The sequence below is a fragment of the Enterococcus sp. AZ129 genome, from assembly GCF_051714505.1.
Taxonomy (GTDB): Bacteria; Bacillota; Bacilli; order Lactobacillales; family Enterococcaceae; genus Enterococcus; species Enterococcus faecalis.
In genome coordinates this window covers 790,526-848,196 of record NZ_JBIORY010000001.1, presented here as the reverse complement: position 1 = coordinate 848,196, position 57,671 = coordinate 790,526, and the positions used below count along the sequence as shown (strand labels likewise).

Here is a 57,671-nt window from a genome sequence, read left to right as displayed (position 1 = left end):
ACCACATTTCGGCTACTGCTTTCGGCGATTGCCGAAGAGGATTCTTTTTCCTGCATCACCGTTTGGCTAGTAGTTTCAGATTCCAAGTTAGCTACCGTCTGACTGGTTTCTGTTGTTACTGATTCCGTCTCTGTTTGAACGGTTGTTTCTAGTATACTTTCTTGTGCCAACATTGGTACCCCTACCAGTGTTTGGCTAATTAATAAAATAATCCCTAACTTTTTGAACAAAATCGACTTCTTCATAAGTCACATCCTTTATCTATTAATACAGTTAAAAAATCTGTATTACTTATAGCATAAATGAAAGCGATTAAAAAGTAAAGTTCTCTTGAACATTCCCATGTTCAACTTTTAGGCTAGGTTCTTTTTATATGCTAAAATAGAATAGAAACGGAGGTTTTTTAATGGAATGGATTGAAATTAAGCACGCAACACAAAATAATTTGAAGAATATCTCTGTCAATATCCCTAAAAAGCAACTAACTGTTGTTACTGGACTTTCGGGTTCAGGAAAGTCCTCCTTAATATTTGACACATTAGCCGCTGAATCACGTCGTGAACTAAATGATACATTTAGTTCGTTTGTTCAAAATTACTTACCCAAATATGGTCGTCCAGAAGTTGAAAAAATCGAGAATCTTCCTGTTGCAATTGTCATTGACCAGAAAAAAGTAGCAGGTAATTCTCGTTCGACAGTGGGAACGTACACAGATATTTATACGTTTTTACGTTTGCTGTTTTCACGAGCAGGTTCTCCATTTGTTGGTTATTCAGATACTTTTTCGTTTAATCATCCGGATGGAAAATGTCCAACATGCGATGGCTTAGGAAAGATTACCGAAATCAATCTTCATCAGCTAGTTGATTATGACAAATCATTAAACGAAGGGCCTATCGATTTCCCCACATTTACAGTTGGCAACTGGCGGTGGAAGCGTTATGCCCATAGTGGTCTATTTGATTTGGATAAAAAAATCAAGGACTATTCTCCTGAAGAGTTAGCATTATTTTTATATGCTCCACAACAAAAACTAGCTAATCCACCCAAAGAGTGGCCTCATACAGCTTTGTATGAAGGAATCGTCCCGCGCATGCAACGTAGCATATTGCATACAGACGAAGGCAAACGTCATCAAAAATACCTTAATCACTTTGTTACCGTAAAAAGATGTCCTGATTGTTTAGGAAGTAGAGTCAATGAACGTGTTCGTAGCTGCAAAATTAATCAGAAAAGTATTGCTGATGCTGTTGACATGCCACTCACTGAATTACATTCTTTTATTCGTTCAATGGACCTATCCTTAATAAAAACTATTCAAGAAGAGCTACTTGTACGTCTAGAAGCATTAATTAATATCGGTCTCTCCTACCTCACATTAGGACGAGCAACTGAAACACTTTCTGGTGGTGAAGCACAGCGGATTAAAATTGCTAAGTATGTGAACAGCGCCTTAAATGATATTATGTATATTTTAGATGAACCAAGTGCTGGCTTACATCCAAAGGACATCGAACGGATCAGTCGTGCGTTGCTCAATTTAAAAAATAAAGGAAACACCGTGGTTCTCGTGGAACACAATCCACAATTAATTAGAGAAGCTGATTTTATCATCGATATAGGACCTTTCGCAGGCGAAAATGGTGGCCATGTCCAGTTTTCAGGAACGTATGACGCATTTTTAGCCTCCAAAACCTTGACTAGTCAAGCGCTTCAAGAGCCGCTCCCTTTAAACGACCAACCAAGAAAAGCAAGGAAGTCTTTATCAATCGAACATGCGACACTGCATAATTTAAACAATCTATCTGTCGAAGTTCCGTTAGGAGTTTTGACTGTTATTTGTGGGGTCGCCGGTTCAGGTAAATCATCATTAGCGGAAGAAATTTATCAAAAAGCCCAAGCTGATAATCAAGAAATTATTCATCTTTCACAAAAAAGCATTACCGCAAATTTACGATCCACACCAATGACCTATCTCAATATTTTTGATAAGGTCCGCAAACTGTTTGCGGAAGAAAATCATGTTAGTCCAGCTTTATTTAGCTATAATTCCAAAGGCGCCTGTCCTACTTGTAAGGGGAAAGGCATAATTGTCTCCGATATGTCTTTTATGGAGGATGTTACTAGTATTTGCGAAACCTGTCACGGAACGCGTTACAAAGAAGAGGTGCTTCATTATCTGTATAACGGAAAAAATATCGTTGAAGTACTAGCTTTAAGCGTTAAAGATGGCTATGATTTTTTCAAAGACCAGCCTTTTGCTCTTTCATTAAAAAATTTACTGGAAGTTGGCTTAAGCTACCTTAAACTCAATCAATCGCTCTCAACATTATCTGGTGGCGAATTGCAAAGGGTAAAATTAGCAGACACACTTCACCAAAAAAAAGCTATCTATTTAATGGATGAACCTACAGATGGCTTACACTTAATTGATATCCAACAAAGTCTTCAACTTTTCAATCGAATGGTAGAAGAAGGAAACAGCTTGATTTTATTAGAACATCACATTGACGTGATTAAAAGTGCTGACTGGTTGATTGAACTAGGTCCCGAAGGTGGAGAAAAAGGCGGACAGCTTCTTTTTACAGGAACACCAACAAATATGCTAAATTCCACTCATTCTATTACTAAAGGCTATCTGTAAAATAAAAAGTACAAACGGTGCAAGCAATGAGCACCGTTTGTACTTTTTCTATTTCAACCCAACTTCCATCTTCACAGGTTGGTGATCTGTATATTTAAATTGTTCGTCCTTTGTTTTCACGCTATGAACAGCCACATTATCAGAAACAATAAAACCATCAATTACATACACTTGGGATGTTTCATAAGAGCCAGTGTAAGGCTTATTAAGCACCCGCACGGTCGGTTGTTGATCATCATAAGCAAGTGAAAAATGTTTAGGTAAGTCTGCAGGATCAATTTCTCCTGGTGCCCAACCAGCTTCCCCTAGGTCAGGATATCGATGACTGCCTTTGAAAACTTGATTAAAGTCACCTCCAGCAATTACATAGTTTCCTTTAGCGTATTCTTGGGATAATACGTCAGCTAACTTTTTGCTTTGAGCAATCTTCCCTTCCCCATTGTCATAGGCTTCCAAATGTAAGTTAAAAACCACTAATTCTTTGTCTGTGCCTTTAATTGGAAAGCGCGTTTCTAGAAGCGCTCGTTTTAAGTTACTAATGCTAACGGGCCAACGAAAGGGATTGGGTAAAGCAATGCGTTTGGCCTCTGTTATTTTTTCATTTGATAATGTTAATAAACCACTTTCTACTCGTCCAATCGGCGGCCAAGGAATGGGCACATAATCTACCTTAAAATTATAAGCAAATGCGCTGTTCAGCTGTAGCTGTTTTTGTAATTCTTCCTCTTGATTGACTTCATAAGAACGTTGCGAGCGACGATCGACTTCTTGGAATAAGTAAATCATCGCTGGTAATTCTTTTAAGGTTTCTTCAATGCCTGTTAAATTCTGTTGGACCATTGCCTTATTAACTGGTTGGACAGTTTTGCCACCGTCCATAAAAAAATCTTCTGTTTGTCCTAGGCCAGCATAGCCTATGTTATACGTGACTAAAGAAATGGATTGCTTTTTTTCGATGGTTTGCTCTGAAAATTGTTTATTTATAGCAACTGGTTCAACCGCTCGTGGTCGAAACTCTCGGAAGGTTAAATATCCTATCAAAATTAAAGCTATGCTTAGAAGAAGGACCATCAAGCTACCGAGATATTTAAAAAACTTTTTCATTGATTCCGATGTTCCTTTCACATTATGTCAAACCAAAAGTAGCAATTATCTTCGTTGCTACTTCTTCTGGTGTCATGTTTGAATTATTTATTTTCGTTATTTTTACATTTGGAAATGTACTTTCTAGTTCACCTTCGTGGCTTACTAATCGATGTTCTTTGAAGGTATTGAGTAATTCTTTTCGAGAAAAGTCGACATCGCGTTTTGAAGGTTTTGCCTCTAGCCGCTCTGGATGAACATTTCGTTCTAGGCGGATTTCTGTTGAAGAGACGAGTTCGACGAAATAAACGGACTCATGTTTACTAAGAAAAATTTCTGATATTTCTTCTAAAAATTGAAAATCCTGTTCTTGATCAAAAGCAATCACCACTGTAAAAATAATGTTTTTTGTTGTATTTGTGGCTGGATTTTCGACAAAGGCATGAAAAAGTTCCTTTCTAACGGAATCAGACAATTGAAACGCACGTTCCGTATACCCAAGATAGTTTGCAAATAAGTCAATGGTTTGATGATTAAATAGTAATTTAGCATCTAACTGCTTTTCTAAAGCCTTGCCAACGGTCATTTTCCCGACAGCTTGGGCACCAATTAAAACGATTAAAGACATCAACTTCCCCTCCTCTAGCCTAATTTTTAGGTGGCTATCTTCTACTATATCACACTATATTACAACACCTTACAAAACTGTTCGGAAAATTTTCTGTTTTTTATTACAAAAAAAAGACAAAAGACTCTATAATGAGAGAGGACTCGATTGATTATAGATGAGATAGGTGACGGAGAATGGCAATAGAAAAATATTTTCAAACAATAGATGGCAGTCAAATTTTTTATCAAATTTTTGGCAAAGAAACAAATTACCCCCTTGTGTTACTTCATGGTAATGGCAATGATCATACTTTTTTTAATTATCAAATTTCTTATTTCTCCAAGGAGTATCAAGTTATTGCGGTGGATACCCGCGGACATGGACGTTCCACCAATACACAAAGTCAATTAACTTTTCCGCTTTTGGCAGAAGATTTAGCTGGTATTATTCAACAAGAACACTTAACAAAAATTAATTTATTGGGCTTTAGTGACGGAGCAAATATTGCCATGGTTTTTACCCATTTATATCCTGATTTCGTCAACAAACTCGTCTTAAATTCTGGAAATGTCACCATGTCTGGTCTAAAAAAATATGTAACGATTGCCACTTATTTTCAATATTGGTTTTGTCGTATTGGCGCCTTTTTTTCAAAAAAATTGCGCGCACGGCTCCCTATCGTGGCTCTGTTATTTGAAGATACTGGACTGACAAAACAAGATTTAGAACACATCCCCTGTCCTACTCTTGTTATTACTGGCAGTCGAGATTTAATTGCGCTTTCCCATTCACGGGCGATTGCTGATGCCATTCCTGCTGGCAAATTGGTCTTGGTAAATAAACAGGGTCATTTATTTGCCAAAAACTCACCAGATATTTTTAATAAAACAATCGAAAAATTCTTAAAGGAAATGAAGGTGTCTAAATGAAACAAATTATTCATTGGATCAAAACGCATACAGGATTACTAAAAACACTGTTTGTTATTGCGGTCTCAATTATTGTTGTTGCCCAACTTTTATCAATTGGTAAAACGATCTCATTTGAACAGTTAAAACAGATTTTTGATGAGATCCCGCTATGGAAATTGTTATTGATGATGGTTATCGGTTTAGTTTCCGTTACTCCGATGCTAAATTATGACTTAACATTAAATCGCATTTTAAACTTGAAAGTCTCAAAACGGGAACTCCTTGAATCTAGCTGGATTGTCAATACAATCAATAATATTGGTGGATTCGGTGGTTTGGTCAGCATGGGACTTCGTTCTGAATTTTATGGAAATAAAACAGAGGAAAAGAAAATTTTACCTGCGTTAACCCATATTTTACTTTTTGTGTTATCCGGTCTATCTATTTATAGTATTCTTTGCTTTTTCCTTGTTCAGTTTGATCCAAAGATGGCTTATTTACAGCAATATTGGATTTGGTTATTAGGTGGCGGTCTTTATTTCCCATTACTTTATCTTATTTTACATTTCCAAAAAAATAGTTCCTTTGGTAACCTCGATGCAAAAAATCGCTTATCTCTAGTTGTTTCTTCGTTTTTAGAATGGACAGGTGTTTTAATTACCTTTATCAGTATTGGTTACTTATTAGATGTACCGATTCCTTTAATTGATATTGTTCCTTTATATGTAGCAGCTTCGATTATTGGGATTGCTTCGATGATTCCAGGGGCTTTAGGTAGTTTTGATGTCATGATGATTTTAGGACTGAGCAACTTAGGTGTCGATCGTGAAATTATTGTTTTGTGGTTATTGCTCTATCGTTTATTCTATTATATTATCCCTTTCTTAATTGGCTGTTTGTTCTTTACAAAACACTTAAGCCAAAAATTGGATACTCATTATCGACAATTACTGAAACAAATTACTTTGGAAATTGCCCACAAATTGGAAGTGGTTTTACTTTATTTTTCAGGAATTATGATGGTGCTCCTAGCCACTATTCCAGAAGCCTTCACTCAAGTGCATTGGTTAAGAGATATTAACCCCTTCCGTTCACATATTATTATTCAAATTCCGAGTATTGTTTTAGGCTTTGCATTATTAATTATGGGACGTGGGATTGCTGATCGTGTTAAAAGAGCCTATTATCCAACGATTATTTTATTAATTGGTGCTATCTTGTATTCATTTGTTGTTGACTTTAGTATGTTTTCCATTTTCTATTTAGCTATTTTATTATTTATCGTTATTTTTTCAAAATCAGAATTGTACCGTGAACAACTGGTTTACTCTTGGGAGTGGATGACGATTGATGGGTTTATCTTTGGCTTGTTGACCTTATTATACCTAGTCATTGGTGTTTATAATTTACCGAACTTCCCACACCATCGTCATCATTTTGTGGAATTTTTCTTGTTCCCTTCCGAACGGATCTGGTTGTCAGGATTTATCGCTATCCTCTTAGTTATGAGTTTTAACTTTCTATTTGTTCGCTACCTCCAAGGGAAAAAACACCAAGTGGGTGAGTTTCCAGAAGATAGTATCTTGCATAATATCTTAACAACTTATGGCGGGAATATTGACAGTGAACTTGTCTTTCTTCATGATAAACAGGTTTTCTTATATCCCAAAGAAGAACCGACTGTCTTTTTACAATTCAACACCATTAATAATAAATGCGTTGTGATGGGCAATCCTTCGGGGAACAAAGAAGATTTTCCTGCGGCGATTGATGCATTCCTTAAAGAAACAGATCGTTTCGGCTATGTACCCGTCTTTTACGAAACCAATGAGGACAGCGTGATGTTACTACACGAATACGGCTACGAATTTATCAAAATGGGCGAAGAAGCCTTAGTTAATCTAGAAACATTTACGATGTCTGGGAAAAAATTCAAAGGTACCCGCGCAGTGTTTAATAAAATTACCAAAGCCGGCTATTCATTTGACGTACTCCAACCTCCTTTTAGTGCCGAACAAATGCACGAATTAAAAGCTATTTCGGATAGTTGGTTAGACAATCGAAAAGAAAAAGGCTTTTCACTAGGATTTTTCGATGAAGCGTATCTTCAAAGAAACCCAATTGCTGTTGTCCGAAATGCTGAAGGAGAAATGGTCTCTTTCGCTAATATCATTCCTAGTTACACAAATGAAGTTGGTACCATCGACTTGATGCGTCACCATAAAGAAAAAGCCCCTTCTGGAAGTATGGATTTCCTATTTATTCATTTATTTGAATATATGAAAACAGAAAATATTCATTATTTCAATTTAGGGATGGCTCCGTTAGCCAACGTTGGTCAATCAAGAAAAAGTTTTATTCAAGAACGGATTGCTGCGTTAATTTATGAATTTGGTTCAGAAATTTACTCCTTCCAAGGATTACGCGAATACAAGGAAAAATTTGCTAGCAAATGGCAACCCCGCTATACACTTTATTCTAAAAGTAGCTGGATTGTCTACGTGATGATCGCTTTACTCATTGTCGATCAAAAAAATATTGACTAACAAAAAGAAGCCCAATTAAGTATAAAAAGCTTGGCAACTTCACTGAAATTTAGTGAGGTTGCCAAGCTTTTTAATTTCTTTCATCTAGTTTTTCTTTAATCAAAAAGGCTGTTTCTTCGACAGATTTTGCGGTTACATCAATCACTGGGATACCATACTTCGCAAAAATTTCTTCGGCATAAGCTAATTCTTGTTCAATCCGTTCAACATTGGTATAACTGGTCTCATTACCTAAACCTAAGGAAGCCAACCGACTGCTACGAATCTGTCCTAATGCTTCTGGCGAACAAACTAAACCAATCATTTTTTGTGGATCCATTTCTTCCAAAATTGACGGCAATGGAACTTCTGGAATTAATGGTAAGTTAGAAACGCGGTAGCCTTGATTTGCTAAATACATACTGACTGGCGTTTTTGAGGTCCGCGAAACGCCTAACAACAATATATCAGAATCAAGAAACCCTTGAGGATTTTTGCCATCATCATATTTTACAGCAAATTCAATCGCTGAGATTTTATCAAAATAAGCACGATCTAGTTGGTGGCGTCGTCCAGGCTCTTCAATAGGATCTACTCCGGCTTTCGCTTGAATTAATTCAAAAAATGGCGCCATTAAATCTAAATATAACAACCCTGTTCGTTCACTAAATTCTTTCGCCGCTGTGATTAGTTGTTTACTGACTAATGTACTGACAACTAAGGCTTTATCTTTTAAGGCATCTTTTAAAATCTCTAATAATTCTTCTTCTGTTGTGACAAAAGAAAAATTGTATCGATTAAGAAAAGAAATATCTGGATATTGTGCGCTTGCTGCAGCTAACAATTTTTGTGATGTTTCTCCAAGTGAATCGGAAATAGTATAAACAATGATCTCTTTTTTCATAATTAAGCTCCCTTATCTATTTTGTGCGGCTTCTTTCGCTTGTTGCGTAATATAGGTTAAAATTTTCGTTTTCGTAATTTTTCCAATAACTTTTTTAGGATTTTCTTTTTCAACGACTGGCAAAGAATCCACTTCGTATTTTTGCAAAGTGTCAGCAGCTTCAAGAATAGTAAATTCTGGTGTGCAGGTTTTCACATGTGGCACTCTTGTCATACAAACAGCAACAGGTGTGCCATCAATATTTGTATTTAAAGAGGCCCGTAATAAATCTTTTCGTGACAAAACCCCTAATAATTCTTTTGCTTCATCCATGACATAAAGAGAACCGACATCATACATAAATAAGTTGGTAATCGCATCTCGAATTGAGGTGTCTTGGGCAACCATCAATGGTGGACTCATGATCTCCTGAACTTTTGTTTGAAAAACATCAAAAAAGAAAAAAGCCTCCATATTATCACTTTCGTAAGTATACCCAACTTTCGGACTTGCTTTTAAAATTCCTGAAAGTGTTAAAAAAGACAAATCAGAACGCAATGTCGCACGTGAAACGGTTAGTATGTCCGAAATGCGTTCACCACTAACTGGCTGATGCTCTTTTACAACAGCGATAATTTGCTCTTGTCGTTTACTTAATTTCATCATTTCCTCCTCAATTCCTCTTAAACAAATTGTGCATTCGCTTACAATTATACACATATTTATTGTTTTTTCAACATATTGACAAGAAACTTTTTCTATTGACAAACTTATTTCCGTCTATTATGATGTTTATTGAACATATAAGACACATATTAAACGGAGGTCACGCATGAAAAAGTTTATTTATTCTTTTAACGAAACACACAATGAAGGTAAAGAGACTCTTGGTGGTAAAGGGGCGAACTTGGCAGAAATGACACGCTTAGGTTTGCCGATTCCGCAAGGATTCACGATTACAACCCGTTGCTGTATGGACTATTTGGCAGATGCTACTTTCTTTGAAGAACACTTACAATCAGAAATTTTGAAAGCGGTTAAAAACCTAGAAACTGAAACAGGCAAATCTTTTACCGCGGACAATGAGATTCTCTTAGTTTCCGTTCGCAGTGGTGCTGCCTTCTCGATGCCTGGTATGATGGATACTATTTTAAATTTAGGTTTAAATGATCAACGTGTGAAAAAATTTGCGACCTTAACCTCTCCTGGTTTTGCTTTTGACTGTTATCGCCGACTTATTCAAATGTTTGGAGACGTCGTTTATCACATTCCCAAAGAATTATTTGACCAACAAAAAGAGCGCTTGGAACAAGAGCTAAACAAAAAAATTACCGCTTTTCAAGAAGAAGATCATTTTGCCTTGATTGTCCGCTACCAAGAAGTTTTCGAACAACATCAGGTGGTCTTCCCGCAAGACCCTGTCGCACAACTTTTTGAAGCAATCAAAGCTGTTTTTGATTCATGGAATAATCAACGTGCGGTGGTTTATCGAAACTTACATCATATTGCACATGATTTAGGTACAGCTGTCAACATTCAAGAAATGGTTTTCGGCAATCGTGGACTAGACAGTGGCACTGGCGTTGTTTTCACTAGAAATCCGGTCACAGGGGAAAATCAACTGTTTGGAGAGTTTCTTTTGAACGCGCAAGGAGAAGATGTAGTGGCTGGTATTCGGACGCCAGAACCCATTCGTCGTTTACGTTTGACTATGCCAAAAGTTTATCAAGATTTTCGCCATTACGCAGAACTGTTAGAATATCATTATCGTGACATGCAAGATATTGAATTTACCATTGAAAATGAAAAATTATATATTTTACAAACAAGAAACGGGAAACGAACCGCCGCAGCTACGGTTAAAATTGCTTTAGACTTAGCCAAAGAAAATCGCATTACTAAACAAGAAGCACTGTTGCGTGTGACACCTGATACGATTGATCAATTAATTCATCCCGTGTTTGATCAAGAGAAACGACAACACATGGAACGTTTAGCTATGGGACTTCCTGCTAGTCCTGGTGCAGCAAGTGGCCAAATTGTTTTTACAGCAGAAAAAGCTAAAGAACTGACCAATCTAGGAAAGAAAGTCATTCTTGTTCGTCAAGAAACTTCGCCAGAAGATATTGAAGGCATGGTTGTAAGCGAAGCAATTGTGACCAGTCGTGGCGGAATGACTTCTCATGCCGCTGTGGTGGCACGAGGAATGGGAACTTGCTGTGTGACTGGTTGTGAAAGTTTAACCGTCAATGAAGAAACCAAGCAACTACACTGCGGGCCACAGGTCATCTTAGAAGGAACAATCATTTCCGTCGATGGCTCAACGGGGGAAATTTATCTTGGCGAAATTCCCACAATTTCTGCTGATAATAACGATGACCTTCAAAAGCTCTTGTCTTGGGCAGATGCGTATGCTGATTTAACTGTTCGTGCCAATGCAGAAACTACACAAGATTTAGAGACTGCTATCCGTTTTGGCGCAGCGGGGATTGGTTTAGCACGAACAGAGCATATGTTTTTCGGTGAAGAGCGTGTCTTGGAAATGCGCCGCCTGATTTTAGCAGAGTCTGAAAAGGAAGCAACCTATGCGTTGGAGCAACTTCTTCATTTTCAACAGGAAGACTTTTATCAAATGCTGAAAGTAGTTCAAGACAAGCCCATGGTGGTCCGCTTGTTAGATCCGCCGATGCATGAGTTTTTACCTCATGAAAAGAATGATATTCAATTATTGGCGAAGCAACTACAACGGTTCCCGGTGACCATCGCCAAACAAATTGAACGGTTACAAGAAACCAATCCAATGTTGGGCCATCGTGGTTGTCGCTTAGGTGTGACCCAACCACAAATATACAAAATGCAAGTTACAGCCTTATTTACTAGTGCCATTCGATTAGTCAAAGAAGGAATTACTGTTTATCCAGAAGTGATGATTCCTCTAATCGCCGAAAAAGAAGAACTTCTCTATCTCAAACGCATTTTAAAAGAAACGATTGACGGTCTCTTTGAAGAACATAAAATGACTCCTTTCCCTTACGAAATCGGGACAATGATTGAACTACCTAGAGCTTGTCTGATTGCGGATCAGTTAGCAGAAGAAGCAGACTTTTTCAGCTTTGGAACAAATGATTTAACACAAATGACCTATGGCTTTTCTCGTGATGATATCGGTAAATTCATTAATACGTATCGGGAAAAGAAAATCATTACCCAAGATCCGTTTCAATCATTAGATCAAACAGGTGTTGGTCAATTGATTCAATTAGCTGTAGAGAAAGCGCGTCGCACTAAACCAAACATGAGTATTGGCGTATGTGGAGAAGTCGGTGGTGATCCGCAATCCATCACGTTTTTCCAAACACTTGGCCTAAACTACATCTCTTGCTCACCTTATCGGGTACCTATTGCGAAACTCGCAGCTGCCCAAGCCAAAATTTTAACCGAACCGGCTGTGACTGAAGAACAAATGGTCCTTCTTTAATTTAACGTGTGTAACAAATGATTCATCCTTACAAGATAAAAAGTGCTAGGAACATCAGTCGAAACGATTGATGTTCCTAGCACTAAATTTTAAGATCAATGATTGCACTCTGGTTATTTTCTTATAAACGCAGCATCTTTTGTCAAGGGGTCTGTTACATCTGATACATATCTTTCTACTTTCATATGCAAATCATATTTTTCTCTAAGTTCCGTAATACGGGTCATCATTGGAGAAGCGTGGTGTTTGTCTAATGCTTCCTGATCTGTCCAACTATCAATCAGCAGAACTGTTTCTTCATCGTCCATTGGAAAAAAGTATTCATAGCGACTATTCCCTTTTTCTGCACGGATTGCCTCTACAATTCCGCTGGCAATCATTTCTTTGGCAAATTCTCTTGCACCTCCATTTGTCCCACTATAATAAATATTTATAGTAATCGCCATCTGTCTTCCCCCCTAAATTTACTTGCCTTTTTACGTTCCCGACTGGAATTGAACCAGCGACCTACCGCTTAGGAGGCGGTTGCTCTATCCTACTGAGCTACGAGAACAATCTGTTTTAATTTTAGAAGTCTTCACTACATCTGTCAATAGACAAAAAGAAAGTATCCCGCATAAACAATTATGCGAGATACTTTCTTTCAGTGAAACACGTCGTTCGTTTATCTATTATTTTTTTTGCCGCCGATCAAGAATCATTTTTCCTAAATAATAAAGTCCTGTCGCAATAGCTATATATTGCCCAATTTTATTATTGCGTGCAACTTTTTCTTGTTTCGTTTTCGCCATTGTCCCCATCACCTTTCTAAAATAATTCTTTTTACATTTTTATTATAGTAGGTTCTGTCATTTTTTGCGAATAAACACACTTTTAAAAATAATCTTCTAAAATTGGCATGCCTTTGACTAAACGTTGGCCTAAACGTTGAACTGTCGTTGCATCTCCTTGCAAGCGTTCATAAAAAGATAACGTTTCTGCTGAACGATAGCCCAAGAATAGTTGCGTCCACGTTTGGATATCTGCTTTCAAAGCAGCAGTCCCTTCTTTTTCCACAGCACCTTTAGTCACTGTTGCTTTTCCTTGTTCGTCAATTGTGATTGTCCAAATACCTTCATTCCATGGCCCATAGGAATCTTCAATCTCTAAAGAATACGTTTCTTTTTCTCCTGATTGAAATGGATACTTTTCCAGAAATGTTTGTAACTCAACGATTCGTGCCATCATGTAAGGTAAAATTTTTACAGAAGCTGCTGGCGTTGGCATTAAATCATTTAAATCTTTTCCAGCAAAACCATTAATCCAATGGAACGATTGAACGGAACCATTATGTGAGCCAATAAACCCAGCTAAAGCTTTAAAAGCTGTATTAGTTAAATAGTTCCATTCTACGATTTCAAAGGTGCCAGCAGCTATCCGATAAATCACATAGCCTTCCGCTTTCCCTTCTGACGAATAATAAATCGCTTGATTATTTGGTTTACTTACACGATTCAGCGTATAATCCAACCACCAAGTTTCACGGATCACACCACCAGAGTGCGCTCTTTGATTTTCAAGGTATACGTCTTTAATGACCTCTTTACCGTCAGCCCAAGAAACTCGTTTAATGGTACCCGGAACTCGTTTAACACGTGGCCAGTCTTCCGTTTTAATTGTATACTCTGCTTGTTCAAATGTTTGTTCATAACCATATTGACGATAAAATGGATATGAAAACGGTGCTAAGTAAGAAAGGGCAACCTTTTGTTTCGCTAAATCAGCCAACATTTCTTTCATAATAGCAGAGATGCCGCCTTCACCACGATATTCTGGATAAGAAGCCACATAGCCAATTCCAGCCATGGGATAGCGGACACCATGGAAATTCACTTGAAAAGGTGTCGCCATCACTTGACTTGTTAATTGCTCATCAATTAGGAAGCCATAGCTTTGCGTATGTGACAACAATTTTTCAAAACGTTCTTGGCGTTCCGCCGTGGGTTCCTGATTAAAAGCATAGATGACAAGATCAAACATCTCTTTCATTTCTTCTTTGCCCATTTTTTTGACTCTTTTAGTTGTCATTTTCTTTCCTCCTCGCACATTGTATCAATTCATTTTATCACAGAAACGGTTCTCTCTCTAAAAGCCGTTATTTGCTGTCATTTCTTTGAACCAACGACCGCTTTTCTTAATGGTCCGTTTCGCATCATCATCTAAATCCACAGCAATGAAGCCGTAACGATTTTTATAGGCATTAAGCCAAGACCAGTTATCCATACACGTCCACATATGATATCCTTGAACATTACTACCTTCTTGAATCGCTTGATGCACCCATTTCAAGTGATCCTGCACGAATTCAATCCGATAATCATCTTCAATGACTCCTTGTTCATTGACAAAGCGTTCTTCTCCTTCTACGCCCATGCCATTTTCTGAAATGTAGCAGCGAATGTTGCCATAATTTTCTTTTAAATTCATTAATGTATCATAAATACCTTTTTCGTAGATTTCCCAGCCACGGTAAGGATTCATTTTTTTGCCAGGCATATCGTAGACATCATAAAAATCTTCTGGAAGTAAACCTTCTGGTCGTGTTTCAACAGGTGTTTCTTTTGCTTTGGCACGACGTGGTTGATAGTAGTTTACTCCTAATAAGTCCACAGTATTTTCAGCAATTATTGCTAAATCTTCTGGCGTTGTTTCTGGCAACAAGTCATTTGCTTTCGCCCAAGCAACCATATCTTCTGGAAAATGACCTTTAACAGCCGGGTCTAAAAACGAACGGTTAAAGAAACCATCGACAAATTTAGCCGCATTTACATCGGCTTCGTTGTGCTCATCACGAGGATAAGTCGGCGTTAAGTTTAAAATAATGCCAATTTCACCTGATAAGTTCATAGAGTGATAGACGGCAATCGCTTTGGCACTAGCTAAAGCTTCATGATAGAGTACTTGAATCCCTTCTTTTAGATTCACTTTATCAGGATAATGCCAGCCATAGAGATAACCACCTTCAACTGGTACAATTGGTTCATTGTGCGTAAACCATTTTTTCACGCGATCGCCAAACAATTCAAAACAGGTTTTGGCAAAGTCAACATACAAATCAACCACTTCACGGCTTTCCCAACCGCCTTTTTCTTGAAGTACCATCGGCATATCAAAATGATACAAGTTCATAAAGGGCTCAATCCCGTGTTCTAATAAATCATCAATCACTTGATTATAAAAATCAACTGCTGTTTGATTGACTTTTCCTGTTGTAGGATCTGGAATTAAACGGCTCCATTGAATGGATGTTCGAAAAGAGTTATGTCCCGTTTCTTTCATTAACTGAATATCTTCTTGGTATTTTTTATAAAATTGTGAGGTCTTATCTGGACCGACTTGTTGAAAAAATTTTTCTGGCGCTTCTTGATACCAAAAATCCCAAATGTTTTGACCTTTACCATCACCTTCAAAAACGCCTTCTGTTTGAGGACCGCTGGCTGCAGAACCCCACCAAAAATTTTCTGGAAATTGATATTTCATGTTGTTTGCTCCTTTACGATTTAATCATTAAAAAAAGGATTGAACCCTCCGTAAGAGTCCGGACGATTCAATCCTTCGATTTTTTACTCAGCTGCTTCTGCGGCTGCTTCTTGTTTCAAGTATTGATCTGTTGCTACTTTTACGAAAGGCATGTAGATCAAAATAGAAATCAATAAGTTAACAGCTGCTAAAACTCCGCCGGCGATACTCTTCGTGGCTAAAAATCCGCCAATAATTGGTGGTGTTACCCAAGGTGGCATAAAGGTTGCAGCTGGTACTAAACCAGTTGCTGTCGCCACATACGCAACAGTTACAAGAACCATTGGGACTAAAATGAATGGGATAAACATAATTGGGTTTAAAACAATTGGTAAACCGAACATGACTGGTTCATTAATATTAAATAGTCCTGGTGCTAAACTTAAGTTTGTAATGACTTTGTATGGTTTGTTACGACGACCTACGATAAAGATAGCAATTAACAGACCTAATGTTGCCCCTGTTCCACCTAAGTTTACAAATGAATCAAAGAAAGGTTTGTTTACAATATAAGGAATTGCTTTACCTGCTTCTAAAGCTTTAATGTTCGCATCAATCGCTGGTACGTTGATTGTTTGCATTAATGGGTCAACCATGTTGGCACCATGTAAACCAAAGAACCATAAGAATGGTGTAATGAAAGCTAACAATAATGCTGATGGGTAGCTGTTTGCAAGTCCCATAAATGGTTGTTGAACTGCTTCATAGAATGAAATAACGATATTGTCAATTCCTAAAGCAAATAGAATTGATGTAATTAAACTAAATAAACTGATTGTAATCATTGCTGGTAATAATGCCGCAAATGATTTTGCTACTGCTGGTGGTACACCATCAGGCATTTTGATAACTAATTTAGGATTGCCAGATAAACGTTGGAATAGTTCTCCTGAAATAAGTGCAATAATCAAAGCAATAAATAATCCAGTTGCGCCCATGCCTTCTAAGCCGCCAACTGCGAAGAATGAAGCTACAGAAACTGTACCGGCTGCAATGCCGTCTTTTCCATAAGATTTAACTAAATTGTGTGCTACTAAAAAGGCTACTAAAACGGCAAAGATTGCGAATGTACCGTTCCAAATGTTACCACCAAAGCTTTTCCAAATTGGTGCATCGTTATACATCATTGGGAAAATTTTGTTTAAAAAGTCCTCATATCCTGGAATTGGAATATTATTAATTAATACCGCCAAAGCCCCTAAAATCATTAATGGCATCGTTACGACAAACGCGTCACGAATTGCTACCAAGTGCCGTTGCGCTGCGATAACTGACGCTTTCGGCATAAAGTGTTTCTCCATCCATTGAACAAATCCGTCCATTGTTATTCCTCCTAATTAACGCTTTCTCAAGCGCGTTTTTCTTATAAGACGCATTGACAACGAGATTACTCGTTATCAATACGGCGATAAAGATCGATAATTTCTTTTGCTAAATCTGTAAATGCAATCGCAGTCATTAAATGATCTTGACTGTGCACTGTTAACAATGTTACTTGCATGTTATTGCCTTTTGCTTCTTCTGTTAACATTCCTGTTTGCGAATGATGTGCATGTACAAGTGATTCTTCTGCATCTGCAATTTTTTTGTCTGCTAATTCAAAATCCCCCGATTTTGCTGCGGCAATCGCTTCCATTGCATCGCTTTTAGCATTTCCGCCATACATGATTAAACCCATGATTGCTTCTAAGTTCTGTTGTCCGTCCATTACCTCTACCCCATTTTCTGCTCTAGTTTGATGATCCCATTAATGAAATTGCTTGATCTAAAACTTTTTCGCCATTCATCATGCCATAGTCCGCCATGTTAATTACATCTAAAGGAATCCCTTTTGGTTGTAATTTTTGTTCAAATTGCCCTTTCATGAAACGAACTTGTGGGCCTAATAATAAAACATTTACCTCTTTATTTTCCAAGTTTGTATCTGCTTCAGAAGCCGATACTGCAAAGATGTCTGCTTCCATGCCACGATCTTCTGCTGCTTTTTGCATTTTTGTTACTAATAAACTTGTGCTCATTCCTGCGGAACAAACTAACATAATTGTTTTTTTTGCCATTTTCCTTCATCTCCTAAATTCTCTTTGTTTTGCTTTACACCTTTATATAAGCAAGAAGCGTGCCAAGTTTTAACACATTGAAAACCTTGATATGACAACGTTTTCCAACATGGAAAGCGTGTACACACTAAAAATAAAACGATTACACACAGCTTTTTTGTGTGCGTTTCCAAAATAATAGGGCAACAAAAGAAAGTGAGTGATAAGTCGAAACGACTCATCGCTCACTTTCTAAAGCTGAAGAGAATCAACTGGACAAAAGCCGCTTTTTCCCTTTAAGCAGTTTCCATCATTTTAAGCATTTTATAAAACTGTTTCTTTTTAAAATAACTTAAAAAGATACCTAATACTGCGTCATTCAGTTTTTGTAACGCCCCATAAGAAACCATTGTTTCTGTATAACGCAGTTCACAGCTGTTTTCATCAATTGGCTGGAGCTCATACCGCACCGAGAAATCATTTTTAGTTGTGGATGTTCGAAATTGATAGGCCTTATTTTCTATAGCTTCTTCAATAACTATTTTCGCGCGACTATTTTTACTATATTCTTTGATGTATTCAAACTTACGCAACTGCTTTCTTGTAAGAGTTTTGCCTGTTTGCTTACGGATATCAAAAATAACAGAATTCATTAATTGCGTGTAAAATTCATCTGCTGAAATAGTTAATGTTTTCGTAATTTCCATTACCGTTTCACCTCATCCTTTGTCGCCTCTTCTTCAGCAACTTTTTTTCCTTTAAAAAACAGGTAACCACCAAGTCCAATGAAAAAAATCCCCGTTGTCAGACTTAATAAATCATAGTTTAAGGAGCTGGGATTCAACGAATACAAAACAATCAAGAAGCCAATACTACATAAAAATAATCCATTTCTAATCATTTTCATCCATCCTATCTTTTTAGACTACCGTTGCTTGGAAGTATAAAACGCCACCCCAAGGTTGTTCCTTAATCAGCTGTTTTGCAACTTGTGCAGCAGTTTCAGGGTCTCCTTCAACTTCAAAAAATAACTTAATACCATTCTTTTCTTTAAAAGTAAATGTTTCATTTCCCCCTTGATATGCCTCTAATAAAGTAATAATTTCCTCTTGCTTCATTGCACTTGCAATCGAAATCATGCCGCTCGCTCCTTTCTATACAAGTAATTGCTGTTTTTATTGCCTATTGCTCACTTTCGCCTAATGCAGGATCCATTTTGTTAGCAGCGATAACAAACGGTGTCCAAATCAAGAAAGTGACTACCATACATACCAACGCTACAATTGGTGCGCGCCAGTCGGCACCTGTCGCTAAGAAAGATAATAGCAACGGCGGTGTCACCCATGCGACTTGTTGAGAAACTGGGGCGACTAGCCCAAGATACGTTGCAACCCAGCCAATTGTAGTAGCAACTAATGGCGCAATTACAAATGGAATAAACATAATTGGATTCAGAACAACTGGTAAACCAAACATAATCGGTTCATTGATATTAAAGATTCCAGGCCCTAATGATAATTTACCGACTGTTAAATAATCTGCTCGTTTGGAGAATAACAAGATTGCAATAATTAGGACAATTGTACCGCCTGAACCACCAAACCAAGCAAAAGCATCAAACGAACCACGGACCCACATGTAGGCTTTACCGTCGTCAATAGCGGCTAAAACCGCAGCTGTTCCTGTTTTTCCTTCATAACCTTTTTGGAAAATATCAATATTGATTAATTGTGCTTGTCCCCAAATTCCTTCAAGAACTGGTGCCAAAACGTTTGGCCCATGAATACCAAAGAACCAGAAAATTTGAACAAAAACCGTTACGATTAACACAGCGCCTAGTCCTTGTGATAACCCAAGGAACGGTTCCGCGATATATTTTTGAATTAAGTCAATTAATAATTGACCGCCTGAAAGTTTTGACACCGTAAAGTTAATAATCGCTACGACATACAACGCGATTGTTGCTGGTAAAATTGCCGCAAACGCTTTTGAAACTGCTGGTGGTACAGAATCAGGCATTTTTATTGTTAAATCCGCTTGCATTAATTTACAAAAAATAATGGTTGATAAAGCGCCCATAATCATCACTGTAAAGAAAGCGTTACCATTTAGATGATTGAGATTTAACCAACCCCATGGATTGACAGTCAATTGATTATTAGCAATTGACGCACCAATTTCTGCCCCGTTAATTGCGTTGGCAATCTTTTCTGGCACTTTTACAGCTAATTCAGCTGTGTTATTTGGTGCAAAAGCAACACCTGAAATTAAGGTAGCTAAACTGACAATCCCACCAGCTAGCTCATTCACATTGTATGCTTTCGCTAAGTTATAGCCCCAAGAAAAAGCGAAAATCAAACCAGCGATAGCCAATGTACCATTCCAAACAAAACCATTAATCCCAATGATGACATTCAATACTGCAAAAATACCTTTGTCTGCTTCCAAACTTGCCGCATAAGTTGAGACAAACTCTTGGGGAAGATCTCGAATAATTGCGTTAATCATTACGGCGACTGATCCAGCCATTGTCGCAGGTAATGTACCAATAAAAGCATCCCTTAGTGCCACCAGATGTTTCTGTGCACCAATTTTTGCGGCAGTTGGTAAGATATATTTTTCCATCCATGCCATTAATCCGTTCATTTTTATTCCTCCTGTATCCATTTATATTTATTAAAAAGGCAGTAGCCTCATTAAACGAATGAATCGAGCGTACAAAATAAAACCTTTGGTAACATGCACTATCCTTATTTGCTATTCACTTTTCTTAAACCTTTTAATTACTTATCCCATTAATGAGATTGCTTGATCTAAAACTTTTTCGCCATTCATCATGCCATAGTCCGCCATGTTAATTACATCTAAAGGAATCCCTTTTGGTTGTAATTTTTGTTCAAATTGCCCTTTCATGAAACGAACTTGTGGACCTAAAAGTAAAACATTCACCTCTTTATTTTCCAAGTTTGTATCAGCTTCAGAAGCCGATACTGCAAAGATGTCTGCTTCCATGCCACGATCTTCTGCTGCTTTTTGCATTTTTGTTACTAATAAACTTGTGCTCATTCCTGCGGAACAAACTAACATAATTGTTTTTTTTGCCATTTTTTCTTCATCTCCTTAAAAATTATGACGTTATACACTTTATTTATAGCAATAATTGTGCCAAGTTTTTTCCTCATTAAAGTGCTGATATAACAGCTTTCACCATCAAAAAAAGCGTGCACACACTAAAAGAAAACGCTTACACACATGAAATTGTGTGTAATTTACAAAAAGAAAACATCAAGAAAAAAGAGAGCGTTTTCTTATTTCTTAATGTTTTTTTTATTTATTATTGTTTACTTTTAATTTCATTTTCTAAGAACATTTGGGTAACATGCGCAACTTCTGCTTCCGGGATCGTCACACGATACGCCCGTTCAATTAACATAAAATTCGTGCGTACGACATCGATTTCTAAACGATGTGTTTTAACATATTCCGCTAAGTTTGGAAAAGTTCTTGCTTCTTCTCCTTTAATTAAAGCATCTACCAGAAAAGCCAAATGAATCATGATTCCGGCATCCACCCCTGGTTCAACAATAATATGCATGTCTGTTTGTATTTGATGAACTGTTTTTTGTAACATGAGAATTAATTTTTGTAAGGAGTCCACAGAGGTAATGACGCCACTTAGTGAATGAACAATTGTATCAATCGCCACTTCATCACTAGCAATCCGTTTCAATACATTTAATTTTTCATCATCAAAAATATCATAGACGGAAAAGAAGGGAATATTTTGATATTCAACATCCACAGTTCCCGCAATGGCCTTAATTTCATATTCTTCCATCAAGTTGTCGATATGCTTTTTAAACGTTTCTCGTTCAATAAATTGCATTTGAATCAGTTCCACTTTTGTTTCATCAATAACGGGTAAGATTCGTTGGTATAGTTTTGCGGCAACCCCTTCTCCAGTAAAGCACGTCACGATTACTGCTTTTTTAACGTTTTGACGTTTTTGCAGACTAGAACGAAATTGTTCTCTCACAACGCTTTCAAAAGAAAGTTGAATATTTTGGTAAATGTCCTCTAAACTTCGTCCCACGCTTGCCATTCGAATAGCTTCTAAGACAATCATTGTGCTCGTCATTGTAATCGCCTTCGTTCGGATACCTGTTTCTTCAAACAACATATTTCCAAACGAATTTAATGAACCCATATCCGTCAGTAATAAAATCCCATTGTTTAACGATTCTTTTTGCGTAATTACTTGGTTTCGTAATTGTTCATACATTGTTTGAACTTCCATCGTTAACGGCATATTCATCGCTGTTCCGATTGACGTTCCTAAAAGTTCTTGGGCGGTTTTCAACATACTTGAGGCAGTAGAATCCCCATGCATTAAGACGAACACACCAACATTATTTTCTGGAGTTCTTTCTTCTTTACCGACATTAATAGATAAAAACATACTAATAAAGCCAATTTCATCGAAAGGAATCTCTATGTTGTTCTCTTCTTCAATAATAGAAGATAAATCTAAGGCTACTTGAAATTCTTTTTTCATGTTTTTACGGACATTATTTAAATCAGGATGGACAATCACGTGACCTTCTTTGACTCGTTCAATCGTACTTTGTAAATGAAGCGCAAAGGCAAAGCGTGCTGTTTCATTGTACGTGTGTTCCAAACGCTCTTCTGCGATATCATAAAGACGATTCGTTAAGTCCCAAATAGCTTCTGGTAGTAACTCCTTATGTAAAGAATGTTGGGTTAATTCTTCGACATAATTTTTAAAATACGCATTCATATCTTTAGAAATCAATTCTTCTAAATCAACATTTTCTAAGTCAGCTTCGGACAAATCAGCGACTTTTTCTTCGATTTCATTGTAAACCTGCATGTCTCTAGCTGGATCTTGCGACCAAACAATTTTGTTGGTACCTGGTTGGAAAGATAAATAATTACTTTTACTGTCGACAAATTGATCCAAGCGCTCAGGTACTTCTTTAATTTTTAATAATCCTTTTTGGACAGGTAACGACAAATCCCGTTTACGGATAACCAAGTGTTCTAAATTGTGCGTCCGATAATAAAGAAATGACTTAGCACAAACTAATTTTAAGTCCCGCTTCACCTGACCAATATTTCCTTCTGCATCGTATAACATAAAAGCCAAAACTGCTTCGCGTTCGATATCAATTTGTTGGCCCAAACGTGTTGCCTCTTGCTGAATAAATAACGAAATGATGGCATAACGCTCATCTAGCGTCCGTGCATCTAAAGATGGCAATGTAATCGACATCGGAATCCGCCGATTAAAAGTGGTTAAAAAGTTTTCTGAGGATTCCGTTGTCGCACCAATAATTTGAACAGAGGCTTCATAGGTTTGACCACTTTCTCCTAATGGACGGTACACGCCTTTATCAATAAACGTAAAGAGCATTTCTTGACCTTCTGGCGGTAAACGATGAATTTCATCTAAAAAGAGAATCCCGCCATCTGCTTTTGCCATTAAGCCTGGACTATCTTCATTCGCACCAGTATAGGCGCCTTTTTTTACGCCAAAGATATGACCAAATAATAATTGTGGGTTTTGTGCATAATCAGCACAATTAAAAGAGACAAAAGGGGCATCTTCATCTAAGGTTTTTGAATCAATAGCAAAACGGTACATACATTCAGCAAAAAGAGATTTCCCTGTTCCTGTTTTCCCAAAAATAATCGTATGCAAACCTCTTGGTGGATATAAAATAGCCGCCTTGGCCTGCTGAATACTCACTTTTAAAGAATCATTGGCACCTACTAATGTGTCAAAACTAACAGAGGTGGACTCATCTACATGGACTTGTTCTCCTTCATTGATTGTTGGCACTGAATAGATAACAGGACGTCCAGTACTTCTAGTAATTTTCTTTTCTTTGAATAATTCATTTAAATAACGGCTGGCATTACTGCGATCAATCATTAACTGTTCTGCTACCGCTCCTGCCGTTAAGCCAGTTTCATTTTTTTGAAGTAACGCTAAGATTTCTTCCTTCCGAGATTTCATGGAATCCTCCTCGATACAACGTTCTGCTTGAAGCTCGTAAAGCGTTATTTCTTCGCTTTACGAGCTCCTTTGTTTTTCGTGTTTTTCTTTTTGTTTTTCTTCTTTTTGCGTGTTTCTTGTGGTTCTTTGACAACAGAATTTACTGTTTCTGGTTTTCTTTCTTTCGTACTCTTTTTTTCTGAATACGTATCTTTGACTACGTTCTTTTTTTCTAGTTCATCTTTGGCTTTTGGCTGCTCATGAAGTGCACCATCATATAAAAAGATTTCCTGATAAGGAATGGCCAATTGTTTCATCAAACGTTGATAATCCCTTTTGGTGCCATCGTTGATAAACGTAATCACTGCCCCTTGTGCACCCATCCGGCCAACGCGACCAGAACGATGAATATAGCTCTCTTCGGTTAAAGGAACATCTACGTTTACGACGTAAGGGACCCCAGTGAAATCTAAGCCCCGTGCCGCAATATCCGTGGTTAATAACAACTTCACTCGTTCTGCTTTAAATTGATCGATCGCCAATTTACGCAACTGTTTACTTTGATCTGAAGCCAGACCAATAGCCGGCACATTCTCATAAACTAATTTTTCTTCTGCTGCACCTAAATCAGCAACTTGATTGAAAAAGACCATGCTTCTGAATGCTTCTGTATGGGCCAAACGACGTAAGTAATCAGCTTTTTTTCTTGGTGCTAACCGAATAAAGTAGTGGGCGACTTGACCTGCTGAAGTATCTTCTTCCGTCACATCAATCACCTGTAATTTTTGGCTTAAAGATTGCGCTTGATTCACGACACGATCAGCAGTCGCTGAATAAAAAACAAGTTGGTATTCGGTTGGTGTGTGTGTCAAAATTTGCTTGGTTAAACTTAGCTCTTCCTCTTGGAAAAGTTGATCAACTTCATCCATTACAATTGTTTTTAACAACTGAGCTTTGACTTTTTTGTTCTTCATTAACTCTAAAATCCGACCTGGCGTTCCGATTAACACTTCGGGACGTTTTTTTAACTTGTCAATCTGGCGTGAAACATTTGCCCCGCCGATTAACGTTTGAACCGTTAATTGAAGTGGTTTAGCCCAAGTCCGAGCAACTTCAGCAATTTGCATAGCTAATTCTTGAGACGGAGCAATAATCAACAATTGATTTCCCTGTCCTTTTTCAACAGTTAAGAGTAAAGGCAGCATGTAAGCAAGTGTTTTTCCAGTTCCTGTCGGCGAAATTCCTAAAACATTTTCTCCTTCGCGAAGGGGCGTAAAACTTTTTTCTTGAATTGTTGATGGTTCGTTAAAGCCAGAAGCTTGCCACTGTTCTTGCCAAGCCTCTGGAAGTTGTTCTAAAAATCTCATATTGTTCCTTTCCTATCGCCTAATTCTTATTTATCAGCATCAAAAATAATGCCGGCACTATGACGTAAATCAGTGACTACTTTATTGACATTTCGAGCAAGCTCAACCCATTCTTCATACTTGGTGCCCCAATACTTATCTGTTGGGTTATTTAAAACTGCTGCAAAATCACGGGCTTCTTCAATCATTGGATTATCGGCTACTTGAATATCTAAGACATCACGTTCTTCATGTGCGCGATCATGGTACTCAGCCGAAGAAATAGCATTGACACTATCTAAAATCAAGGTCCCGTTTTCAAAGTAAATTTCGGATGGCGCAAAAGAATCACTAATTTTCCCAGTATTTAACGTCACGTCAAACTGATCATAACGTAAAATAATTGTTCCTAAGCCATCGACACCTGTCGCAATTTTACTAGCAAAATAATGGCTTTCGTTTGGTACGCCAAACCAGCCCAAGGCTGCATAAACTAAATAAACGCCTAAATCTGCTAAGGCTCCCCCAGAAAAATGAGGAGAAAAAATATTTGGCTCTTTGCCTTCTAATACTTGATCATAGCGAGAAGAATATTTCATATACGTAAAATTCGCACCTAAAATTTGGTTTTTTAATGGCAATAATTCAGCAATTTTTTGGAAACTTTGCTCATGAATATTACGGGCCGCTTCAAAGAAATACACACGATTTTTATTCGCTAATTCAATAATTTCTGCCATCTCATCAGGTGTTGAAAAAGCTGGTTTTTCAACAATTACATTTTTTTTCGCTAAAATTGCTTGTTTCGCTTGTTCAAAATGTAATGAATTTGGTGAGGCAATATAAACCGTATCCATATGTGCAATACCAAAAAACGTCTCTAAATCAATTGCATATTCCACATCCCCATAGCGAGAACCAAATTCTTGTGCCGTTGCTAGTTTCCGAGAATAAACAGCCGTTAAATCGTACGCACCCGTTTCTAAAGCTGCTGCAACAAATTGATGACTAATCCAATTGGTACCAATTACGCCTAAATGTATCATAATCAAAAACCTCCATTTTTTGTTTATTTACTCTCTTTATAATAGTAATCTCTCGTACAAAAGTCACGTAATTACCCTGACTTAAAGCGCTAGGAATTCTTCAAGTTATTTATTAGGATCATCAAATGCCTGTAATAAATCAAAGGTTACCTGTGACTTAAGTTCAATCGTTGCTGGTGTTACGTGGCAATTGTAAGCAAGGACTTGCACACCTTGATCAATTGCAGCACCCACATTTTCAGCAAAGGCGGGTTGCATCTCTTGGTGAATCGTTGCTTGCTTAATTTCTTCAAATTGGACCACAAACAAAACGTAACAGCGGTAACCCGCTTTAGTTGCAGCCATTAGTTCAGTGACATGCTTCAAGCCACGAAGTGTTGGCGCGTCAGGAAAAGCACCGATGCCTTTATTTTCTAAAGTCATGCCTTTCACTTCGACAAAAGCTTGTTCGTCCGCATCCGTTTCCACTAGAAAATCAAATTTTGAATGTGCAAATCGTTGCTCACGTTTAACAGTTTGGATCGTACCAACTAAACCAGGAAGCACAATTTGACCATTTTTTAACGCTTCATTGACTAATGTATTCGGTACTTGGCTATCAATATTAATCCAAAAAGAACCTTTTTTTACTGCAATCAAATCGTAATCTGTTTTTCTTTTAGGCGATGGTTGATAACTAAGCGCCACAACAGCACCTGGTAAAAAAACTTCTTTCCCTCTGCCAGTATTTTTGACATGTGTGATTACTTCTTCATTCGTTTCCATTAAACGACAGTGTGCAATAAACCGATTGGGTCGTTCGATAAAATAAGCAAGTTGGACATTCGGGTACTTCATACACAGACTTCCTTTCTTACACACTATACCATAAAAAAACAAGGAAAAGTATAGACCAAAACCAACAATTTTACTATCTTGTGTCAATCATTAAATATTTGTCAATTCTCAGCGATTTAGTCGAATATTTTAGACAAGTTCTATATAATAAAGGTAACGAAGACGAATAAATGAAAATGAAGGTTAGGAGGAATTTCTTTGAAAAAACATTGGACTTTCTTGGTTGGTGCATCTTTACTTACTGGATTAGCAGGCTCTATCCTCTGGAAAAAAAATAAACAGCTCCCTTCCCCACAGGAGCTTCAACACAACTATACTGGGCATTGGTGGTTTGTGGACGTGAAGAAAGCCACGCAACACACCTTAGAAATCACCTCATCTTTCAATGTTTTCATTGATGGCAAACAAACGCATGCCTTGCTTGTTGAATTAACCCCTAAACGCTTAGTTATCTTAGACAAGTTAGGTTACCATTTAATCATTCAATGTGAAAATGGTGTCCCTGCAACGCTTTACGATGAAGCCGACGATGAAACCTACACACTAGAACGGGCCATTTACAATTAATAAATCACCCACGACACATAAAACGAAGTATGTGCGGTGGGTGATTTATTTTTTACATCCCTTGCAAAAGCATTCAGAAAGTTTTCTTACAACTTGAATATTATTAAATAGTCAAATGCGCCTTTTTCTGATAAACTTAGGATGATGTTTTTTTGAAAGGATGAGCCCCTATGACACCAAATCGCGAAGACTATTTAAAATTAATTTTTGAATTAGGTGGCGACGAAGTTAAAGTGAATAATAAACAAATTGTTTCTGGACTCGATGTTTCGGCAGCTTCGGTTAGTGAGATGATTTCAAAGTTAGTAAAAGAAGATTTGGTTGAGCATTCTCCTTATCAAGGGGTACAATTAACTGAAAAAGGCTTAAAAAAAGCGAGTACGTTAATTCGCAAACACCGAATCTGGGAAGTCTTTTTAGTAGAGCACTTAAATTACACTTGGAATGATGTGCACGAAGAGGCAGAAGTTTTAGAACATGTTACTTCACAGACGCTTGTGAACCGTTTAGCGGATTATTTAAATCATCCAGAATTTTGTCCACACGGTGGTGTTATTCCCGAAGATAATCAACCCATTCATGAGGAGAAACGCCAAACGTTAACAGACTACCCTGTTGGCACAAAAGTTCGGATTGCACGTGTCTTAGACGAAAAAGAATTACTGGATTATTTAGTTTCCATTGATTTAAATATTCAAGAAGAATATACGATTAAAGAAATTGCTGCATATGAAGGACCGATCACCATTTGTAATGAAAACAAAGAGCTATCCGTCAGCTTTAAAGCAGCAAACACAATTTTTGTTGAGCCGTTGATTAGAGAAAGTGAGGAAAACTAATGAATGAAAAAGTAGCATTATTTACTATTTTCGGGGGGACAGGTGATCTTGCCAAACGTAAATTGTATCCTTCCCTGTTCCGCTTATATAAAAAAGGATTATTAGCTGAGCGTTTTGCGGTGATTGGTACCGCACGTCGGGAATGGACAGACGAATACTATCGTGAAATCGTCCGTGAAACCATTCAAGACTTAAATCCCACGGCCGAAGAGGCAACTGAATTTTCTAGTCATTTCTATTACCAATCACATAATGTGAATGATACGGAACATTATAATACCTTAAAAGAATTATCTGATCGCCTAAATGAACAATACCACTTAGAAGGCAATCATGTTTACTATTTAGCTATGGCCCCTCAATTCTTTGGAACCATTGTTAATCACTTGAAATCACAACATATTATTTCGGAAGAAGGCTTTGATCGTCTAATTATCGAAAAGCCATTTGGTTCTGATTATGAATCTGCCTACGAATTAAATGAAGAAATTCGTGCTGCATTTCCTGAACAAGATATTTTCCGAATTGACCATTACTTAGGCAAAGAAATGATCCAAAATATTTCAGCCATTCGTTTTGCCAATAATATTTTTGAATCACAATGGAACAATCGTTACATTGATAATGTCCAAATCACCTTCGCTGAAAGCTTAGGTGTCGAGGATCGTGGCGGCTATTATGACCACAGTGGCGCACTAAAAGATATGGTTCAAAATCATATTTTACAAGTCGTTGCATTGCTTTCTATGGAGCCTCCTGTTGCTTTTTCTGAAAAAGAAATTCGGACTGAAAAAGTAAAAGCTTTACGTGCCATCCGCCTTTATTCTGAAGAAGAAGCCCTTCAAAATTTCGTGCGTGGACAATACGGCGAAGGTCAGCTAGCTGATCAAACATTTGCAGCCTATCGTGATGAACCGAATGTGGCAGAAACTTCATCCACTGAAACTTTTGTTGCTGGTAAATTTTTAATTGATAATTTCCGTTGGTCTGGCGTCCCTTTCTATGTTCGCACAGGTAAACGATTAACTGAAAAAGGCACACGCATTAACATCGTCTTTAAACAAGTACCTATTAATGTCTTCAAAGATGATACGTGTGAAGAATGCGATAAAACCGATTTACCACCGAATGTTTTAACTATCTATATCCAACCAACTGAAGGATTTTCATTAACCTTAAATGGAAAAGAAATCGGTCAAGGGTTCAATACAACTCCAGTGAAACTTGATTTCCGTCAAAGTGCCGAAATGACTGAAAATAGTCCAGAAGCATACGAAAAACTTCTATTAGACTGCCTAAATGGCGATAGTACAAACTTCTCTCATTGGGACGAAGTTGCCCAATCTTGGCGCATTGTTGACATTATTCGACATGCTTGGGATAAAACAGACGTTTCTTTCCCTAATTATGCCGCTGGCACAATGGGCCCGCAAGCTGCCTTCGACTTATTAGAAAAAGATGGCTTTACTTGGGAATGGCAACCAGATAACTGGTACCGTGACCGCGGTCAACTTGATCAATAAATAAGCCAAAAAAGATCCGCTAGTTAACGACTAGCGGATCTTTTTTCTTGTTTATTCGAATCCTTCAGCAACCGCTTCTGGATAATTTTCTTCAACAATGTGTGCACAACGGCCACAAAGTGTTGGTAATTTTTCATCTGAGCCGACATCTTGACGAACGGAACGACAACGGTCACACGTTTCGCCTTCTGCTTTTTCAACTAAAATAGCCATGTCTTCAAATTGAACAGCTTCACTAGGTGCTACTTCTTTTGATACTTCAAAGTCGGAAACAATTAGTAATTGAGCAATATCTGCATCAACAGCTGTCATTAATTGACGAATTTGTTCATTTGGATAAACGGTCACTTTGGCTTCTAACGATTTACCGATTAATTTAGAATGACGAGCTTCTTCCAACGCTTTTAAGACATTGTCACGGAAATCCATAAAGGCTGCCCATGTATCCATTAATTCTTCTTCATTAGTAAACGTTTCGTAACCTGGGAATTCAGCTAATTGCACATACTCTTCTTCTTCTTGTAAGAAACTCCAAATTTCTTCCGCTGTATGTGGAATAATTGGTGTCAATAATTTTGTTAACGAAACCAATGTTTGATAGAAAACAGTCTGCATACAACGACGTTGATAATCGTTTTCAGCTTCAATATAAACGACATCTTTCGCAAAGTCTAAATAGAAAGAAGATAGATCCACAGTTAAGAAGTTCATAACTGTCCGATAAATATGCATGAAATTATATTTTTCATAACCATTTTCACGGATTTCTTGAATGACTTGATTTAAACGAACCGTCATGTATTTATCTACAGAACGTAAATCAGCATAAGCTACAGTATGCTCAGCTGGATTAAAATCACTCGTATTCGCTAACAAGAAACGCATAGTATTACGGATTTTCCGGTACACTTCAGATACTTGGTTTAAGATATCCATTGAGACACGCACATCGGCTTCCGCGTCAACACTACTTACCCACAAGCGTAAGATATCTGCCCCCATTTGATTGATAACTTTTTCAGGTAAGATAGTATTGCCTAACGATTTACTCATCTTACGGCCTTCGCCATCGAGAACCATTCCTTGAGAAATGATTGATTTATAAGGCGCTACCCCATTGATAGCAACACTTGTTGTAATACTTGAGTTAAACCAACCACGATATTGGTCAGAACCTTCTAAATACATATCTGCTGGGAAAGTTAACTCTTCTCTTTCTCGTAAAACCCCTTCATGTGAAGAACCTGAGTCAAACCAAACGTCCATGATATCTGTTTCTTTAGTAAACTCGCCATTTGGTGAACCTGGATGTGTAAAGCCGGCTGGTAGTAACTCTTTTGCTTCACGCATAAACCAGATATTTGATCCATGTTCTGCAAATAAATTCGCTACATGTTCAATTGTTTCTGGCGTAATGATGGCTTCCCCATTTTCAGCATAGAAGATCGGTAATGGTACACCCCACGCTCTTTGGCGAGAGATTACCCAATCACCACGGTCACGAATCATATTATACAAACGTGTTTTTCCCCAAGGAATTAGCCAGTCAACTTTCTCAACTTCATCTAAAATATCTTGACGGAATTTAGAGATTGAAGCAAACCATTGTGGCGTTGCACGGTAAATAACTGGTTTTTTGGTACGCCAGTCATGTGGATAACTATGCGTAAAGAAATCTAATTTTAATAACGCGCCTTTTTCTTCTAATAACTCAGTAATCATTGGATTCGCTTTGTCATAGAAAACTCCTTCAAAACCAGGTGCTTCATCTGTAAAGACCCCTCGACTGTCAACAGGAGAAATAACAGGTAAATCATATTTACGGCTAACGATATAGTCATCTTCACCATGTCCTGGTGCGGTATGAACTAAGCCAGTCCCGGCATCTAGCGTCACGTGGTCGCCTAGCATAACAAGTGATGTTCGATCATAGAATGGATGTTGAGCTGTCATACGATCTAATTTTTCACCAGAAAATTCTCGCAAGACTTCTACTTCTTCCCAACCAATCGCTTCTTTAACGGTTGCTAATAAATCTTTAGCAATTACAAATTTACGACCGTCTGCCTTCACTTCAACATACGTAAAATCAGGATTAACTGAAATACCTAAGTTGGCTGGTAATGTCCAAGGGGTTGTCGTCCAGATGACGAAGGCTGTCTCGTTATCTAAAAGACCTTTACCATCGGCCACATTAAAAGCTACGTAAATAGAAGGTGATTTTACATCTTTGTATTCAATTTCTGCTTCTGCTAAAGAAGATTCACTTGAAGGAGACCAATAAATTGGTTTTAAGCCTTTATAAATATAGCCTTTTTCTGCCATCTTACCAAAAACACGAATTTCTGCTGCTTCATACTCTGGATCTAACGTAATGTATGGATGTTCCCAATCGCCTGACACACCTAAACGTTTAAAATCGTTACGTTGTTTATCGACTTGTGATAAGGCATACTCTTTACATTTTTCGCGATACTCAGCGACAGTCATTTCTTTACGTTTAACCCCTTTATTGGTTAACACTTGCTCAATTGGTAAACCATGAGTATCCCAACCAGGCACATAAGGAGAACGGAAACCAGACATTGATTTTGAACGAATAATAATATCTTTACTGATTTTATTCAAAGAATGTCCTAAATGAATATTTCCGTTTGCATACGGAGGGCCATCATGTAAAACAAAGGTTGGTTTTCCTTCGTTTAATTTTTGACGTTGTTCATATAAGCCTTTTTCTTCCCAGTCTTTTTGCCATTCTGCTTCACGGTTTGGCAAGTTCCCACGCATTGGAAAAGCTGTTTTTCCTAATTGCAATGTTTCTTTCATTTTCATATGCATTTGCCTCGCTTTCATTTTATCGATTTAATTGTGTTAGTTCATACTAAAGATGAACGATAGCTGATAAAAGTAGATAAAAAAAGAGTACTCCATCCCAAGGGACGAAGTACTCGTGTTACCACCCAAATTCAAAGTAGAGTTGCCCCTACTTTCTCTGAAATTGATAACGGTAATTATCCGGCAGTTCCTACTCAAGTGTTCAGAACTGCATCTAGGATAGAGGATCTGTTTAATGCCAGTGTCTGTCAAACTTTCACTATCATTGACTCGCTGCTAAGAATAAACATTAAACGTTCTGTTCTATCTATTTTGATTCTTCTTCAATTGTTTCTTCAGTGACTTCAATTACAGGCTTTTTTTCTACTACAGCATCTGTGTTCTCTTCAGAGTTTACAACAGTTTCATTTTCGTTGTCAAGGTCTTGTTCATCAAGAATTTCCTTAACTGCTGTATGTTTGTCTCCGACATAACTAGAAAAAGGCTTTAAAATCTCTTCCCACTCTTCACTCTTTACTTGCTCTAATTGAGTTTCAAGCATTAAGCTTAAGCGTTGATGGAAGACACGTGTTTTCTTCTTCAAGTCTTCTGTTTCCCCAGCTAATTGACGGGCACGTTCAATTGCTTCTGCTAAGATTTGTGTTGATTTCGCTTCAGCATCTGCAATCATTGCATTTGATTTACGTTCAGCTTCTACCAAGGTTTCTTTGGCTTGGTTATCTGCCGAAGTGATAATCATTTCTGATTCTTTATTGGCACTTGATTTCACTTTATCAGCGGTATCTTGTGCAACAATAATTGATTGATTCAATGCATCTTTCAATTCATTGAAGTATTGTAATTTTTCTTCTGCGTGTTTTAATGATTTCTCAAGTTCACGATTTTTTTGTAATGCATCTTCATAATCACGTGTGACTTGATCTAAAAAGTCATCTACATCGTCTTGGTTATAGCCTCTCATTTTTGTTGAGAAGTCTTTGTTTTGAATATCTAATGGAGTTAATGCCATATTCCTTCACCTCTTTGGATTATTTTTGTAAAACCCCTTATGAACACATTCTCATACTAATCCTGAAATAGCAAATATCTTACTTTTTTTATTATACACAACTTCGTCTGAATGAACAGCCAAAATGGTTTTCTTAAACAAAAGTTCGAGATTATTTTCTCAATACCCCTAAGAGGACACGAAATTTTTCTTTCTTTGTTTTTCCTTCTAATTCTTGAATCTGAAGGCGCCCAAATCCTCGTATCGAAACAATATCTAATAAGTCTAAAGCAAAATCTGGTCGTGTCGTTTCTGTCCAATTGACTTTTACTTTACCAGATTCGATCAATTGTTTTGATCGCTGCCTTGAAATATTAAATACGGCGGAAATCACACTATCCAGCCGCAAAGAGCTCATAGTCGTTCGCTCTTCTTGCCAACCATCCTTCGGTATCAAAATTTGTGTATAATCCCGCTCTTCTAAGCGAACAGTAATTTTACCAATTTTGTCGACTTGGTTAACAACGAAGCCAGCTACTTCTTGTGCTATAAAAACCTGCCACTTATCACCATCGGAAATAATATCTCCAAAGGCTTCCCTACGAACCCCAACATTCATCAAGGTGCCTAAAATTTTCCCATGAGATAATGTCGCAAATTTAGATGGATAAATAATTTCAAATAATACAACACCAAAATCTGTCTCTTCTGGTATGTAATACGCTGGATAAATCAAGCAGCGTTTTCGTTCTGCTTGCTCATAACCACCATAAAAAGTAAACGATAAATCACTGTTTTGTCGAATCAACGTTTCCAAAATATACGCCTGTCTAGGATCAAGAAAGTCTGTCAAATAAGGCGCGTATTGCATCTCCACTTGCTCTAGCCAATCCCCGACAGTGTCCATAAAAGGATGTTCATCTTTGCGGAAATGTTGATACACATTTGCGTTCATAGATAAATCATCCTTTCTAAAAGTTATTAATAAACAATAGCTCGTAAAATGACTGCTAAGCCACCCGCTGCTAGGTTAAGGACAATAATCCCTACCATTACGTTAAATCCAACCATTCCAATCCTTAAATTCAAACGGTCAAACAAACTTAAGTATGGTTCACAAATTCTAGAGAGCAAACGCCCGAAAGCAGAATCATATGCTCCTGGAAACCATGAAAGTAGCGCGTAAATCACTAGTAATCCTGAATAGATTTGAACGCCTTTGTATAATAGAGTAATCAGTGTTGCGATAATAACACCTCCCTAAGGCTTAGAAATCAAAGAATTGTTTGTTGGCTAAAGATTGTGCTGTCGCACTATCAATTTCCATATTCGCTGGTGTGCATAAGAAGATTTCATTGCCAACGCGCTGAATATCTCCGTCTAAAGCATACACAGTACCAGTTAAGAAATCAACGATGCGTCGTGCTTGGTCTTCTTCTACTAATGTAAAATTAACTAGCACAGCTTCTTCAGCAAATAAATGTTTCGCAATGCTCATTGCTTCTGAATACACACGTGGTTCAATAATAGTAATTTTATGTGTTTTTGCATTGGCGGTGCTTTCTTGTGCTCGTCTTGTATTCGTAGTCGCTGATTGATTAGAACTACGCATAGAAACCACTTTTTTCTCTGTGTAAGCAGCTTGTTGTGTGTCTCTTTCTTGATGCGCTTCAGCAGAACGATAGCGTGCAGAAGGTTTTTCAACTACAGGCTCACTTTGTTGTGTATAAGCTGGCTGATTGTAACTTTCCTGTTGTTGAACAGGGCGTTGTGGTTTAGGCCGAGCTGCACGACGCGGTGGTTCATTAACTGCTTTGCGCTCTTCATATTCTTCGTAGTTATCATAATAATCATCTTCTTCGCCAGATAAGCCAAAAAAGCTCGATAACGCATCCTTGTTAAAAATTGACATAAATTCCTCTCCTTTACGCATCTCTGAATAACGCTGTTCCGATTCGTATAAAAGTTGCACCTTCTTCAACTGCGATTGGGAAATCGTTACTCATTCCCATGCTAAGTTCTGTACAAGGAGCAAAAGATAAATGTTTCTCATTTACGGTCATTTGCAGCTCTTTTAATTCTCTAAATGTTGCATGTAATACTTCTTCACTTGCCCCAAAAGGTGCCATAGTCATTAGACCGACGATTTGAATTTTGTCCAAATCAGCAAGTTCTTGAATGAAAGGTAAGACGTCTTCTTTACGAAAGCCGTGCTTGCTTTCTTCCCCAGTTATATTCACTTCAACAAAACAACGAATAACTTTCGTTGCTCTTTTTTGAATTTCTTTGGCTAGACTCAGACTATCTAATGCATGAAAATAATCTATCTCATTAATAATTAATTTTACCTTCCTACGTTGTAAATTACCAATTAAATGCCACTGAATATCATTAAATTTTTCCAATCCAGCTTTCTTTTCTAGTAACTTATCTACTCGGTTTTCAGCTAAATTCTGGACACCAAGCTGAACAAGCTCTGCTGCTTCCTCAATTCCTACTGATTTAGTGACGCCAATCATTGTCACATCAGCAACAGAGCGCTGTGAGCTTTTGCATGCTAGCTGAAGTTGATTATTAATATTTGTTAAGTTTTCAGCTATCATTTCTAATCGATGCTCCTTATCGTTTTCTGCGGAAAAATGGTGGCGTACTTAATTCGTCATCATTGTGATTTGGTTCTTCACGGTGGAATGTATCAAATTCTTTTTTGTCTACTTGTTCTAATGAAGATTCGTCAACTTTTGGACGTGTATTTTGTTCTCTGCGAATATCCCAATCGCCAAAAGCACTTGCTTCTTCTTGTGATTTTGGTTGATCCATTTCCACAGATTGAGTTGTTTGTTGCATTGGTTGAACCGCTTGTCTTGTTTGACGGTGCGGTTTTCTATCCTTTTTTGATTCATCAATACCTGTAGCGATTACTGTTACACGAATTTCGTCGCCTAAATCTTCGTTGATTGATGTACCTAGGATGATGTTCACATCACCTGAAGCAGCATTTGTAACGATATCTGAAGCATCTTGTGCTTCAAACAAGGTCATGTCTAAGCCACCAGTAATGTTTAATAAGACTTGTTCCGCACCATCGATTGATGTTTCTAACAATGGTGAAGAAATAGCTTTTTTCGTTGCTTCAATTACGCGTTCTTCGCCGCTCGCTACACCAATCCCCATTAAAGCTGTTCCTTGGTTTTCCATCACTGTTTTCACGTCAGCAAAGTCCAAGTTTACGTAACCTGGTGCAGTGATTAAATCTGAAATCCCTTGAACACCTTGACGTAATACATTATCAGCTTCTCTAAATGCTTCAAGCATTGGCGTTTTCTTGTCAACGACTTCTAATAAGCGGTTGTTTGAGATAATTAATAGTGTATCAACGTTTTCTTTTAATAAAGCAATTCCTTCAGCGGCAAAACGACCACGTTTTGGACCTTCAAAACTAAATGGACGAGTTACTACACCAACTGTTAAAGCGCCTAATTCTTTAGCGATTTTTGCAACTACTGGCGCAGCACCTGTACCAGTTCCGCCACCCATACCAGCAGTAATGAAAATCATATCCGCGCCTTGTAATGATTCTGAAATCACTTGTTCACTTTCTTCTGCAGCTTTTTGGCCAACTTCAGGTTGTGAACCGGCACCTAAACCACGAGTGTATTTAGGGCCTAATTGAATCACTGTTTCTGCTTTTGAATGTTTTAATGCTTGAACGTCTGTATTGGCTGTGATAAATTCCACGCCTTTAACGTTTTCTTCGATCATACGGTTTACAGCGTTTCCGCCGCCGCCACCTACACCGATAACTTTAATGACTGCACCGTTGTTAATGTTATTGTCTAATGAAAATTCCATGATATCGTATCCTCCTGTTTGTGTGATTAGTCGAAAATGTTCGAGAAGAAGTCTTTGATTTTGCCTGTCACTTTTTCACCAGACTCACGTTCGTTGAATTCTTCGTATTCTTCTTGAGGCTGTTCAGCATATGTGTCATAGCGAACTTCTTGTTGGACAGCGACTGATTGTGCTGGTTTCGATTTTTCACCAGGGATTGCATATTTGGCAATGTGATAAATATCGTTTAGTTGCGCTGAATATTCCACAATGCTAATGACATTAGCAAAGACTGGGTTACGTAAGCCCATGTGATTTGGTACGTATAGTTTTACGTTGGCTTCAAAAATCTCTTGCGCCAAATCGACAATACCTGGCATACTAGCGGCGCCACCAGTTAACACAACGCCTCCAGGTAATTCAAACGCATCAATTTCATCCAGAACTTCTTTTGATTTTCTCAAAATTTGTTCCACACGCGCTTCAATAATTTCTGAAAGGTAACGTTCGTCCACTCTTACAGGCTCTGACTTACCGATAACATCAACAGGAAACTCTTCGTTTGCTGAAGTTCTTTCTGGATAAGCATCCCCATAATTAATTTTTAAGGCTTCGGCGTTGTTAAAAGAAGTATTCAATACGATTGAGATATCTTTCGTGATGAACTCGCCGCCTTCTTGGTTAACATGAGTAAATTTCAATTGTTTGTCGTGGATAACAGATGTCGTTGTTTGACCGCCACCCATATCAATGACAATTGTTCCAAAGTCTTTTTCGCCATCTGTTAAAATTGTTTCTGTTAAAGCAAGCGGTGTAATCACTAATTCGTTAATTCCTAAGCCAGCTTTTTCAACACATTTACGGATGTTATGGATGATTGTTTTTGGTCCAGTATAGACAACGCCAAACATCTCCATGCGAACGCCAAGCATTCCACGTGGGTCTTTGATGCCTTCAAAGCCGTCGACGGTAAAGTCTTGCGGTAAGATTGCAACAATTTGACGTTCAGGAGGAGTTGAACGAACCAAAGCTGCAGATGCGACGTTGCGCACATCCTCATCTGTAATTTCTTTTGATTCACTGCTAACAGCTATCATTCCTTGACAGCTTTCTACTTCTAATAAATTCGCTGGTAATCCAACATTTACGCTTTTAATTTGAATGCCGGCTTTTTCTTCGGCTTGTCGAACGGCCCGTTGGATTGCTTGAACTGTTTGATCAATATCGACGACAATTCCTCGATTCAAACCGTCTGATTTTGCATTTCCAACGCCGATGATGTTCATTTGACCTTCAATATATTCAGCGACAACTACTTTGACAGAAGTTGTACCAATATCGAGGCCTACATACATTCCTGTTTTTGCCATGAACGGAATTCCTCCTCCTATTAATTCCAATATCTAAGCGGACAAAGGCGTCCGTTTAACTATCTCTTTTTTAGTATTATTCACTTCTTCCAATTTTACCATAAAAATGGGGGTTTTAGAAAGCAGATTATACGAATTTGTTCGTTAATTTTTGAAACATTTTTGTAAAAAACTTATTCTGCTTGTTGCACTTCTTGATTTTCTCCATTTGTCGGCGTACCGTTATTCGCTTCATCCGTTGCTACACCTGCATTTGGGTCCACAACTTCTTGATTTCCAACCGCTGAATCTTCGGAAACTTCACTGCCCGTTTCTTCACTTTCTTTTTCATACGGATAAGAAAAAATGCCGACTTCCATATCAACGATTCCAGGTTTGTCCATTTGCTCGGCTACTTGTGAATAATAAGCCATTTTTTCACTTAAATCAGAAATATTAACAATCACTCGATTTCCATCATTCATATAGACATTAATCAAGTCTTTATTGGTTTTGGATGGTGCATATTTAATTTCTGAAATTCCTTGTTTAATTTCTTGAGGTAATTTGTTGTAAGAGGCCATTAATTCAGGGATTAATTTATCCTCTTTGAAATTCTCAAAAATTGGTTTGCCACTTTCAGCAGCTTTGGTGGTTTCCGCCAAAGTTTTACCATTCTCTAAAATCGGATGATAGCCGCCTTTAGTCGCAGCAAGAGCGACAATTTGATACTCTTGAATATCAATTTTAAATGAATTAATACCATTTAACTTAATGTTCGCCTTTTTTATAATTGGAAACTTTTTCTGAATATTTGCAGAAAAATAATTTCTATTTGAATACTGCTCCCATAAGCCACTGCCCGTTTCAAGTTTTGACTGCTGAATAATCGCTTGACTCTCCACACTTTTGTTACCTGAAACTGTTACTTCACTCAATCGACTAAGAGGCGAAACAAAATACAATGCCACTAAAATGGCTGTCCCTAAACAAGTTAAAATAAAGGCTAAACGCCTATATAAGCGCTTGTTCCGTGTTTTCTTAACGTTCGGTAAACGATCTGCAAAATGCTCCTCTTCTTCCACTGTTTCTTGTGGAAGATGTTGTTGAGGCTCTTCTTGACTTTGTTCTTGTAAAGTGATGGTGACTTCTGCTTGTTCGTTTTCACCTTTTGAAGCAGCTTCTTCCGCTTGCTTCTTCAAATATTCTTGGTTTTGTTTTTGCCAAGGTGTCAGTTCAGGTTGAGACTCTTCCGATTTTTTTGGAGGTAATGGTTTTCTTTTTTTGAATATATCGTTCTCGTTACTAATCTTCCACACCTCCTATCTCAGACTAACGTTTTCACAACTTGATACAAACGATCACTTGCATCTGGGATGCCTTCCCCTTTGGACGCCGTTGCCATCTGTTGTCTTTTTTCATTGTTTAATAAAATATCATCAATTGCCGCAACTAAACGAGCGCCGGTCAATTCTGCATCTGGAATCATTTCAACAGCACCAACTTTTACTAAGCTTTGCGCGTTTTTCGTTTGATGATCATTCGTGACGTAAGGACTCGGAATTAAAATTGCTGGTAATCCTAATGCGGTGAACTCCGCAATTGAGGTTGCTCCTGCACGTCCCACCATTAAATCGGTATTAGCCATCACTTCAACCATTTTATCAATATACGGTTGCACACTTATGTTTGTCAATTTCTTTTCAGAAAGCTTTAGACTTTCTTGAAGTTCCTGATAATATCTTTCTCCTGAAGCGTATAAAACTTGATACTCTCTCTCTTCAAACAAAGGAAAGGCCTGTTCAAACGCTTGATTAATTTTCAAGGCGCCACGACTTCCGCCAAATAAAACCACCGTTTTCTTTGCTGGATCCAAGCCAAACTCTGATAAAATAGCTGACTTTTCCACCGTTACGACTTCTTGTCCCCGCGGGTTCCCTGTTAAAATTGTTTTTTCTTTCGGGAAAAAACTAGCGACATCCGGAAAACAAATCGCAATTTTATCCACATAACGACTTAAAAATTTATTTGTCATTCCAGGGATACTATTTTGTTCATGAATAATTGTCGGTATTTTTAATTGGTGAGCCGCATAAACTACTGCACCAGAAACATAACCGCCTGTACCAATGACCACATCTGGTTGAAATTCACGAATAATTTTTTTTGCTTTATTAATGCTTGTTAAAAATAAATAAATTGTTTTAAAATTTTGAGGACTTAGCGAACGCTTGAATCCTTGAATTTTAATCGTTTTAAATGGAATTTTCGCCTTTGGCACAATTTGACTTTCTAAACCATTTTCTGTTCCCACATACAAGAATTCTGTTGCAGGTGCTTCTTTTTTGACGTGTTCGACGAAGGATAACGCAGGATAGATATGCCCACCTGTGCCACCACCAGTTACTAGTATCTTCATTTTCTCACATTTCACTTTCTTTTAATTGTTGAACAGCTTGCATAAAGGCTTCCCCGCGTACTTCAAAATTCGGGTATTGGTCCCAACTTGCGCAAGCAGGTGATAGTAAAATAGTATCATCTTTTCCCGAATAATCAAAGGCAATGGTAACCGCCGTTTGAACATTTTCAGCAAATAAAATTGTTTCAATGTTCGCTTTTTTAGCAGCTTCCGCCAATTTTTCTTTAGTTTCTCCAAATAAAACAATTGCTTTGAGTCCCAGCAGAGCAGGAACCAATTCATCAAATGAGTTACCGCGATCCAAGCCACCCGCAAGTAAAAGTAGCTTTTGGTTGTCAAACCCACTTAACGCCATCTCTGTAGCTAAAATATTGGTTGCTTTTGAATCGTTATAAAAACGTCTTTGCTGAACTTCGCCAACAAATTGCGTTCGATGGGGAACGCCTGAAAAGTTTGTCAAAGTTTGTCTAATCTGAACATTCGATACATTTTTTAATTTAGCTACACAAATCGCTGCGAGTGCATTTTCAATATTGTGACTGCCAGGAATCCCTAACTCATCGGCGGGCATAATATATTCTTCATTAAAATATAATTTCCCCTCTAAAAGATAAGCCCCTTCTACTGCTTCTTTCGTTGAAAAAGGCAATACGTTGGCCGCTGTGGTTTTGGCTAACGTTTGAAGCTCTACTTGATTCCAATTTAAAATCAAGGTGTCCTCTGCGGTCATGTTTTTTTGAATGGCCCATTTTGCAGCAACATATTCTTTCCGCGAACCATGATAATCCAAGTGTGCTTCAAAAATATTTGTAATTACTGCAATTTGTGGGTGAAACGTCTCAATTCCCATTAACTGAAAACTAGAAAGTTCCATCACAAGATCATCCTTGGCCGTTGCTTCTTGAGCCACCGTACTCGCTGGAAAACCAATATTTCCCGCCAAACGTGCCTCACCAGCCGTTCTGTCAGCGTTTAGCAGTAAACCAATCATCGTGGTCGTGGTTGTTTTACCATTGGTGCCCGTAATGCCGACAATTGGACATTCGGCAATTTGACCTGCTAATTCCACCTCAGTTATGATAGGAATTTTCCGAGTTAGTGCTTCTGCCACAAGTGGATTTGTATAAGGAATACCAGGATTTTTAACGATTAGTTCAAATTCTTCATCCAACAATTCAATTGGATGCCCTCCTGTAACAACACGAATACCCAAGGTTAATAAATCTTGGGCGTCAGGGTTTTGATCAAATTGTTTTGCGTCATTAACGGTAACGAGCGCACCTAACTCATGTAAGAGTTTCGCTGCGCTGACACCACTTTTAGCTAGTCCTAAAACCAACACTTTTTTGTTTTGATAGGTTGTTATTTTTTTCATTGTCAATTTCCCCTTTGATAGATTAGAAAAGAATCCATAATGTGATTCCTGAACAGATTAAACCGACAGACCAAAAGACAAAATCAATTTTCCATTCAGACCAACCACACATTTCAAAATGGTGATGAATTGGTGACATTTTAAAAATCCGTCGACCAAATAATTTAAATGAAGCAACTTGTAAAATAACACTTGCTGTTTCACAAACGTAGACAAGTCCAATTAAAAGTAGCGTCCATTCTTGATGCAAAATAATTGAAATTGCTGCTAACAATCCACCTAATGCTAATGAACCAACATCACCCATGAAGATTTTTGCTGGTTTTCTATTATAAGGGAAAAAGCCAATCAGCCCACCAATCACACTTAGGCAGATAATCACAACATCAAATTGTTGTTGTTTCCAGGCAATAATTGCATAAGTACCAAATGAAATTGTTCCTAAACCAGCAACTAAGCCATCAATCCCATCTGTCAAATTCACGGCATTAGAAAAACCGACTAACCAAAAAATAATAAACACGCCATAAAAAATACCTAACGGAACTTCTGCTACTCCAAACAAATCTAAGGTTTCTGAAAAGCCTTCACTTCGATAAACAAAGTAGAAAACCAACCCACCAAAAATTTGACCAATTAATTTTTGACGAGAATTCAAGCCCATGTTCCGTTTTTTAAAGACTTTAATGAAATCATCTAAATAACCTAGCAAACCGTATAATACTAAAATAAATAGAATAATTAGTAGAGACGGCGTAAATTGGTGGAAAAACAACCCCATTGCTAATGAAGTAATCAAGCTGGCTACAAGGAAAACGACTCCCCCCATTGTAGGGGTACCTGTTTTCACGCTATGCCAAGTCGGGCCATCTTCACGAGTAACCTGCCCTTGTTTTTTCATTTGAAAATAGCCAATGAATAGTGGCATTACGCTCACTGTAATGGCAAAACTCACCACTATGGGAATAAAAATCTGTGTCCACTCCATGTTATCTCTCCTAATTATTCTACGTTATTATTCTGTGCCTTCTAAAGTCACGGTTAATTTTTTCTCCGTAATTTCAGTTTCAGCAGCGATACTTTGTTTCGTCACATAGCCTTCACCTTTAAACTCGACAGTCAAACCTAATAGATCGCCAAACTTGGTAACATCGCTCTTCGACCAGCCGGTTAAATCAGGCATATAGTTCGTTCCATTTGTGATCAAAATCAATTTCTGATTAGGCATTAATGTTTGACCAGACGGCGTTGATTGTTTTTTGATTTTTTCACCATCACCGATAATCACAGGATCCACCCCGTTCACTTTGGCATTGGCCAACGCTTCCGCTGGTGTCATGTTTTTATAATCAGCAACTGTGACTTTATCAGAAGCTACTTTCGTTGTTTCCGGATCTGTCTCTTTAATGTCTAACGCTAATTTCATTAATGGGTTTGCAATTGCCGCCATTGCTTCTGAAGGCGAACCTGATTTTGCTTGTCTAAGTGTAATATACAAAACATATTCAGGATTATCCGCTGGGACCATTTCCACTACAGAAGACAAGACTTGACTTGCTCCATCAACGTACCCTTTACCATCTGAAATCTGGGCAGTTCCTGTTTTGGCAGCAACATGATAGCCTGGTACTTTATAAATATCATACGCAATCCCGTAAGTCGGGTCTTCAACAGTATCAATCATGTACGTACGAATCTGTTGAGCTGTTTGCGCTTTGATTGGGGTTCCTACGATTTGTGGTTCCGTAATCGTTTCTTTTCCTGTATTTTTGTCAACAATTTTGCTGATGTAATGAGGTTGCAACATTGAACCGTCATTTGCAATAGCTGAGAAACCTTTCATCATTTGGAAATTAGTAACCGTAATTGCTTGACCAAATGCCGACATTGCTCTATCTACAAAGTTTGTTCCTGGCAATTTACCAGCAGATTCACCACTTAAACCTGAATGCGTGCTCGTACCAAAACCAAATTTTTTCAAATATTCCATCCATTTTTCATCACCCATTTTTTGTTCTAGTTTTACCATACCAATATTACTAGACCAAGAAATGGCTTGACGATAATTCAAATATTCTTTGCCGTTCAACCGAGTGTAGTCATGGTCATTCACAGTTACATCCCCAACTTGAATTCCACCAACACGATTGAATAATTCATTAGGATTAAACTGTCCTTGTTCCATAGAAGCAGCTGTTGTAAATAATTTGATTGTTGAGCCTGGTTCATAAGGACTTTCAACTAATAGGTTCTGCCACGTACCATTATCGTCTAACCCTTGTTTCGTTTCAGGATTAAATGTTGGCCGTTGAGACATGGCAACAATTTCGCCTGTTTTTGCTTCCATTAACATGGCAGTCATGGAAACTGGTTCATATTTTTCATTAACTTGCGTCATTAAATCTTCTAAGGTATTTTGCAAGCGACTATCCAGCGTTGTGTAAATATCTTGACCATCCACTGCTTTTTTCTCTTCCGCCACAGTTCCTGGTAAGGCATTGCCGTAAATATCTTTTTCAAAATACACACGGCCATCGGTTCCGCTTAAAATATCATTATAGGTCTGTTCTAGTCCCATCGCACCTACTAAGCCTTCTTTATCATCATCTGGATTGGCTGCTTTTGTATAGCCAATAAAGTGAGAAGCAAACTGCCCATTGGGATATAATCTGGCTGGATGTTCATTGAAATAAACACCTGAGATTTTTTTCTTTTTCAAATCTGCTTCAATTTTTTGGCGTGTTTCCAAGGTGATGTTTTGACCACCCGTACCAAATTCCACTTGATATTGTGTTGACCCATCTTCATGGATCCCATTATTCAAGTATTTCAATGCTGTTTTTTTGTCTAGTTTGGTATATTTCGCTAAAATTTCAGCAATATCATCGAAGTCTTTTTTCTCCGCATAAAGCTTTTCATTATTTTGTCCCGTATATTTTTTTGATAATACGACATATAACGAATAGGAAGTAGCATCTTCTGCGATTGGATTACCATATCGATCTAAAATTGATCCTCGCTTAGCTTTTACCACTTGGCTTCCTTCATATAGAGAAGCTGTTTTTTCCTTTAGTGATACACCTGCTACTTTGCCTGTTGCCACAATGTATGTCGTTCTAAAGGCAAATAAAAAGAACAATCCAATACTCGTAGCGAATAAAATGATGCCTACTTTTTTACGATTGTTCATCGGATTTAAGTTTTTCTTTTTCATGAATTGTTTAAATTTATGTCTTTTACTCATTATTTAACAGTCCTAACATTGTCGCCGTTATTTTCTAGTCCTTGTTTTTTAGCGACATCTTTGATTCTATCTGATTTAGAAAGTTCGCTTCTTTCTTGTTCCAATTTCAAAGCGTTATCTTCCTTTTCTTTAATGACTGCTTGTGTTTCTGTAATATCGTTCATGGTTTGGACAATTGTCGTTCTTACTTGAATTGTCGCAATTGCAATACCAATCGTTGCACAAACTAATACAACACCGATTAATTTTTCTAGTAAAGAGACATTTTTTAGTTTCTTTTTGGGTAATAGAGTGGGGACAGGTAGTGTTTCCTCTTGCATTTTTCTGTCTTGCTCTGTTGCCACAGTTGGCTGATCCATTTCTGGTGCTTCATAATGGAAATCATTTACTTTCTTCAATTCAGCCATGTGTCTACCCCTCTCTCTATCTAGATTTTATTTTTTCGGCAATGCGTAACTTCGCACTTCGTGAACGATTATTCTCAGATAACTCACTGTCACTTGGTAAAATTGGTTTTCTGGTAATTACTTTTAATTCTGGTTGAAATTCTTCTGGTACCACTGGAATGCCTGGTGGCAAATCTTGTACCGTACTGTATTCTTTAAACATTGTTTTAACAATACGATCTTCTAACGAATGGAACGTAATCACACTGATTCTGCCATTTTTCGCTAGCAAATCAATTGCTTGTTCTAGCGACTCTTCAACTGCCCCTAATTCATCATTAACGGCAATGCGAATTGCCTGGAAAATTCGTTTTGCAGGATGTCCACCTTTGCGTCTTGCTGGAGCTGGAATCGCCGTCTTAATAATCTCAACGAGTTCACCTGTTGTTTCAATTGGTTGCTTTTCGCGAACACGTTCAATTTCTCGAGCAATCTGTTTCGAAAATTTCTCTTCCCCATAACGAAAGAAAATTTTTACTAACTCACTATAGCTATACGTATTCACCACTTCGCGAGCCGTCAAGGGTGCGTCTTGATCCATGCGCATATCTAAGGGCGCGTCTTGATGATAGCTAAAACCACGTTCTGCTTCATCTAATTGTGGTGAAGAAACACCTAGATCGTATAGAATCCCATCAACGTGGAACACCCCGTGTTCTGCCAATTCTTCTTTAATATTTCTAAAATTTGATTTGATGAAGGTCACTTGACCTTTGTCTACATATTTCTGCAAACGAGTCTTAGCATGTGCCAACGCTTTTTGGTCTTGATCAAAGGCATATAAATGACCGTGCTCATTCAATTGTGTCAGTAAGTATTCACTATGTCCGGCACCACCGAGTGTGCAATCTACGTATACGCCATCCGGCTTCACTTGTAATCCATCCACTGTTTCTTTTAAAAGAACGGTGTAATGGCGAAATTCTTCAGTCATCATTTGCCTCATTCCTAAAATCCAAAATCAATCATTGTTTCTGCTAATTCATCAAAGTTTTCTTCAGCTTCATCAGAGAATGCATGCCAACGTTCGTCACTCCAAATTTCAATTCGGTTAGAGACGCCGATAACAACACAGCCTTTTTCTAAACTGGCATGTGTTCGTAAATTCGCCGGAATATTGATACGACCTTGCTTATCAATCTCACATTCTGTTGCAGCGGAATAAAAGAATCGTACAAAGGTACGTGCATCTTTCTTAGCTAAGGGCATTTCTTGAAGTTTTGCTTCAAGTTGTGACCATTCATTTAAAGGATAACCAAATAAACAGCCATCCATCCCTCTCGTTACCACAAATTTTTCACCAAGTTCCTCACGAAACTTTGATGGAACGATTAGGCGGCCTTTGGCATCAATATTATGTTGGTATTCACCCATAAGCATAGCCAATACACCCGCTTTTCCACTTGATAGAACAAGTCTACCACATCCCACCACTTTCTACCACTATAAATCTAAAAACTTCTATTTTTTAACTGTTATTTAAAATTTCTGTAATATTTACAGGGTTTTATGTAACAAGCATCACCCAACAAAAAATGTTATTATAACAAGGTTTTTACTATGTTTTTTATAAAATAACCCCACAAATAACAAAAAAACCCCACGGAGTGGGGAGTTGTGGGGGACATTTTCCCACAGCGTATTTCCCCTATTGTCTCCACGCTTTATTACAGTAGATAATGACTGATATTTAGCAAGATAAGCAACACATACAACACAAACGTTAGTAAAAACGTCAACCGCCAAAACATCTTGAAATATCGTCTATATAAAATCTCTCCATAATAATAAGCTTGAAACAGGGCAACAGCGACTCCTAATAACAAAATAGAAATCACAAAATACGGCATAATCGATTCATCATAACTATCTTTGGATAACTCATGGATCCCTATGAATAAAAACGGAATGGCCAAATCCGGTGCTTTTATTTTCCAACGTTCCGTTAGGGAAAAAGTGGACACGAGAAAATTGCACGCAAAGAGCACAATTACCGGAAAAATATACCAAAATAACATTATTGCCGAAAACGACACCATTCTCTCAACAAATCCTTTCATTCCACCTGCTATAACTATACTTCATCAACGTTACACAGATGTTTCATTTCGTTTAAATATATGTGCTAAAAGCCCTTTTTGCTTGCTTTTTCATATAAAAAACGGATTACTTATCAAACCATTTTCAAAACGAGGCCTCACCTATCGCGGCCACTTATTTTTGAATGTTTTTTATAAGCTTTTCTTCTCGTATTGTGTCATACTTCTATTATAATGGATTTAGAACAAAAAATGTTGATTCGGGGTGAATCTTTTGATTAATTATTTATTATTGAAAAATGACTATTTTGAACCTTGTTCACCAGACGATGAAGCCCTAAGTTGGATTTCGGTAGAATCTCCTACAGAAGAAGAAATCGAGCGTCTCGTCAATCAATACCACTTACCAACAGATTATCTTACCGGCGTTTTAGATGATGAAGAAAATGCTCGAGTGGAAGGTTTCCGCCACGAAAAATTACAAACGCCTACGTTACTTTTATTTCGTTATCCCAAAGCTAGTATCAGTCCTAGTGGCTATCTGCAAGTAGAAACGGTGCCGATTGCTTTAATCGCAACCGTCGATAACAAACTAATTACTGTTAGCAATGGGCCTAACGACATCGTTCATGGGATTCAAAAAGAGGCGTTCACCCATCAAGATCTTTCTATTGAGAAGGCCTTAATTTTAGCCCTTTCATGGAAGATGGCCCTTTCCTTCAATAAAAACTTACAAGCACTTATCCAACAAACCAACAAACTTGAAGGAGAGCTCCAAGTAGCCACAGAAAATAGTCAATTGTATCAGATTATGGACATTCAAAAAAGTCTAGTTTATTTCGAAGCAGCTTTAACGGATAATTTAAAAGTATTAAAACGTTTATATAGCGCTGAAATTTTTAATCATCCAGAAAAACATTTGCCATTTTTAAGGGATATTTTGATTGAACTAGAACAAGGACTAAATACGACTAAAATACAACTAAAATTAGTTGATAACATTAGTAATACCTTTTCAGCAATCGTTTCAAATAACTTAAATAATGTCATGAAAATTTTAACATCCTTAACAATTGTCCTGACCATTCCGACCATCATCGGAGGAATTTACGGCATGAATGTGAAACTCCCTTTTGCAGAGCATGAATATTCCTTTTGGATTATTTTTGCTATCACTACCTTAATCTGCGTAATTAGTATTCGAATTTTAAAGAAAAAGAATCTCTTATAACTTTAGGTTGCTGTTTTCAGGAAAAGGTTGTACACTATTAGCAGAAATTAAAAAGGACGTGTCATTTATGAACGACAAAGAACAAAGTCGCTTTTCAAAAATCACGAAAGTCGTGGTTTGGCTAATGCTGATCGCAATTGTAGGTTCAACTGTTTTAACAGCAATTCTTAGTCTTTAAACTGGAGAACTTTTTCACACATTAAAAGTAAAAAAAACAGCCCCTTCAATTGATAGCAGGGGCTGTTTTTTTACTCGCTCAAATAGAGCGGCTATTTTTTCGCCATCGCCAACAGCTCTTGTGCATGTTCAATGGTTAATTTCGTAATTTCACTTCCTGCGAGCATACGCGCAATTTCGTTTACTCGCTCTTTTTCAGATAAAATTCGGACGCTTGTTTCTGTCCGACCCGCCACAATTTCTTTTTCAATAAAATAATGTTCATCAGCAACGGCCGCCACTTGTGGCAAGTGCGTGATACACAACACCTGCGAATTTTCTGAAATTTGATAAATTTTATCGGCAATCGCCTGTGCTACTCGACCACTGACTCCTGTATCCACTTCATCAAAAACAATACTAGTGATCCCTTGCGTTTGAGAAAAGATTGTTTTCATAGCCAACATCACTCGCGAAAGTTCTCCGCCAGAAGCCACCCGAACTAACGGTTTTAATGGTTCCCCTGGGTTAGTAGTAATATAAAATTCTACTCCGTCTAAGCCATTTTCTTGTAAATGCTCAAGTTCTGTAAAGCGGACTTCAAATTCCGTTCGCTCCAAATACAGTTCTTTTAATTCGGTTAAAATTTGTTGTTCGAGCTCTTTGGCTAGGCGCTTTCGTTCTTTTCGTAAAGTCAACGCTTGTTGATGAGCGGCTTGTTGTCTCTCTGCAAGCAACGCTTCTAAGTCACCTGTACCACCTTCCAAAAAATCAGCCTCTGCTAACTCTTTGGTAATTTCTTCATAGTAAGATAAAATCGTTTCGATCGAATCACCATATTTACGTTTCATTTGACGGATTAATTCCAAACGATTTTCTACTTCATTCAAGCGACCTTCGTCTAGTTCTAAGCCATCAATCAACCTAGAAAGATCTCCACTAGCTTCTTGTAGTAAGTAGTAGGCATTTTGAACAGTATCTGACAATGATTTATATTCTGGATCAAGGGATTCAATCGAAGCGAGTTCATTCATACTTGTTCCGATTTTATCCAAACTACTATCGTCTTCACCATTTAGCGCAGCATAACTAATCGTCAGTGCATCAGCAATCTTTTGAAAATTGTTCAGTTTATTGCGTTCTTCTAGCAATTGTTCTTCTTCACCAGCCACTAACTGTGCACTAGCAATTTCATCACTTTGAAAATGAAGCATGTCCATTCTTTGGGCAAACTCTTTTTCATTTTTTTGTCGCTTTCTGACTTTGGCTTCGAGTGCGCGATACTCTTGATACGCCTGTGTATATTTTTCTTTGACTGCTAAAAGTTTTTTCCCACCAAATTCATCTAACATATCAATATGGCGTTCACTTTGCATCAATTCTTGATGTTCGTTTTGGCCATGAATATCTACTAAATATTCCCCAATTCTTTTTAAATTAGTAATGTTGACAATCCGTCCGTTGACACGGCAAACATTTTTACCAGAAGCGGAAATATCTCGTTGAATCACTAAAGAATCTTCTTCTGTTTCAATACCTAATTCTTCTAATAATTGCTTTAATTCTTGACTTTTCGGCATTGAAAAAAGTCCTTCTAAGGTGCATTTATTTGCTCCTTGACGAATATAGTCACTGGAGCCACGTCCGCCTGTGAGTAATCCCATTGCATCAATAATGATGGATTTCCCCGCACCCGTTTCTCCCGTTAAAACGGTCATACCCATTTGAAACTCTAATTGTAACGAAGAGATAATCGCAAAATTTTTCACGGAAAGTTCTTGTAACATCTTGTTCACCTCATTCTTTATAGATAGCTTAACAGCTCTTTATGAAGTTTTTCTGCCGCCTCCTCAGTTCGTGCAATCATGAGGACACTATCATCATCGTTGATGACGGCAAAAAGTTTCTCTTGGTAATTCTTTTCGATTAAACTACCACACGCCGCTGCATTGCCAGGAATGGTTCGTAATACGACATATTTTTCCATTTGTTCTGCAGCTACAAAGGCATCTTTTAAAAGCTTTGCAAGTTTAGCACTCGTATTAGCTTGTGTCTCTAATGGAAGGCTATATCGATAACCCCCTTCTGCAGAAGGAACTTTAATTAGTTTCATATCTTTAATATCGCGAGAAATTGTTGCTTGTGTTACAGCTACGCCCTTTTCTTGTAAGTAGTTGACAAAATCTTCTTGCTTTTGAATATTTTTTTCAGTCAATAAACGTGTAATTAAACGGTGTCTATCTTGCTTTCTCATGGCGCCGCTCTCCTTTTCAGTTTACTCTTGCCCTCATCATAGCTTATTTTTATGCATTTTAAAAGATGAATTACTAGATTTATACAAAAAAGAAGCTTTCACCCGTAGGCGTCCACTTCTTTCTTCTAACTTTTCTCATCATTCCGCTAATTTTTGATGCGCATGCGCGACAACTTCTTCAATGGATTCTGTCGCTTGATAGGATCCTTCTCCCTCAACAGAAACTAAATGTGCCAAAAATTCAATGTTTCCTTCGCCACCAGTGATTGGTGAAAAATCCAAGTTTTTCACATCATAACCGTTATTCATGGCAAAGCGTGTAATTTCCTCCACAACCATTTGATGGGTTTCTGGATCACGCACGATTCCTTTTTTCCCAACAAACTCTTTGCCAGCTTCGAATTGTGGCTTAATTAACGCCACCACACTACCACCTTTTTTCAAAATATCATGAAGAGGTGGCAAAATTAAGCGTAATGAAATAAAGGAAACATCAATCGTTGCAATATCCGGCACCCCTTCGGTGAAATCTTCAGGTTTACTATAGCGAAAATTGGTACGTTCCATTACCACCACGCGTTCATCTTGCCGAATTTTCCATGCTAGTTGGTTATAGCCAACATCTAAAGCGTAACTCAAACGAGCCCCATTTTGTAAAGCGACATCGGTAAAACCACCTGTGGAGGAACCAATATCTAGCATTGTTTTACCTTGAACGTTGATTGCAAAAACATTTAGTGCCTTCTCTAGTTTTAAGCCCCCACGAGAAACATAAGGCATTACTTGGCCCTTAGTATGTAAGGGTGTCTCCACAGAAATTTTTTCCCCTGGTTTATCTAAACGTTCATTTTTATCATTGTAAACCAAACCAGCCATCACGCTGCGTTTGGCTTTTTCTCGTGTTTCAAATAGTCCTTGATTAAACGCCAAGACATCGACGCGTTCTTTTTTCATAAGTGCCTTCTTTCTATCTCAATTGTAACTGAGTTAACAAGTTTGCTAAATGTTCTTCTGAAAAGTTGGGAACATTTGCTTTGATTTTTTCTAAAACAGCGCTGCCTTCTGCTAATTGATGTGTTAGCGCATCTTTCGCGCCAGCAATCCCTAGAAGAGCTGGATACGTACTTTTATTCAACGCTTCATCTCGGCCTACTTTTTTACCTAAATCTGCTTCTGTACTTGTGGCATCTAATAAGTCATCACGAATTTGAAAAGCCAAGCCATAGTGATGCGCAAACTGTGTCAGTAAACCAATGACTTCTTCTGTTTGATTGGCTAATACGCCCCCAGCAATTAAGGCGAATTCAATTAGCGCTCCGGTTTTCTTTTCATGAACAGCCGCTAACTCTTCTAAAGTCAAGCTGACTTTTTCTCCTTCAATATCACCCATTTGGCCGGCAACCATGCCTTGATTCCCCGCTGCCTTTGCCAGTTGTTGCATCAGTAAAACTTTTTCACTTAAGCCTAATTGGCTCAAAGAAAGTAACTGAAATGCGCCTGTTAATAAGCCGTCCCCAGCTAAAATGGCAGTCGCTTCACCAAACACTTTGTGATTGGTTGGTTTGCCACGACGTAAATCATCATCATCCATTGCTGGTAAATCATCATGAATTAATGAATACGTATGAATCATCTCTAAAGAGGCAGCCACTTGATAGTCTTGCGTTTCCATCTCTTTTTGAAAAGCGGCCACTGTTGTTAGCACTAATAGCGGGCGTAATCGTTTGCCACCTGCGTGCATTGAGTAGAGCATTGCTTCTTTCAAACGCTCATTTTCAGTATATTCTGCGATAAAATCGACCATGACTTTTTCAACCAACGGTAAATGCTGTTGACTAAAATTCGTCATTACGCTTCCTCGCTCTCTTCAAAAACAATTTCTTCATTGTTTTCTGTCATCATTTTCGTTAAAGTTTTTTCCGCTTTTTCCAATGTATCTTGACATTGTTTACTTAATGCCATGCCCTCTTGAAAGGCAGCTAAGGCTTCTTCCAAAGGAACATCTCCTCGTTCTAAGCGCTGAACGATTTCTTCTAAGGCATTTAATGATTCTTCAAACGTTTTTTCTTTTGCTGGCATGTTAAAACTCCTCTTTTTTCGCTGTTATTGTTTCGACGTTTGCTTGAACTGTACCGTCAGCATAATGAATCGTTAATTGATCTGCTGGCTGTAACTCGGTAACAGTTTTAACGACACGGTCCTCTTTTGTAGTATAACTATATCCTCGACCCATAATTTTGAGTGGGCTGAGTAAGTCTAATTGTTGAACAGCAGACGTGAATTGCTTTTGTTTGTTTAGGAACAATTGTGTCATTTGTGTTTGCAAGTTTCGTTGTAAAAATGCCAATTGTTGCTGACTTTCTCTTAATTGTCCCTTTGGTGTCTGTTGTTGCAATTGAGCGATAATTCCTTGGGCTTGACGTTGTTTTTGGTGATGAATTGTTGTCATTGCTTGGAAAAGACGTTGCGTCATTCGATCTAATTTAATCGTTTGACCTTCATAAAGCCGCTCAGGTTGCTTAAACACATAAGAGTTTTGTAGTCGTTGGAAACGTTCTGTTCGTTGTTGCAAGAGATATAAAAAGCTTTGTTCTAAACGACTACGCCGTTCACTAATTCTTAATAGTTCTTCATTTAAAACTGGTACCGCTAGTTCCGCCGCTGCAGTTGGCGTTGCTGCACGAACATCTGCTACCATATCGGCAATTGTCACATCTGTTTCGTGACCAACCGATGAAATAATCGGTGTGGTGGCAGCATGAATGGCTCGAGCCACTTTTTCTTCATTAAATGGCCATAAATCCTCGATTGAACCACCGCCACGGCCGATGATCATCGTATCAAAATCGCCTTGCGCATCGGCTCGCTGAATGTTCCGCACAATGTCATCCGCCGCCTGCTCGCCTTGGACCAAGGTTGGAAAAAGGACCAGTTGTGCAATCGGATACCGTCTTTTGACTGTCGTAATGATATCCCGAATGACAGCACCACTAGGACTTGTAACCACAGCGATTCGTTTGGGATAACGAGGCAACTGTTGTTTAGGCCCTTCAAAAAGTCCTTCTTTTCCTAGTTTTTCTCTTAATTCTGCCAATGCTTGATAAAGTGCACCTACACCATCTGGTTCCATATGTTCAATATAAATTTGATAGGAGCCGCTGTTTTCATAAAGCGAAATCCGCCCCACCACCATGACTTTCATGCCTTCTTTTGGTTGAAACTTCAATTTTTGAAAGGCTGATTTAAACATAATTGCAGAAATCTTCGCATGGTCATCTTTTAAACTGAAGTACTGATGCGCGTTCGCTCGGAAGCGAAAGTTCGAAATTTCACCTGTTAAATAGACACGTCCTAAGTAAGGGTCTGCATCAAATTTACGTTTTAAATACTTCGTTAAGGCTGTTACTGTTAAATACTGTTGCGTCATTTTTTCACCTTACTTTTGTTTTTTTGCTGTCTCGACTGTTTGATACATTAACATGGTAATCGTCATTGGGCCAACACCTTTGGGAACTGGTGTGATATAGCTTGCAATTTCAGAAACTTCATCGAATGCTACATCACCAATCAGTTTTCCTTCTTGATTGCGATTCATACCCACATCAATCACTACCGCACCTGGTTTCACGAACTCTTTGGTGACAAAATGCCCGCGTCCAATTGCTACAACTAAAATATCCGCTTCTTTTGCAACTTCTGCTAAATGTTCAGTTTTAGAATGGGCAATCGTCACGGTCGCATTTTTCATTAACAATAATTGTGCCATTGGCTTGCCAACAATATTACTTCGACCAATAACCACCGCACGTTTACCTGTTAAATCAATATCATAGGCTTCAAACATCTTCATAATTCCATACGGCGTGCAAGGAATCATTTCAGGTTTGCCTACAAACAAACGGCCTAAATTCATTGGATGGAACCCATCTACATCTTTTTTGGGATCAATCGCTAATAAAATCTTTTCTTCATCAATATGTTTTGGCAAAGGTAGTTGCACAAGAATGCCATGAAAGCGTGAATCTTGATTATATTTGTCAATCTCAGCCAATAATTCTTCTTCTGAAATAGTTTCTGGCAGTTTTTCGACCTTTGACAGAATGCCAATTTTGGCTGCTGCACGTTCTTTATTTCTCACATACGTTTGGCTGGCAGGATTTTCCCCAACTAATAAAACAACTAATCCTGGTTGGATGCCTTGTTGTGTCATCTTTTCTACATCTTTTTGAATCTCTGCTTGCATTTGATCTGCTAATTCACGACCGTTAATTACTGTACTCATTCCTTCGCTCCCTCTATTGTTTCTTTACTTCTTTAATAGTATTTATTTTAGCATATAACCCAGTATCTTAACACCAGTTAGATAGTAAAAAAAGATTCAGAGCTTACGCCTCTGAATCAATTTCTTTCATTACATTTGATAACACACCATTAACAAATTTACGTGAACGGTCGTCGCTGTATTTTTTACTTAACTCGACGGCTTCATTTAATGCCACAATGTTTGGCACATCTGAAACGTATAGCATTTCAAAAATAGCTAAACGTAAAATAACAATATCTATTTTTGCTAAGCGTTGCATAGACCAGTTATTACCTAAATGGTTCGTAATCACTTCGTCTAGTTCTGCTTTGCGGCTACACACACCGCCGACAAGTAAATCTAAATACGTAGGGACTAGGTCTTCGCCATCTTCACTGACGATTTCCCGATTATCATAAGCCAATGCATAATCAATGGCATCTTGTTTGGTTAAATCAGCATTAAAATCTAAAGGAAAAAGGGCTTGGAGCGCTTTTTCACGAATCTCGTGACGGGTTAATTCTGTTTTACTCATTCTCTTCTCCATCTTCATCTTCTGGGAATAATTCATTTAAGTCTGGTTGAGGGATTTTTTCAGGTACTACCGCTACAACATGAATATTCACTTCAACTAAATCAATATCTGTCATAAATAAGACTTGTTGTTTCACACGGTCTTGCATTTCTAACGCAACTTTTGGTACAGAAACACCGTAGTTCAAGTAACAATAGATATCGACTTTTAAGCCTTCTTCTTCTGTTCGTAAATATACACCTTTGCCGTGTGCTGCACGGCCTAATAATTCATTCACATTATTGGCGAACGTGCCACGCATCCCATAAACGCCCTCTACTTTTGAAGCAGCGATTCCGATAATTACTTCAATGACTTCAGGAGCGATCACGATTTCTCCTAAAGAATCGTTTGCATTGATTACAAGATTTTTTTCTTCTGACATTTGGTTGTCCTCCTTATCTATTACGCACAAAATCGTTAAATAAACGATTTATTTGATGAATCACTAAGTCTCTTAAGGATTCTCTTTTAAGCAACGGATGATTCTTAAAAATTAAAACAACACTGGTTTCTTCAGTTAGTTGTGAAAGAACGTCCAAATTTTGCTTATCAATACTCGTTCTTAGTTTATCATTAATTAGCCTATTTCGCTACCAGAAAAGCTAAGTTCTGACTAAAAGAACAGATAATTTCTTGTCATAAATTTCTAATTCAAGGCTTTAGACGTAAAAATAAGAAAGACCAAGTAATTTTGGCTTTCTTATTTTTACGTCTTTATT

Annotated in this window: 56 protein-coding genes and 1 tRNA gene (2 of these 57 running past the window's edge); 9 read left to right on the top strand and 48 right to left on the bottom strand. The window is 37.9% G+C overall.

The window, feature by feature from the left end; all coding sequences use genetic code 11:
* Positions 1–245, bottom strand: partial view of an amidase family protein gene (locus IGJ90_RS04265; RefSeq protein ID WP_438767606.1) — the beginning only. Its footprint begins 1,942 nt before the window's first position; only the first 245 of its 2,187 coding nucleotides appear in the window; its start codon is at positions 243–245; its stop codon lies beyond the left edge, outside the window.
* A 161-nt stretch (positions 246–406) separates the two neighbouring features.
* On the opposite strand from IGJ90_RS04265, the gene IGJ90_RS04260 reads away from it, so the two are divergent.
* The gene (locus IGJ90_RS04260) at positions 407–2,644 is read left to right on the top strand and encodes an ATP-binding cassette domain-containing protein (RefSeq protein ID WP_142961149.1); all 2,238 of its coding nucleotides are present in this window, start codon (positions 407–409) and stop codon (positions 2,642–2,644) included.
* Between the two features lie 48 nt (positions 2,645–2,692).
* On the opposite strand, the gene IGJ90_RS04255 is transcribed toward IGJ90_RS04260, so the two are convergent.
* Positions 2,693–3,748, bottom strand: coding sequence for an endonuclease/exonuclease/phosphatase family protein (locus IGJ90_RS04255; RefSeq protein WP_002402994.1), 1,056 nt, complete (start codon positions 3,746–3,748; stop codon positions 2,693–2,695).
* 22 nt (positions 3,749–3,770) lie between these two features.
* Positions 3,771–4,355, bottom strand: coding sequence for an AAA family ATPase (locus IGJ90_RS04250; protein ID WP_002364651.1), 585 nt, complete (start codon positions 4,353–4,355; stop codon positions 3,771–3,773).
* A 176-nt stretch (positions 4,356–4,531) separates the two neighbouring features.
* On the opposite strand from IGJ90_RS04250, the gene IGJ90_RS04245 reads away from it, so the two are divergent.
* A complete protein-coding gene (locus IGJ90_RS04245) occupies positions 4,532–5,266 on the top strand; it encodes an alpha/beta fold hydrolase (protein ID WP_002358908.1) in 735 nt (244 codons plus the stop codon).
* Complete coding sequence (gene mprF / locus IGJ90_RS04240) at positions 5,263–7,794, top strand: bifunctional lysylphosphatidylglycerol flippase/synthetase MprF (RefSeq protein ID WP_002358907.1); 2,532 nt, start codon at positions 5,263–5,265, stop codon at positions 7,792–7,794. Before IGJ90_RS04245 ends, mprF begins: the two co-directional genes overlap by 4 nt.
* Positions 7,795–7,864: 70 nt before the next feature.
* Here the strand turns inward: mprF and IGJ90_RS04235 are convergent, their stop codons facing one another.
* Together IGJ90_RS04235 and IGJ90_RS04230 are read right to left on the bottom strand one after the other, a co-directional pair.
* Complete coding sequence (locus tag IGJ90_RS04235) at positions 7,865–8,677, bottom strand: pyruvate, water dikinase regulatory protein (RefSeq protein ID WP_002396488.1); 813 nt, start codon at positions 8,675–8,677, stop codon at positions 7,865–7,867.
* Positions 8,678–8,689: 12 nt separating this feature from the next.
* Complete coding sequence (locus IGJ90_RS04230) at positions 8,690–9,319, bottom strand: helix-turn-helix transcriptional regulator (protein ID WP_002373646.1); 630 nt, start codon at positions 9,317–9,319, stop codon at positions 8,690–8,692.
* A 169-nt stretch (positions 9,320–9,488) separates the two neighbouring features.
* Between IGJ90_RS04230 and ppdK the strand changes: the two genes are divergently transcribed.
* Complete coding sequence (ppdK, locus tag IGJ90_RS04225; protein ID WP_002373645.1) at positions 9,489–12,134, top strand: pyruvate, phosphate dikinase; 2,646 nt, start codon at positions 9,489–9,491, stop codon at positions 12,132–12,134.
* A gap of 113 nt (positions 12,135–12,247) precedes the next feature.
* Here ppdK and IGJ90_RS04220 read toward each other — a convergent pair whose 3' ends face one another.
* From IGJ90_RS04220 to sfsA, 16 genes are all read right to left on the bottom strand, one after another.
* Positions 12,248–12,580 carry a putative quinol monooxygenase gene (locus IGJ90_RS04220; RefSeq protein WP_002355924.1) on the bottom strand — a complete coding sequence of 111 codons (333 nt, stop codon included), beginning with the start codon at positions 12,578–12,580 and terminating at the stop codon, positions 12,248–12,250.
* Positions 12,581–12,613: 33 nt separating this feature from the next.
* Positions 12,614–12,687, bottom strand: a tRNA-Arg gene (locus tag IGJ90_RS04215).
* 320 nt (positions 12,688–13,007) lie between these two features.
* Positions 13,008–14,201 (bottom strand): GNAT family N-acetyltransferase, encoded by a 1,194-nt coding sequence (locus IGJ90_RS04210; RefSeq protein ID WP_438767603.1) that lies wholly within the window; start codon positions 14,199–14,201, stop codon positions 13,008–13,010.
* A 57-nt stretch (positions 14,202–14,258) separates the two neighbouring features.
* Positions 14,259–15,653, bottom strand: coding sequence for a glycoside hydrolase family 1 protein (locus IGJ90_RS04205; protein ID WP_002355921.1), 1,395 nt, complete (start codon positions 15,651–15,653; stop codon positions 14,259–14,261).
* Between the two features lie 83 nt (positions 15,654–15,736).
* On the bottom strand, positions 15,737–17,014 hold the full coding sequence (locus tag IGJ90_RS04200; RefSeq protein ID WP_002355920.1) for a PTS sugar transporter subunit IIC: 1,278 nt from the start codon (positions 17,012–17,014) through the stop codon (positions 15,737–15,739).
* A 65-nt stretch (positions 17,015–17,079) separates the two neighbouring features.
* Positions 17,080–17,400, bottom strand: coding sequence for a PTS lactose/cellobiose transporter subunit IIA (locus IGJ90_RS04195; RefSeq protein ID WP_002355919.1), 321 nt, complete (start codon positions 17,398–17,400; stop codon positions 17,080–17,082).
* Positions 17,401–17,422: 22 nt separating this feature from the next.
* Positions 17,423–17,749, bottom strand: coding sequence for a PTS sugar transporter subunit IIB (locus IGJ90_RS04190; RefSeq protein ID WP_002355918.1), 327 nt, complete (start codon positions 17,747–17,749; stop codon positions 17,423–17,425).
* Between the two features lie 275 nt (positions 17,750–18,024).
* The gene (locus tag IGJ90_RS04185; protein ID WP_276338532.1) at positions 18,025–18,435 is read right to left on the bottom strand and encodes a DUF3284 domain-containing protein; all 411 of its coding nucleotides are present in this window, start codon (positions 18,433–18,435) and stop codon (positions 18,025–18,027) included.
* Positions 18,435–18,635 carry a DUF3188 domain-containing protein gene (locus IGJ90_RS04180; protein ID WP_002355916.1) on the bottom strand — a complete coding sequence of 67 codons (201 nt, stop codon included), beginning with the start codon at positions 18,633–18,635 and terminating at the stop codon, positions 18,435–18,437. The genes IGJ90_RS04185 and IGJ90_RS04180 overlap by 1 nt, the downstream gene beginning before the upstream one ends.
* 13 nt (positions 18,636–18,648) lie before the next feature.
* Positions 18,649–18,867: a hypothetical protein gene (locus IGJ90_RS04175; RefSeq protein WP_156248565.1), complete on the bottom strand. Its 219-nt coding sequence runs from the start codon at positions 18,865–18,867 to the stop codon at positions 18,649–18,651.
* 43 nt (positions 18,868–18,910) lie between these two features.
* Positions 18,911–20,374 (bottom strand): PTS sugar transporter subunit IIC, encoded by a 1,464-nt coding sequence (locus IGJ90_RS04170; protein WP_002364646.1) that lies wholly within the window; start codon positions 20,372–20,374, stop codon positions 18,911–18,913.
* Positions 20,375–20,515: 141 nt separating this feature from the next.
* Complete coding sequence (locus IGJ90_RS04165) at positions 20,516–20,833, bottom strand: PTS sugar transporter subunit IIB (RefSeq protein ID WP_002355913.1); 318 nt, start codon at positions 20,831–20,833, stop codon at positions 20,516–20,518.
* Between the two features lie 229 nt (positions 20,834–21,062).
* Entirely contained in the window at positions 21,063–23,768 is a 2,706-nt protein-coding gene (locus IGJ90_RS04160; protein WP_002355912.1) for a sigma 54-interacting transcriptional regulator, read from the bottom strand.
* A 44-nt stretch (positions 23,769–23,812) separates the two neighbouring features.
* Positions 23,813–25,114 carry a DEAD/DEAH box helicase gene (locus IGJ90_RS04155; RefSeq protein WP_002355911.1) on the bottom strand — a complete coding sequence of 434 codons (1,302 nt, stop codon included), beginning with the start codon at positions 25,112–25,114 and terminating at the stop codon, positions 23,813–23,815.
* 26 nt (positions 25,115–25,140) lie between these two features.
* Entirely contained in the window at positions 25,141–26,139 is a 999-nt protein-coding gene (locus IGJ90_RS04150) for a Gfo/Idh/MocA family protein (RefSeq protein ID WP_002355910.1), read from the bottom strand.
* Positions 26,140–26,244: 105 nt separating this feature from the next.
* Positions 26,245–26,976: a DNA/RNA nuclease SfsA gene (sfsA, locus tag IGJ90_RS04145; RefSeq protein ID WP_010823484.1), complete on the bottom strand. Its 732-nt coding sequence runs from the start codon at positions 26,974–26,976 to the stop codon at positions 26,245–26,247.
* Positions 26,977–27,174: 198 nt separating this feature from the next.
* Between sfsA and IGJ90_RS04140 the strand changes: the two genes are divergently transcribed.
* The 3 genes from IGJ90_RS04140 to zwf all read left to right on the top strand — a co-directional run bounded on the left by IGJ90_RS04140 (position 27,175) and on the right by zwf (position 29,905).
* Complete coding sequence (locus IGJ90_RS04140; RefSeq protein WP_002355908.1) at positions 27,175–27,543, top strand: DUF4828 domain-containing protein; 369 nt, start codon at positions 27,175–27,177, stop codon at positions 27,541–27,543.
* Positions 27,544–27,713: 170 nt separating this feature from the next.
* Entirely contained in the window at positions 27,714–28,382 is a 669-nt protein-coding gene (locus IGJ90_RS04135) for a metal-dependent transcriptional regulator (protein WP_002376182.1), read from the top strand.
* Entirely contained in the window at positions 28,382–29,905 is a 1,524-nt protein-coding gene (zwf, locus tag IGJ90_RS04130) for a glucose-6-phosphate dehydrogenase (protein WP_002355906.1), read from the top strand. Before IGJ90_RS04135 ends, zwf begins: the two co-directional genes overlap by 1 nt.
* A 51-nt stretch (positions 29,906–29,956) precedes the next feature.
* On the opposite strand, the gene ileS is transcribed toward zwf, so the two are convergent.
* The 17 genes from ileS to IGJ90_RS04045 all read right to left on the bottom strand — a co-directional run bounded on the left by ileS (position 29,957) and on the right by IGJ90_RS04045 (position 48,452).
* Positions 29,957–32,737: an isoleucine--tRNA ligase gene (gene ileS, locus IGJ90_RS04125; protein WP_033626612.1), complete on the bottom strand. Its 2,781-nt coding sequence runs from the start codon at positions 32,735–32,737 to the stop codon at positions 29,957–29,959.
* A gap of 310 nt (positions 32,738–33,047) precedes the next feature.
* Positions 33,048–33,749 carry a cell division protein DivIVA gene (divIVA, locus tag IGJ90_RS04120; protein ID WP_002355904.1) on the bottom strand — a complete coding sequence of 234 codons (702 nt, stop codon included), beginning with the start codon at positions 33,747–33,749 and terminating at the stop codon, positions 33,048–33,050.
* Positions 33,750–33,900: 151 nt separating this feature from the next.
* The gene (locus IGJ90_RS04115) at positions 33,901–34,683 is read right to left on the bottom strand and encodes an RNA-binding protein (RefSeq protein ID WP_438767598.1); all 783 of its coding nucleotides are present in this window, start codon (positions 34,681–34,683) and stop codon (positions 33,901–33,903) included.
* 26 nt (positions 34,684–34,709) lie between these two features.
* Positions 34,710–34,967 (bottom strand): YggT family protein, encoded by a 258-nt coding sequence (locus IGJ90_RS04110; protein ID WP_002355902.1) that lies wholly within the window; start codon positions 34,965–34,967, stop codon positions 34,710–34,712.
* A 28-nt stretch (positions 34,968–34,995) separates the two neighbouring features.
* On the bottom strand, positions 34,996–35,640 hold the full coding sequence (locus IGJ90_RS04105; RefSeq protein ID WP_002358891.1) for a cell division protein SepF: 645 nt from the start codon (positions 35,638–35,640) through the stop codon (positions 34,996–34,998).
* A 13-nt stretch (positions 35,641–35,653) separates the two neighbouring features.
* A complete protein-coding gene (locus IGJ90_RS04100; RefSeq protein WP_002358890.1) occupies positions 35,654–36,331 on the bottom strand; it encodes a YggS family pyridoxal phosphate-dependent enzyme in 678 nt (225 codons plus the stop codon).
* A gap of 16 nt (positions 36,332–36,347) precedes the next feature.
* Positions 36,348–37,580, bottom strand: a complete 1,233-nt coding sequence (gene ftsZ, locus IGJ90_RS04095; protein WP_002355899.1) for a cell division protein FtsZ — start codon at positions 37,578–37,580, stop codon at positions 36,348–36,350.
* Positions 37,581–37,606: 26 nt separating this feature from the next.
* Positions 37,607–38,929, bottom strand: a complete 1,323-nt coding sequence (gene ftsA / locus IGJ90_RS04090; protein ID WP_002355898.1) for a cell division protein FtsA — start codon at positions 38,927–38,929, stop codon at positions 37,607–37,609.
* Positions 38,930–39,102: 173 nt separating this feature from the next.
* A complete protein-coding gene (locus tag IGJ90_RS04085) occupies positions 39,103–40,227 on the bottom strand; it encodes a cell division protein FtsQ/DivIB (RefSeq protein WP_002366388.1) in 1,125 nt (374 codons plus the stop codon).
* 8 nt (positions 40,228–40,235) lie between these two features.
* Positions 40,236–41,327, bottom strand: a complete 1,092-nt coding sequence (gene murG, locus IGJ90_RS04080) for an undecaprenyldiphospho-muramoylpentapeptide beta-N-acetylglucosaminyltransferase (protein WP_002355896.1) — start codon at positions 41,325–41,327, stop codon at positions 40,236–40,238.
* 4 nt (positions 41,328–41,331) lie between these two features.
* Entirely contained in the window at positions 41,332–42,702 is a 1,371-nt protein-coding gene (gene murD, locus IGJ90_RS04075; RefSeq protein WP_002366387.1) for a UDP-N-acetylmuramoyl-L-alanine--D-glutamate ligase, read from the bottom strand.
* A 22-nt stretch (positions 42,703–42,724) separates the two neighbouring features.
* Positions 42,725–43,690, bottom strand: coding sequence for a phospho-N-acetylmuramoyl-pentapeptide-transferase (gene mraY, locus IGJ90_RS04070; protein ID WP_002366386.1), 966 nt, complete (start codon positions 43,688–43,690; stop codon positions 42,725–42,727).
* Positions 43,691–43,717: 27 nt separating this feature from the next.
* Entirely contained in the window at positions 43,718–45,946 is a 2,229-nt protein-coding gene (locus tag IGJ90_RS04065) for a penicillin-binding protein (protein ID WP_002381310.1), read from the bottom strand.
* A complete protein-coding gene (gene ftsL / locus IGJ90_RS04060; RefSeq protein WP_002358883.1) occupies positions 45,946–46,353 on the bottom strand; it encodes a cell division protein FtsL in 408 nt (135 codons plus the stop codon). The genes IGJ90_RS04065 and ftsL overlap by 1 nt, the downstream gene beginning before the upstream one ends.
* A gap of 16 nt (positions 46,354–46,369) precedes the next feature.
* Positions 46,370–47,326, bottom strand: coding sequence for a 16S rRNA (cytosine(1402)-N(4))-methyltransferase RsmH (gene rsmH, locus IGJ90_RS04055; protein WP_002355891.1), 957 nt, complete (start codon positions 47,324–47,326; stop codon positions 46,370–46,372).
* A gap of 14 nt (positions 47,327–47,340) precedes the next feature.
* Positions 47,341–47,826, bottom strand: a complete 486-nt coding sequence (gene mraZ / locus IGJ90_RS04050; RefSeq protein WP_002383402.1) for a division/cell wall cluster transcriptional repressor MraZ — start codon at positions 47,824–47,826, stop codon at positions 47,341–47,343.
* Between the two features lie 233 nt (positions 47,827–48,059).
* Entirely contained in the window at positions 48,060–48,452 is a 393-nt protein-coding gene (locus IGJ90_RS04045; RefSeq protein WP_002383401.1) for a DUF3397 domain-containing protein, read from the bottom strand.
* Between the two features lie 244 nt (positions 48,453–48,696).
* Here IGJ90_RS04045 and IGJ90_RS04040 point away from each other — a divergent pair, with 244 nt between their 5' ends.
* Together IGJ90_RS04040 and IGJ90_RS04035 are read left to right on the top strand one after the other, a co-directional pair.
* On the top strand, positions 48,697–49,662 hold the full coding sequence (locus tag IGJ90_RS04040; protein WP_002383400.1) for a magnesium transporter CorA family protein: 966 nt from the start codon (positions 48,697–48,699) through the stop codon (positions 49,660–49,662).
* A 67-nt stretch (positions 49,663–49,729) separates the two neighbouring features.
* On the top strand, positions 49,730–49,840 hold the full coding sequence (locus IGJ90_RS04035; protein WP_002383399.1) for a DUF4044 domain-containing protein: 111 nt from the start codon (positions 49,730–49,732) through the stop codon (positions 49,838–49,840).
* A 91-nt stretch (positions 49,841–49,931) separates the two neighbouring features.
* Here IGJ90_RS04035 and recN read toward each other — a convergent pair whose 3' ends face one another.
* From recN to IGJ90_RS03985, 10 genes are all read right to left on the bottom strand, one after another.
* On the bottom strand, positions 49,932–51,605 hold the full coding sequence (gene recN, locus IGJ90_RS04030) for a DNA repair protein RecN (protein WP_025186570.1): 1,674 nt from the start codon (positions 51,603–51,605) through the stop codon (positions 49,932–49,934).
* A gap of 17 nt (positions 51,606–51,622) precedes the next feature.
* Positions 51,623–52,072 (bottom strand): arginine repressor, encoded by a 450-nt coding sequence (locus tag IGJ90_RS04025; RefSeq protein ID WP_002358881.1) that lies wholly within the window; start codon positions 52,070–52,072, stop codon positions 51,623–51,625.
* Between the two features lie 138 nt (positions 52,073–52,210).
* Positions 52,211–53,026, bottom strand: coding sequence for a TlyA family RNA methyltransferase (locus tag IGJ90_RS04020; RefSeq protein ID WP_002355880.1), 816 nt, complete (start codon positions 53,024–53,026; stop codon positions 52,211–52,213).
* A 13-nt stretch (positions 53,027–53,039) separates the two neighbouring features.
* Positions 53,040–53,921 carry a polyprenyl synthetase family protein gene (locus IGJ90_RS04015; RefSeq protein WP_438767595.1) on the bottom strand — a complete coding sequence of 294 codons (882 nt, stop codon included), beginning with the start codon at positions 53,919–53,921 and terminating at the stop codon, positions 53,040–53,042.
* On the bottom strand, positions 53,921–54,151 hold the full coding sequence (locus IGJ90_RS04010; RefSeq protein WP_002355878.1) for an exodeoxyribonuclease VII small subunit: 231 nt from the start codon (positions 54,149–54,151) through the stop codon (positions 53,921–53,923). Before IGJ90_RS04010 ends, IGJ90_RS04015 begins: the two co-directional genes overlap by 1 nt.
* Position 54,152: 1 nt before the next feature.
* Positions 54,153–55,499, bottom strand: a complete 1,347-nt coding sequence (gene xseA, locus IGJ90_RS04005; protein ID WP_002355877.1) for an exodeoxyribonuclease VII large subunit — start codon at positions 55,497–55,499, stop codon at positions 54,153–54,155.
* 9 nt (positions 55,500–55,508) lie between these two features.
* Positions 55,509–56,354, bottom strand: coding sequence for a bifunctional methylenetetrahydrofolate dehydrogenase/methenyltetrahydrofolate cyclohydrolase (locus IGJ90_RS04000; protein WP_438767593.1), 846 nt, complete (start codon positions 56,352–56,354; stop codon positions 55,509–55,511).
* A 103-nt stretch (positions 56,355–56,457) separates the two neighbouring features.
* Entirely contained in the window at positions 56,458–56,910 is a 453-nt protein-coding gene (nusB, locus tag IGJ90_RS03995; RefSeq protein WP_002355875.1) for a transcription antitermination factor NusB, read from the bottom strand.
* Complete coding sequence (locus tag IGJ90_RS03990; protein WP_002355874.1) at positions 56,903–57,334, bottom strand: Asp23/Gls24 family envelope stress response protein; 432 nt, start codon at positions 57,332–57,334, stop codon at positions 56,903–56,905. The genes nusB and IGJ90_RS03990 overlap by 8 nt, the downstream gene beginning before the upstream one ends.
* Before the next feature lie 332 nt (positions 57,335–57,666).
* Positions 57,667–57,671, bottom strand: the final stretch of a protein-coding gene (locus IGJ90_RS03985; protein ID WP_438767591.1) for a MazG nucleotide pyrophosphohydrolase domain-containing protein. Its footprint extends 316 nt past the window's final position; only the last 5 of its 321 coding nucleotides appear in the window; the start codon falls outside the window, past its right edge — the gene reads right to left on this strand; its stop codon occupies positions 57,667–57,669.

Coding starts and splice junctions, on each gene's coding strand:
- IGJ90_RS04235 (WP_002396488.1), bottom strand. CDS start 8,677: ATGAAAAAAGAGATCATTGTTTATACTATTTCCGATTCACTTGGAGAA.
- IGJ90_RS04015 (WP_438767595.1), bottom strand. CDS start 53,921: ATGACGAATTTTAGTCAACAGCATTTACCGTTGGTTGAAAAAGTCATG.
- IGJ90_RS04175 (WP_156248565.1), bottom strand. CDS start 18,867: ATGATTTCGATTGCAAGTGCAATGAAGCAAGAGGAAATTATTACTTTA.
- IGJ90_RS04245 (WP_002358908.1), top strand. CDS start 4,532: ATGGCAATAGAAAAATATTTTCAAACAATAGATGGCAGTCAAATTTTT.
- murD (WP_002366387.1), bottom strand. CDS start 42,702: ATGAAAAAAATAACAACCTATCAAAACAAAAAAGTGTTGGTTTTAGGA.
- IGJ90_RS04025 (WP_002358881.1), bottom strand. CDS start 52,072: ATGAGAAAGCAAGATAGACACCGTTTAATTACACGTTTATTGACTGAA.
- IGJ90_RS04045 (WP_002383401.1), bottom strand. CDS start 48,452: ATGAAAGGATTTGTTGAGAGAATGGTGTCGTTTTCGGCAATAATGTTA.
- rsmH (WP_002355891.1), bottom strand. CDS start 47,326: ATGACTGAAGAATTTCGCCATTACACCGTTCTTTTAAAAGAAACAGTG.
- IGJ90_RS04020 (WP_002355880.1), bottom strand. CDS start 53,026: ATGAAAAAAGAACGCGTCGATGTCTTGGCGTTTAATCAAGGACTATTT.
- IGJ90_RS04205 (WP_002355921.1), bottom strand. CDS start 15,653: ATGAAATATCAATTTCCAGAAAATTTTTGGTGGGGTTCTGCAGCCAGC.
- IGJ90_RS04200 (WP_002355920.1), bottom strand. CDS start 17,014: ATGGACGGATTTGTTCAATGGATGGAGAAACACTTTATGCCGAAAGCG.
- IGJ90_RS03990 (WP_002355874.1), bottom strand. CDS start 57,334: ATGTCAGAAGAAAAAAATCTTGTAATCAATGCAAACGATTCTTTAGGA.
- ftsA (WP_002355898.1), bottom strand. CDS start 38,929: ATGGCAAAAACAGGAATGTATGTAGGCCTCGATATTGGTACAACTTCT.
- sfsA (WP_010823484.1), bottom strand. CDS start 26,976: ATGAAGTACCCGAATGTCCAACTTGCTTATTTTATCGAACGACCCAAT.
- IGJ90_RS04220 (WP_002355924.1), bottom strand. CDS start 12,580: ATGGCGATTACTATAAATATTTATTATAGTGGGACAAATGGAGGTGCA.
- IGJ90_RS04190 (WP_002355918.1), bottom strand. CDS start 17,749: ATGGCAAAAAAAACAATTATGTTAGTTTGTTCCGCAGGAATGAGCACA.
- IGJ90_RS04105 (WP_002358891.1), bottom strand. CDS start 35,640: ATGTCAATTTTTAACAAGGATGCGTTATCGAGCTTTTTTGGCTTATCT.
- nusB (WP_002355875.1), bottom strand. CDS start 56,910: ATGAGTAAAACAGAATTAACCCGTCACGAGATTCGTGAAAAAGCGCTC.
- IGJ90_RS04000 (WP_438767593.1), bottom strand. CDS start 56,354: ATGAGTACAGTAATTAACGGTCGTGAATTAGCAGATCAAATGCAAGCA.
- ftsZ (WP_002355899.1), bottom strand. CDS start 37,580: ATGGAATTTTCATTAGACAATAACATTAACAACGGTGCAGTCATTAAA.
- IGJ90_RS04065 (WP_002381310.1), bottom strand. CDS start 45,946: ATGAGTAAAAGACATAAATTTAAACAATTCATGAAAAAGAAAAACTTA.
- IGJ90_RS04135 (WP_002376182.1), top strand. CDS start 27,714: ATGACACCAAATCGCGAAGACTATTTAAAATTAATTTTTGAATTAGGT.
- ftsL (WP_002358883.1), bottom strand. CDS start 46,353: ATGGCTGAATTGAAGAAAGTAAATGATTTCCATTATGAAGCACCAGAA.
- recN (WP_025186570.1), bottom strand. CDS start 51,605: ATGTTACAAGAACTTTCCGTGAAAAATTTTGCGATTATCTCTTCGTTA.
- IGJ90_RS04195 (WP_002355919.1), bottom strand. CDS start 17,400: ATGGACGGACAACAGAACTTAGAAGCAATCATGGGTTTAATCATGTAT.
- IGJ90_RS04210 (WP_438767603.1), bottom strand. CDS start 14,201: ATGACAACTAAAAGAGTCAAAAAAATGGGCAAAGAAGAAATGAAAGAG.
- zwf (WP_002355906.1), top strand. CDS start 28,382: ATGAATGAAAAAGTAGCATTATTTACTATTTTCGGGGGGACAGGTGAT.
- xseA (WP_002355877.1), bottom strand. CDS start 55,499: ATGACGCAACAGTATTTAACAGTAACAGCCTTAACGAAGTATTTAAAA.
- mraY (WP_002366386.1), bottom strand. CDS start 43,690: ATGGAGTGGACACAGATTTTTATTCCCATAGTGGTGAGTTTTGCCATT.
- IGJ90_RS04035 (WP_002383399.1), top strand. CDS start 49,730: ATGAACGACAAAGAACAAAGTCGCTTTTCAAAAATCACGAAAGTCGTG.
- IGJ90_RS04115 (WP_438767598.1), bottom strand. CDS start 34,683: ATGAACGCAAATGTGTATCAACATTTCCGCAAAGATGAACATCCTTTT.
- IGJ90_RS04185 (WP_276338532.1), bottom strand. CDS start 18,435: ATGGAAATTACGAAAACATTAACTATTTCAGCAGATGAATTTTACACG.
- mprF (WP_002358907.1), top strand. CDS start 5,263: ATGAAACAAATTATTCATTGGATCAAAACGCATACAGGATTACTAAAA.
- IGJ90_RS04230 (WP_002373646.1), bottom strand. CDS start 9,319: ATGAAATTAAGTAAACGACAAGAGCAAATTATCGCTGTTGTAAAAGAG.
- IGJ90_RS04165 (WP_002355913.1), bottom strand. CDS start 20,833: ATGGCAAAAAAAACAATTATGTTAGTTTGTTCCGCAGGAATGAGCACA.
- IGJ90_RS04170 (WP_002364646.1), bottom strand. CDS start 20,374: ATGAACGGATTAATGGCATGGATGGAAAAATATATCTTACCAACTGCC.
- IGJ90_RS04160 (WP_002355912.1), bottom strand. CDS start 23,768: ATGAAATCTCGGAAGGAAGAAATCTTAGCGTTACTTCAAAAAAATGAA.
- ppdK (WP_002373645.1), top strand. CDS start 9,489: ATGAAAAAGTTTATTTATTCTTTTAACGAAACACACAATGAAGGTAAA.
- IGJ90_RS04010 (WP_002355878.1), bottom strand. CDS start 54,151: ATGCCAGCAAAAGAAAAAACGTTTGAAGAATCATTAAATGCCTTAGAA.
- IGJ90_RS04150 (WP_002355910.1), bottom strand. CDS start 26,139: ATGATACATTTAGGCGTAATTGGTACCAATTGGATTAGTCATCAATTT.
- IGJ90_RS04180 (WP_002355916.1), bottom strand. CDS start 18,635: ATGAAAATGATTAGAAATGGATTATTTTTATGTAGTATTGGCTTCTTG.
- IGJ90_RS04250 (WP_002364651.1), bottom strand. CDS start 4,355: ATGTCTTTAATCGTTTTAATTGGTGCCCAAGCTGTCGGGAAAATGACC.
- divIVA (WP_002355904.1), bottom strand. CDS start 33,749: ATGGCATTAACTCCATTAGATATTCAAAACAAAGACTTCTCAACAAAA.
- IGJ90_RS04100 (WP_002358890.1), bottom strand. CDS start 36,331: ATGATAGCTGAAAACTTAACAAATATTAATAATCAACTTCAGCTAGCA.
- murG (WP_002355896.1), bottom strand. CDS start 41,327: ATGAAGATACTAGTAACTGGTGGTGGCACAGGTGGGCATATCTATCCT.
- IGJ90_RS04155 (WP_002355911.1), bottom strand. CDS start 25,114: ATGAGATTTTTAGAACAACTTCCAGAGGCTTGGCAAGAACAGTGGCAA.
- IGJ90_RS04255 (WP_002402994.1), bottom strand. CDS start 3,748: ATGAAAAAGTTTTTTAAATATCTCGGTAGCTTGATGGTCCTTCTTCTA.
- IGJ90_RS04260 (WP_142961149.1), top strand. CDS start 407: ATGGAATGGATTGAAATTAAGCACGCAACACAAAATAATTTGAAGAAT.
- ileS (WP_033626612.1), bottom strand. CDS start 32,737: ATGAAAATGAAAGAAACATTGCAATTAGGAAAAACAGCTTTTCCAATG.